Origin of the sequence: Falsiroseomonas ponticola, assembly GCF_016805305.1 — a bacterium.
Taxonomy (GTDB): domain Bacteria; phylum Pseudomonadota; class Alphaproteobacteria; order Acetobacterales; family Acetobacteraceae; genus Falsiroseomonas; species Falsiroseomonas ponticola.
The window spans coordinates 995,106-1,049,863 of the sequence record NZ_JAERQN010000001.1; the positions used below are offsets into that span (position 1 = coordinate 995,106).

Annotated in this window: 52 protein-coding genes (2 of these 52 cut by a window edge); 33 read left to right on the forward strand and 19 right to left on the reverse strand. The window is 72.3% G+C overall.

Translation table 11 applies throughout. The features are described from left to right. Together JJI54_RS04815 and JJI54_RS04820 are read left to right on the forward strand one after the other, a co-directional pair. A protein-coding gene (locus tag JJI54_RS04815) for a ribonuclease activity regulator RraA (RefSeq protein ID WP_226381371.1) crosses the window boundary here: on the forward strand, window positions 1-390 show its 3' portion. The gene continues 312 nt to the left of window position 1, outside the view; only the last 390 of its 702 coding nucleotides appear in the window; its start codon lies beyond the left edge, outside the window; the stop codon is at window positions 388-390. Then, window positions 387-677, forward strand: coding sequence for a TfoX/Sxy family DNA transformation protein (locus JJI54_RS04820; protein ID WP_203071434.1), 291 nt, complete (start codon window positions 387-389; stop codon window positions 675-677). Before JJI54_RS04815 ends, JJI54_RS04820 begins: the two co-directional genes overlap by 4 nt. A 439-nt stretch (window positions 678-1,116) precedes the next feature. Here the strand turns inward: JJI54_RS04820 and JJI54_RS04825 are convergent, their stop codons facing one another. Further along, window positions 1,117-2,685, reverse strand: coding sequence for an FAD-dependent oxidoreductase (locus JJI54_RS04825; RefSeq protein WP_226381372.1), 1,569 nt, complete (start codon window positions 2,683-2,685; stop codon window positions 1,117-1,119). On the opposite strand from JJI54_RS04825, the gene JJI54_RS04830 reads away from it, so the two are divergent. From JJI54_RS04830 to JJI54_RS04840, 3 genes are all read left to right on the forward strand, one after another. Next, window positions 2,684-4,567, forward strand: a complete 1,884-nt coding sequence (locus JJI54_RS04830; RefSeq protein WP_203071436.1) for a hypothetical protein — start codon at window positions 2,684-2,686, stop codon at window positions 4,565-4,567. The genes JJI54_RS04825 and JJI54_RS04830 overlap by 2 nt on opposite strands. Further along, complete coding sequence (locus tag JJI54_RS04835) at window positions 4,564-5,385, forward strand: DUF2272 domain-containing protein (protein ID WP_318987444.1); 822 nt, start codon at window positions 4,564-4,566, stop codon at window positions 5,383-5,385. The genes JJI54_RS04830 and JJI54_RS04835 overlap by 4 nt, the downstream gene beginning before the upstream one ends. A 67-nt stretch (window positions 5,386-5,452) precedes the next feature. Beyond that, entirely contained in the window at window positions 5,453-6,571 is a 1,119-nt protein-coding gene (locus tag JJI54_RS04840; protein WP_203071439.1) for an NADH:flavin oxidoreductase/NADH oxidase, read from the forward strand. Window positions 6,572-6,604: 33 nt separating this feature from the next. Here JJI54_RS04840 and JJI54_RS04845 read toward each other — a convergent pair whose 3' ends face one another. The 5 genes from JJI54_RS04845 to JJI54_RS04865 form a co-directional block, all read right to left on the reverse strand. Next, complete coding sequence (locus JJI54_RS04845) at window positions 6,605-7,291, reverse strand: response regulator transcription factor (protein WP_203071441.1); 687 nt, start codon at window positions 7,289-7,291, stop codon at window positions 6,605-6,607. Window positions 7,292-7,416: 125 nt separating this feature from the next. Next, window positions 7,417-8,817, reverse strand: coding sequence for an NAD(P)H-dependent flavin oxidoreductase (locus JJI54_RS04850; protein WP_203071444.1), 1,401 nt, complete (start codon window positions 8,815-8,817; stop codon window positions 7,417-7,419). Window positions 8,818-8,997: 180 nt separating this feature from the next. Further along, window positions 8,998-11,250, reverse strand: a complete 2,253-nt coding sequence (pnp, locus tag JJI54_RS04855; protein WP_203071446.1) for a polyribonucleotide nucleotidyltransferase — start codon at window positions 11,248-11,250, stop codon at window positions 8,998-9,000. Window positions 11,251-11,609: 359 nt separating this feature from the next. Further along, window positions 11,610-12,839: a DUF5666 domain-containing protein gene (locus tag JJI54_RS32600; protein ID WP_203071447.1), complete on the reverse strand. Its 1,230-nt coding sequence runs from the start codon at window positions 12,837-12,839 to the stop codon at window positions 11,610-11,612. Further along, window positions 12,836-13,639, reverse strand: coding sequence for a DUF6502 family protein (locus JJI54_RS04865; RefSeq protein ID WP_203071449.1), 804 nt, complete (start codon window positions 13,637-13,639; stop codon window positions 12,836-12,838). Before JJI54_RS04865 ends, JJI54_RS32600 begins: the two co-directional genes overlap by 4 nt. A 161-nt stretch (window positions 13,640-13,800) precedes the next feature. Between JJI54_RS04865 and JJI54_RS04870 the strand changes: the two genes are divergently transcribed. Together JJI54_RS04870 and JJI54_RS04875 are read left to right on the forward strand one after the other, a co-directional pair. Further along, a complete protein-coding gene (locus JJI54_RS04870; protein WP_203071451.1) occupies window positions 13,801-15,621 on the forward strand; it encodes a glycosyltransferase family 2 protein in 1,821 nt (606 codons plus the stop codon). After that, window positions 15,618-16,511, forward strand: coding sequence for a glycosyltransferase family protein (locus JJI54_RS04875; RefSeq protein WP_203071453.1), 894 nt, complete (start codon window positions 15,618-15,620; stop codon window positions 16,509-16,511). The genes JJI54_RS04870 and JJI54_RS04875 overlap by 4 nt, the downstream gene beginning before the upstream one ends. 3 nt (window positions 16,512-16,514) lie before the next feature. Here JJI54_RS04875 and JJI54_RS04880 read toward each other — a convergent pair whose 3' ends face one another. After that, window positions 16,515-17,768 (reverse strand): MFS transporter, encoded by a 1,254-nt coding sequence (locus JJI54_RS04880; RefSeq protein WP_203071455.1) that lies wholly within the window; start codon window positions 17,766-17,768, stop codon window positions 16,515-16,517. Window positions 17,769-17,836: 68 nt separating this feature from the next. Between JJI54_RS04880 and JJI54_RS04885 the strand changes: the two genes are divergently transcribed. Next, window positions 17,837-18,631, forward strand: coding sequence for a helix-turn-helix domain-containing protein (locus tag JJI54_RS04885; RefSeq protein WP_203071458.1), 795 nt, complete (start codon window positions 17,837-17,839; stop codon window positions 18,629-18,631). On the opposite strand, the gene JJI54_RS04890 is transcribed toward JJI54_RS04885, so the two are convergent. Beyond that, window positions 18,606-18,878: a hypothetical protein gene (locus JJI54_RS04890; RefSeq protein ID WP_203071460.1), complete on the reverse strand. Its 273-nt coding sequence runs from the start codon at window positions 18,876-18,878 to the stop codon at window positions 18,606-18,608. The genes JJI54_RS04885 and JJI54_RS04890 overlap by 26 nt on opposite strands. A 154-nt stretch (window positions 18,879-19,032) precedes the next feature. On the opposite strand from JJI54_RS04890, the gene JJI54_RS04895 reads away from it, so the two are divergent. Together JJI54_RS04895 and JJI54_RS04900 are read left to right on the forward strand one after the other, a co-directional pair. After that, complete coding sequence (locus tag JJI54_RS04895) at window positions 19,033-19,215, forward strand: hypothetical protein (RefSeq protein WP_203071462.1); 183 nt, start codon at window positions 19,033-19,035, stop codon at window positions 19,213-19,215. A 73-nt stretch (window positions 19,216-19,288) separates the two neighbouring features. After that, window positions 19,289-20,539: a putative DNA modification/repair radical SAM protein gene (locus JJI54_RS04900; RefSeq protein WP_203071464.1), complete on the forward strand. Its 1,251-nt coding sequence runs from the start codon at window positions 19,289-19,291 to the stop codon at window positions 20,537-20,539. Window positions 20,540-20,681: 142 nt separating this feature from the next. Here JJI54_RS04900 and JJI54_RS04905 read toward each other — a convergent pair whose 3' ends face one another. The 3 genes from JJI54_RS04905 to JJI54_RS04915 all read right to left on the reverse strand — a co-directional run bounded on the left by JJI54_RS04905 (window position 20,682) and on the right by JJI54_RS04915 (window position 22,820). Continuing rightward, window positions 20,682-21,500 carry a DUF4394 domain-containing protein gene (locus tag JJI54_RS04905; RefSeq protein ID WP_203071466.1) on the reverse strand — a complete coding sequence of 273 codons (819 nt, stop codon included), beginning with the start codon at window positions 21,498-21,500 and terminating at the stop codon, window positions 20,682-20,684. Between the two features lie 97 nt (window positions 21,501-21,597). Further along, window positions 21,598-22,284: an anti-sigma factor gene (locus tag JJI54_RS04910; protein WP_203071468.1), complete on the reverse strand. Its 687-nt coding sequence runs from the start codon at window positions 22,282-22,284 to the stop codon at window positions 21,598-21,600. Then, window positions 22,281-22,820 carry a sigma-70 family RNA polymerase sigma factor gene (locus JJI54_RS04915; RefSeq protein WP_203071470.1) on the reverse strand — a complete coding sequence of 180 codons (540 nt, stop codon included), beginning with the start codon at window positions 22,818-22,820 and terminating at the stop codon, window positions 22,281-22,283. Before JJI54_RS04915 ends, JJI54_RS04910 begins: the two co-directional genes overlap by 4 nt. Before the next feature lie 355 nt (window positions 22,821-23,175). Here JJI54_RS04915 and JJI54_RS04920 point away from each other — a divergent pair, with 355 nt between their 5' ends. The 14 genes from JJI54_RS04920 (at window position 23,176) to JJI54_RS04985 (ending at window position 38,191) form a co-directional block, all read left to right on the forward strand. Beyond that, entirely contained in the window at window positions 23,176-24,618 is a 1,443-nt protein-coding gene (locus JJI54_RS04920; RefSeq protein WP_203071472.1) for an FAD/NAD(P)-binding protein, read from the forward strand. After that, complete coding sequence (locus JJI54_RS04925) at window positions 24,615-25,118, forward strand: ureidoglycolate lyase (protein ID WP_203071474.1); 504 nt, start codon at window positions 24,615-24,617, stop codon at window positions 25,116-25,118. Before JJI54_RS04920 ends, JJI54_RS04925 begins: the two co-directional genes overlap by 4 nt. A gap of 13 nt (window positions 25,119-25,131) precedes the next feature. Further along, entirely contained in the window at window positions 25,132-26,160 is a 1,029-nt protein-coding gene (locus JJI54_RS04930; RefSeq protein WP_203071476.1) for an ABC transporter substrate-binding protein, read from the forward strand. Beyond that, complete coding sequence (locus JJI54_RS04935; protein ID WP_226381373.1) at window positions 26,160-27,029, forward strand: polysaccharide deacetylase family protein; 870 nt, start codon at window positions 26,160-26,162, stop codon at window positions 27,027-27,029. Before JJI54_RS04930 ends, JJI54_RS04935 begins: the two co-directional genes overlap by 1 nt. Before the next feature lie 3 nt (window positions 27,030-27,032). Continuing rightward, complete coding sequence (locus JJI54_RS04940) at window positions 27,033-27,686, forward strand: amino acid ABC transporter permease (RefSeq protein WP_203071480.1); 654 nt, start codon at window positions 27,033-27,035, stop codon at window positions 27,684-27,686. Further along, window positions 27,683-28,930 carry an amidohydrolase family protein gene (locus tag JJI54_RS04945; RefSeq protein WP_203071483.1) on the forward strand — a complete coding sequence of 416 codons (1,248 nt, stop codon included), beginning with the start codon at window positions 27,683-27,685 and terminating at the stop codon, window positions 28,928-28,930. The genes JJI54_RS04940 and JJI54_RS04945 overlap by 4 nt, the downstream gene beginning before the upstream one ends. Further along, on the forward strand, window positions 28,927-29,697 hold the full coding sequence (locus JJI54_RS04950; RefSeq protein WP_203071485.1) for an amino acid ABC transporter ATP-binding protein: 771 nt from the start codon (window positions 28,927-28,929) through the stop codon (window positions 29,695-29,697). The genes JJI54_RS04945 and JJI54_RS04950 overlap by 4 nt, the downstream gene beginning before the upstream one ends. A 14-nt stretch (window positions 29,698-29,711) precedes the next feature. Continuing rightward, window positions 29,712-30,485, forward strand: a complete 774-nt coding sequence (locus tag JJI54_RS04955) for a substrate-binding periplasmic protein (protein ID WP_203071487.1) — start codon at window positions 29,712-29,714, stop codon at window positions 30,483-30,485. Window positions 30,486-30,626: 141 nt separating this feature from the next. Then, complete coding sequence (locus tag JJI54_RS04960; RefSeq protein WP_226381374.1) at window positions 30,627-32,090, forward strand: NAD(P)-binding domain-containing protein; 1,464 nt, start codon at window positions 30,627-30,629, stop codon at window positions 32,088-32,090. Beyond that, window positions 32,084-33,544, forward strand: coding sequence for a 4-hydroxyphenylacetate 3-hydroxylase family protein (locus tag JJI54_RS04965; protein WP_203071489.1), 1,461 nt, complete (start codon window positions 32,084-32,086; stop codon window positions 33,542-33,544). Before JJI54_RS04960 ends, JJI54_RS04965 begins: the two co-directional genes overlap by 7 nt. Then, entirely contained in the window at window positions 33,541-34,713 is a 1,173-nt protein-coding gene (locus JJI54_RS04970; RefSeq protein WP_203071491.1) for an amidase, read from the forward strand. Before JJI54_RS04965 ends, JJI54_RS04970 begins: the two co-directional genes overlap by 4 nt. Beyond that, window positions 34,710-36,197, forward strand: coding sequence for an amidohydrolase family protein (locus tag JJI54_RS04975; RefSeq protein ID WP_203071493.1), 1,488 nt, complete (start codon window positions 34,710-34,712; stop codon window positions 36,195-36,197). The genes JJI54_RS04970 and JJI54_RS04975 overlap by 4 nt, the downstream gene beginning before the upstream one ends. Next, window positions 36,194-37,177: a substrate-binding domain-containing protein gene (locus JJI54_RS04980; RefSeq protein ID WP_203071495.1), complete on the forward strand. Its 984-nt coding sequence runs from the start codon at window positions 36,194-36,196 to the stop codon at window positions 37,175-37,177. Before JJI54_RS04975 ends, JJI54_RS04980 begins: the two co-directional genes overlap by 4 nt. 3 nt (window positions 37,178-37,180) lie before the next feature. Continuing rightward, a complete protein-coding gene (locus tag JJI54_RS04985) occupies window positions 37,181-38,191 on the forward strand; it encodes a hypothetical protein (RefSeq protein ID WP_203071497.1) in 1,011 nt (336 codons plus the stop codon). A gap of 62 nt (window positions 38,192-38,253) precedes the next feature. Here the strand turns inward: JJI54_RS04985 and dnaA are convergent, their stop codons facing one another. The 4 genes from dnaA to mutM form a co-directional block, all read right to left on the reverse strand. Next, window positions 38,254-39,762 carry a chromosomal replication initiator protein DnaA gene (dnaA, locus tag JJI54_RS04990; protein ID WP_203072328.1) on the reverse strand — a complete coding sequence of 503 codons (1,509 nt, stop codon included), beginning with the start codon at window positions 39,760-39,762 and terminating at the stop codon, window positions 38,254-38,256. 345 nt (window positions 39,763-40,107) lie between these two features. Then, window positions 40,108-40,386, reverse strand: coding sequence for a 30S ribosomal protein S20 (rpsT, locus tag JJI54_RS04995; protein WP_203071499.1), 279 nt, complete (start codon window positions 40,384-40,386; stop codon window positions 40,108-40,110). Between the two features lie 162 nt (window positions 40,387-40,548). Further along, window positions 40,549-41,325 carry an enoyl-CoA hydratase gene (locus JJI54_RS05000; RefSeq protein WP_203071501.1) on the reverse strand — a complete coding sequence of 259 codons (777 nt, stop codon included), beginning with the start codon at window positions 41,323-41,325 and terminating at the stop codon, window positions 40,549-40,551. A gap of 51 nt (window positions 41,326-41,376) precedes the next feature. After that, on the reverse strand, window positions 41,377-42,276 hold the full coding sequence (gene mutM, locus JJI54_RS05005) for a bifunctional DNA-formamidopyrimidine glycosylase/DNA-(apurinic or apyrimidinic site) lyase (RefSeq protein ID WP_203071503.1): 900 nt from the start codon (window positions 42,274-42,276) through the stop codon (window positions 41,377-41,379). 128 nt (window positions 42,277-42,404) lie between these two features. On the opposite strand from mutM, the gene JJI54_RS05010 reads away from it, so the two are divergent. Then, the gene (locus JJI54_RS05010; RefSeq protein WP_203071505.1) at window positions 42,405-43,142 is read left to right on the forward strand and encodes a class I SAM-dependent methyltransferase; all 738 of its coding nucleotides are present in this window, start codon (window positions 42,405-42,407) and stop codon (window positions 43,140-43,142) included. Continuing rightward, window positions 43,130-43,576: a PaaI family thioesterase gene (locus JJI54_RS05015; RefSeq protein WP_203071507.1), complete on the forward strand. Its 447-nt coding sequence runs from the start codon at window positions 43,130-43,132 to the stop codon at window positions 43,574-43,576. Before JJI54_RS05010 ends, JJI54_RS05015 begins: the two co-directional genes overlap by 13 nt. Here the strand turns inward: JJI54_RS05015 and JJI54_RS05020 are convergent. Continuing rightward, entirely contained in the window at window positions 43,558-43,986 is a 429-nt protein-coding gene (locus JJI54_RS05020) for a DUF4260 domain-containing protein (protein WP_203071509.1), read from the reverse strand. The two genes, JJI54_RS05015 and JJI54_RS05020, sit on opposite strands and share 19 nt — an antisense overlap. Between JJI54_RS05020 and coaBC the strand changes: the two genes are divergently transcribed. Continuing rightward, complete coding sequence (gene coaBC / locus JJI54_RS05025) at window positions 43,978-45,162, forward strand: bifunctional phosphopantothenoylcysteine decarboxylase/phosphopantothenate--cysteine ligase CoaBC (protein WP_203071511.1); 1,185 nt, start codon at window positions 43,978-43,980, stop codon at window positions 45,160-45,162. The two genes, JJI54_RS05020 and coaBC, sit on opposite strands and share 9 nt — an antisense overlap. On the opposite strand, the gene JJI54_RS05030 is transcribed toward coaBC, so the two are convergent. Beyond that, window positions 45,159-45,950, reverse strand: coding sequence for an alpha/beta hydrolase (locus tag JJI54_RS05030; RefSeq protein WP_203071513.1), 792 nt, complete (start codon window positions 45,948-45,950; stop codon window positions 45,159-45,161). The two genes, coaBC and JJI54_RS05030, sit on opposite strands and share 4 nt — an antisense overlap. A 132-nt stretch (window positions 45,951-46,082) precedes the next feature. Between JJI54_RS05030 and JJI54_RS05035 the strand changes: the two genes are divergently transcribed. Continuing rightward, complete coding sequence (locus JJI54_RS05035; protein ID WP_203071515.1) at window positions 46,083-46,595, forward strand: flavin reductase family protein; 513 nt, start codon at window positions 46,083-46,085, stop codon at window positions 46,593-46,595. 6 nt (window positions 46,596-46,601) lie between these two features. Here the strand turns inward: JJI54_RS05035 and JJI54_RS05040 are convergent, their stop codons facing one another. Beyond that, window positions 46,602-47,900 carry an NtaA/DmoA family FMN-dependent monooxygenase gene (locus tag JJI54_RS05040; RefSeq protein WP_203071517.1) on the reverse strand — a complete coding sequence of 433 codons (1,299 nt, stop codon included), beginning with the start codon at window positions 47,898-47,900 and terminating at the stop codon, window positions 46,602-46,604. Between the two features lie 156 nt (window positions 47,901-48,056). Beyond that, a complete protein-coding gene (locus tag JJI54_RS05045; RefSeq protein ID WP_203071519.1) occupies window positions 48,057-49,019 on the reverse strand; it encodes a Bug family tripartite tricarboxylate transporter substrate binding protein in 963 nt (320 codons plus the stop codon). A 141-nt stretch (window positions 49,020-49,160) separates the two neighbouring features. Here JJI54_RS05045 and JJI54_RS05050 point away from each other — a divergent pair, with 141 nt between their 5' ends. The 5 genes from JJI54_RS05050 to JJI54_RS05070 all read left to right on the forward strand — a co-directional run. Then, on the forward strand, window positions 49,161-50,708 hold the full coding sequence (locus tag JJI54_RS05050; protein ID WP_203071521.1) for a D-aminopeptidase: 1,548 nt from the start codon (window positions 49,161-49,163) through the stop codon (window positions 50,706-50,708). 61 nt (window positions 50,709-50,769) lie between these two features. Then, window positions 50,770-52,110: an MFS transporter gene (locus JJI54_RS05055; RefSeq protein WP_203071523.1), complete on the forward strand. Its 1,341-nt coding sequence runs from the start codon at window positions 50,770-50,772 to the stop codon at window positions 52,108-52,110. Between the two features lie 124 nt (window positions 52,111-52,234). Continuing rightward, window positions 52,235-53,272, forward strand: a complete 1,038-nt coding sequence (locus tag JJI54_RS05060; RefSeq protein ID WP_203071525.1) for an ABC transporter substrate-binding protein — start codon at window positions 52,235-52,237, stop codon at window positions 53,270-53,272. Then, a complete protein-coding gene (locus JJI54_RS05065) occupies window positions 53,272-54,024 on the forward strand; it encodes an ABC transporter ATP-binding protein (protein ID WP_203071527.1) in 753 nt (250 codons plus the stop codon). The genes JJI54_RS05060 and JJI54_RS05065 overlap by 1 nt, the downstream gene beginning before the upstream one ends. After that, window positions 54,021-54,758 carry the 5' portion of an ABC transporter permease gene (locus JJI54_RS05070; RefSeq protein WP_203071529.1) on the forward strand. The gene runs 120 nt beyond the window's last position, so the window shows 738 of its 858 coding nt (coding positions 1-738); it begins with the start codon at window positions 54,021-54,023; its stop codon lies beyond the right edge, outside the window. Before JJI54_RS05065 ends, JJI54_RS05070 begins: the two co-directional genes overlap by 4 nt.

The window sequence follows — 54,758 nt, forward strand, 5'->3', positions numbered from 1 at the left end:
GCCCGCATGGCGAAGAAGGGCGTGGCCGGGCTGGTGACGGACGGCATGGTGCGGGATGGCGCCGGCGTGATCGGCACCGGCCTGCCGGTCTTCTGCCAGGGCTATGTCGCCCCCGCTTCCGTCGCCGCGCTGAACTTCGTGGGCTGGCAGGAGGTGATCGGCTGCGGCGGCGTCACCGTGGTGCCGGGCGACATCATCGTGGCGGACCAGGATGGCGCCGTGGTGATCCCCGCCGCGCTGCTGGACGCCGTGACGGAAGCGGCGGTGGAGCAGGAGAGGCTGGAGGGCTGGATCATGAAGGAAGTGGAGAAGGGCCTGCCGCTGCCCGGCCTCTACCCGCCCAACGCCGAGACGAAGGCCCGCTACGAGGCCGATCGCAACCGGGGGTGAAGCACCACGCCATGGCCAGCGCGGCGCCGCTGGTGGACCGGGCCGGGGTGCACATGCTGCGCAACCTCGGCCCGCGCAGCGCGGCGATGCTGGCCGATGCCGGGATCGAGACGGTGGGGGACCTCCGCGCCATCGGCGCGGCGGGGGCCTTCCGCCGGCTGCGCTTCATGGGGGGCAATCCCTCCCGCAACCTGCTCTGGTCCATGGCGGCGGGGTTGCAGGGGCGGGACTGGCGGAGCCTGGACGAGGACGAGAAGGCGGCGCTGGAAGCGGCCCTGCTGGACTGACATCGGCCATGGGCTTCCGGCCTGCGCTGCCTTGCCCCCCGGGCCGGGCGCGGGCCGTTTCCGCTGGCGGAAGCGCCGTGTTCCTGCTATGTTCACACCATCACCGGCCGTCCCGCGCCTGCCCCCCGCCGTGGCCGCGGCGCCACGGCCAAGCCTTTCCGGCGGCGCGGAGGGGCGGCGGCACCCCGCGAATTCGGTGCTAAAAGCACTAAAGCCGCTTAACCGGCTTTAGATTTGCCCGGATTTTAGTGGCCTCAACGCCACGGCGCCGCGCGAATCGGGCGCGAAAAAAAACCCCGGCGCCTCGCGGCACCGGGGAAGTGTTGGTCCACACACCATGTGCGGAACCGCCGGGAGAAAACGTCGAGGCAATGCCTTGACGTGTTACCCTTTGCTCCTTTGGTCCTCACAGGGGCGTGACGCCTGTGTGAAGGCTTGGTCAGTCATTGTGCAGCGCGAAGGATGCCGGCGCCGATCCTTCCGCGGGCAGCCGCAGGAAGGCGCCCTGGGCGCGGAGCGCCGCCTGGATATCGCCCACCGGCACCGCCCGCGGCGCCACGCCCCGCCCCGCCGCCAGCGCGGCCGCGACGCCGGCCGCCTGGCCGGTCAGCCAGCATTGGGGGATCTCCCGCAGGAAGGAATGGCTGGTGGCATCGCAGGCCAGGTGCCGCCCCGGCGCCAGCAGCCCGTCCAGCGCCACCGGCAGGATGGCGCCATAGGGCACGGAAACCGGCGCGAAGGCCGGCGCCAGGCTGGGGGAGACGCCGATCTCCTCCGCCGAGACCCGGCCATCCCACCAGGCCCGCGTCACCGGCGTGACGCCCGCCAGCCGCCGCGCATGCCGCACGCCGAGCTGGGGCGCGGAGAGCATCGGGAAGGCGCCCTCGAAGCCCGGCGCTTCCGCGCGGTAGCGCGCGAGATGGGCGAACATCAGGCGGTGGGAGATCACCTCCACCGCCGAGAGGTCATCGACCATCACGGCCGAATAGCCCGCGAGCCGCGGCCCCATGAACAGCGCCACGTCGTCCCGCCAGCTGGCGAAGGCCTTGTCGAAGAAGCCGACCGCCTCCTTCCCCCGCCGCATGAACTCGCTGAACTCGCCGGGGCTTTCGGCCCGCCAGGCCAGGTAGCGCGGCATGTCCACGCCGCCCCAGGTCCAGGACGTGTTCATGCAATGGTGGATGTCGCGCTCATCCACGTCGTCGGCGAAGGCCGCGCCGGCGCGGGCATAGAGGTCGCCATCCCCCGTGCCGTCCACGGTGACGCGGGCCAGCACGGCGCGGCGGCCCTGCTTGCTCTCGAAGATCGCGCCGGCCACGGCGCCGTCCCGCAGGATGGGCTCCGCCCCCCAGGCGTGGAACAGCAGCTCCACCCCCGCTTCCGCGCACAGCTCCAGGCTCGCGGCCTTCAGGTGTTCGGGGCAGACGGTCGGGGAATGCGTCACGGTGCCGTGGAAGGCGGCGGTGCGCAGCGCCCACCAGGCGGCGGTCGCGGCATCGCGCGAACCCCAGGCCTCCCGCGGCGGGCCGGCCACCGCATCGGCGGGCAGGCGGGCCAGCAGCTCCTCCGCGAAGCCGCGGATCAGCAGGCTGCCGTCCCAGCCCGTCATCCGGTCGATCCACACGACGAGCCCGCCGGTGGACAGGCCGCCCAGGTGGTTGTGGCGCTCCAGCAGGATGGTGCGGGCGCCGAGCCGCGCGGCCGCCACCGCGGCGGCGGTGCCGGCGGGCCCGCCCCCCACCACCAGCACGTCGCAATCGGCATGCACGGGGATGTCCCGCGCTTCCTCCCGCACCGTCAGGCCGGTGGCGGGCCTGCGCAGCCGCGCGGCGGGGGTGAAGACCTCGGATCGGAAGAAGAGGCGGCCGCCATCATTCGTGCCCATGGCGGCAGGATAGGGCGGATCGGGCCCGGCTTCCCAGCCCGCAGAGCCCGCCTTCCCGTGCCGGTGCGCGGCGCGGTATCCTGGCCTTCCCCAACCGAAGGTGGAGGCCGCCCGGCCCGTCATGCGCAACCTGCTGCACGCCACGGACCGTGACCGCCTGGCCGCCTGGTTCCGCGGCCCGATCGACCGCCTGGTGACGCTGGGCGACCGCCCGCTGCCCGCACTGGCGGAGGGCATCGCCGGCGGCAGCTACTGCGTGGCCCCCGCCAATGCCCGGGCGGCGGAGCTGCTGGCCATGCCGGACATCCACGATGCCGCGCCCGGCCTGGCGGAGGCGGCGATCGACTTCGCCATCGCGATGGAGGACCCGCCCCGGCCCTGCCGCCGCCTCGGCACCCATGGGCTGCTGGTGCAGCGGGACGATCCGCGCGACTTCGTGGTGCTGACGCCCTTCCACGTCTTCACCGGGGACCTCTCCGCCGGGCTGCTGCACCAGCGCCCGCGCGGCCCCATGGCCGGGCTGGTGGCCGTGACGCATAGCGGCAACCTGGTCGAGTTCCAGCAGGGCCGCCACCGGCGCTGCGAGGATGTGGAGGACGCCATCGTCGATTGCGGCCTGCGGCAGGACGGGGACCGGGTGGTGCTGTGGCACGAAAGCCGCGTGATGGGCCGGGCGGGCTGGCTGCGGCCCCGCCCGGTGGAGGCCGGGCGCCTGCGCTACGACTACGCGATCGACGCTGCCTCCCCGCTGCTGCGCGTCACCGTCACCTTCACGGCGGCGGTGGCGCTCCGCCGCGTCTGCGTCACGACCGCCGCCGATGGCCTGTCCGACAGCGGCTTCGCGGAAGGCGCGCTGCAGGCCGCCGGCGCCTGGCGCGCCGTGCCCCCGCCGGCGGCGGCGGGCAACACCGCCTGGGTGGAGGGCAGCCCCGCCGCCCATGTGGCGGTGGCGACCGAGGGCTGGTGGGCGGATGGCCCGGCCCTGCATCTGCGCGCCGCCGACCCCGCCGGGGTGGTGAGCGTCCGCGCCACCGCCCTGAAGCCCGGCCAGCTGCACTGGCTGCTGGTCCGCCACGGCCCGCGGGACCTCGCCGCCGGTGCCTCCCTGGTGGTGCGGGAGGAGCGGTTCCTCGCCATCGGCCTCACGGGGCCGGAAGCGGCCCGGGCCATGGACGGGCAGGCGGGGCCGCCGGGGCTGGACCTGCACCCGCTGCCGCCGCAGGGCGCCACGCTGAACGCCATCGGCACGCATCTGCTCTTCGCGGCCGCCGAGGCCTATCGCAGCCCCGTGGCGGCGGATCGCCAGGCGGCGCTGGCCGCGTGGTTCGACGCCCAGCTGGCCCGGCTGCAGGCCGGCGAGCCGGGGCTGGAGGATCTGGCCCAGGCGGCGCTGGGGGTGGAGGCGCGGCTGCGCCGGGAAGGCCGCCCCGCCCATGCCGCGGCGCTCGGCGACCTGGCCGGCCGGCTGCTGGCGCTGCAGGGGGCGGACGGCGCCTTCCGGGAGCGGGATGGCCGCATCGCCAGCCCGGCCGCCCATGCCCAGGCCCTGCTGGCCCTGGCCCGGGCGCTGCCGCAGCTCGATCCCTCGCGCCTCGCCCCCGCCATCCAGGCCGCCATCGCCGCGGTGCGGCCCGGCACGGTGGCGCTGCTGGCCGGGCCGCGCCACGTGGCCGCGGAGGGGCTGCTGATCGCCGGGACCGCCCGGCAATCCGAGCTCCGCTACGGGGAAGGGGTGGCGCTGATGGCGCGGGCGGCCGGCGCGGTGGTGCTGGCGGCCACGGCCAGCCCGGGCGTGCTGGCGGAGGACACGATCGCGGAGGCGCAGGACCTGCACCACCAGGCCATCGCGCTGCTGCGGCCGCTGGTGCGCCTCAATGCCGGGGTGCTGGAGGTCATGCCCTCCCCCTTCGGCGGCGATCCGGAGCCCACCACCCAGGCCGCCGCGATCCTCGGCCTGATGGCGCCGGACGCGGTCATCCTCGGCCTCGCCGCGACAGCGGCGTGAGGGGGTTCCGCGACGCAGGGCTGGTTGCCTGGCTGGCGCTGGCGCTGCTGGCGGGCTGCGCCGCGCCCCCGCCGCCCCCGGCGCCGCCGCTCTCCTACCCCCCCGCCGCGGCGGATCGCGTGGTGCGCATCGCCGTGGCGGAATGGCGGGACTGGGGAGAGGTGGCGCGGGACGCCTGGACCCCGGCGGAGGAGTCGCCGGCGCGGGAGGCCGATCCCGCCAACTTCCCGCGCGTCATGGCCTATTGGCAGGCGGTGCCGGAGGATCACGGCGCCATCCCGCTGAACCGCCGGCGCTACGCCGCGGCGCTGGCCCGGCAGCCGGAAGGGGCGGCGCTGTGGTCCACCCCCTACTGGTCCGCCGCCTTCATCTCCTGGGTCTTCCGCGCCGCGGGGGTGGATGCGGCGGAGTTTCCGCCCAGCGCCACCCACGCCTTCTACCTCGATGGCCTGCTGGACACCGCCCGCCGCTTCCCGGCCGAGGCGCCCTTCATCCCGCATGCGCCGGAGGATCGCGCCCCCGCGCCCGGGGACCTGCTGTGCTTCGACCGCGGCCCGCAGCCGCTGCGCCACTGGACGGAACGCCTGGCGGAGGCCGGGCGGGCGCGGGCGATGCATTGCGACATCGTGGTCGGGACACCCCCGGGGGAGGTGCGGGCGGTCGGGGGCAATGTCCTCGATGCCGTCACGATGACGCGCTATCCCGCCGGGCCCGATGGGCGGCTGCTGCCGGCGCCGCCCGGGCGGCGGCCGCTGCTGCTGCATGTGGAAAGCCGGCTCGGCCGGCTGCCGCCCTGGTCCCCGCCCGGCGGCGATTGACCCCCGGCGCACCGGCTGTATGCCAGGGGCAAGCCGCCCGCCTCCCGGGCCCCGGAGCATGACCGCCATGACCGACCTCTTCGCCCCCCTCGCGCTGCGCGCCACCACCCTGCCGAACCGCATCGGCATCTCCCCCATGTGCCAGTACTGCGCCGGGCCGGATGGGCGGCCGACCGACTGGCACCTGGCCCACCTGCTGCAGCGCGCCATCGGCGGCGCGGGGATGGTGATGGCGGAAGCCACCGCGGTGACGGCGGATGGCCGCATCACGCCCGGCGACCTCGGCCTGTGGGAGGATGCGCAGATCCCCGCCCATGCGCGCCTCGCCGCCGCCATCGCCCATGCCGGCGCGGTGCCGGCGATCCAGATCGGCCATGCCGGCCGCAAGGCCAGCCGCGCGCCGGCCTGGGACGATGCGCCGGCCGATCCGGGGTGGGAGATCAAGGCCCCCTCCGCTATCCCCATGGGCGCCTTCGCCACGCCGACCATGATGACGGCGGAGGAGATCGAGGCGATGCCGGGCTTCTTCGCCGCGACCGCGAAGCGCGCCGTGGCCGCCGGCTACCGGCTGGTGGAGCTGCACGCCGCCCATGGCTACCTGCTGCACCAGTTCCTCTCCCCCCTCAGCAACACCCGCAACGACCGCTGGGGCGGCGATTTCGAGGGCCGGACCCGCCTGCCGCTGGCGATCGCCAAGGCGGTGCGGGAAGCCGTCGGCGAGGATCTGCCCCTGCTTGTCCGCGTCTCCCACACCGACTGGATCGAGGGCGGCTGGACGACGGAGGAGACGGTGGAACTGGCGAAGCGCCTGAAGGCGGCGGGGATCGACGGGATGGACGTCTCCTCCGGCGGCATCGACCCGAAGCAGAAGATCGTGCTCGGCCCGGGCTACCAGGTGCCGGGGGCGGAGGCGGTGAAGCAGGGCGCGGGCATGGTGGTGGCCGCCGTCGGCCTGATCACGGAGCCCGAGCAGGCGCAGGCGATCGTGGCGGAAGGCCGGGCCGACCTGGTGCTGCTGGCCCGCGCCACGCTGCGCGACCCCTACTGGCCGATGCGCGCCGCGGTGGCGCTGGGCCGCGTCGATGCCGCGCGCACGCCGCCGCAATACGACCGCGCCTGGGGCAGCATCGCCCGCATGGGCATGCGGCGCGAGACGGGCAGCCCCATGGCCCCGCTGGGGGCGTGAGGGGCGCGCCCCGGCCAACCGGGCGCGGTGCCGTCAGGCATCTTCCGGCGTGAAGACATAACCCTGCCCCCGGATGGTGCGGATCAGCCGGGGATGGGCGGGATCGGCCTCGATCTTGCGGCGCAGGCGGGTGATGCGGATGTCGATCGAGCGGTCCAGCGGATCGACATCCTTGCCATGCGCCAGCACGAGCAGCCTTTCGCGGGACAGTACCTCCGCCGGGTGGTCGGCCAGCAGCAGCAGCAGGTCCACCTCCATCGGCGTCAGCGCCACCTCCGCCTGCGCCGCGTCCAGCAGGCGGCGGCTGTCCCGGCACAGGGTGAAGCCCGCGAAGCACAGCCGGTCCGGCCGCTTCGGCGGGGGGGCCGCCGGGGCGGCGCGGCGGCGGAGCTGCAGGCGCAGCCGCGCCAGCAGGCCCCGCAGCGGGAAGGGCTTCGGCAGCAGGTCGTCGGCGCCGGGCAGCGCCGGGCCGCCCAGCAGGATCAGCCCCGGCGAGGGCGACAGCGCGCGCAGCGCCTGCACCAGCGCCGCCGCATCCGCGCCGGGCAGCGGCAGGCCGAGCAGCACCACGTCGAAGGCCGCGCCGGCGAGCCCCGCCCGCAGCGCCGCCGCATCGGCGAAGGCGCGGGTGGCGAAGCCGTGCAGGCGCAGATAGTCGGTGACGAGCAGGCGCAGGCCGCCATCATGTTCCAGCACCGCGATGCTGCTGGCAGTCGGCATGGCCGCTGATGCCCTCCGGATTCCGGCAGGTTAGGCGATGCCGGCCGCCGGGGCGATGGCGGCCGGGCCGGAACGGACCGCCGCCGCCATGAGATACCCGTGAAGCGCCGGCGGCAACGGGGCGCTCAGCGCCCCGTCATGATCCGCTCGACCAGCTGCTTTGCCGTGGGCACGAAGCCGTTGGAGTAGAAGGGGTCGGTGCCGAAGCGGTAGGCGTTGTGGCCGGAGAACATCAGGTTCCGCTCCAGCCGCCCGCCATGCGCGATGTCCTGCAGGGTCTTCTGGATGCAGAAGCTGCGCGGATCGGCCTTCTTGCCGGTGCTGTAGTCCGGCCCGTTCTGCGTCCAGTTGGAGAAGCGGCAATGGGACAGGCAGCCCATGCAATCCGTCTGGTCGTTCAGGATCTCCCGCGCTGCCGCCGGCGTCTCGAACACCAGCGTGTCGTCGGGGGTGCGCAGCGCCTCGGTGAAGCCGGACGCGATGTAGCCTTCCGCCCGCGGCAGGTCGTCCGGCTTCAGGTAGACCAGCCGCTTGCGCGGGCCGATGCCGAGCGGCGCGGTATGCGCCTCCGTCGGCTCGGTCGTGAAGGGCACCTGGCGTTCGCTGCGCGCTTCCAGCTCGTTCAGGAATTCGGTGCGCACGGCGGAGGAGTAGAAGCCGGTCGGGCTGAAGGGCTGCAGCAGGACATCGCCTTCCTTCAGCTGGAGGAGGCGGGTCTTCCACTCCTCGCTGATCGGGCTTTCCTGCGTCAGCAGCGGGCGGGTGCCGAACTGGAAGGCGACGGGGCCCAGCTCCTCGCTGTCGATCCAGTGCTCCCATTCCTCCAGCCACCAGACGCCGCCGGCCATGATGATCGGCACGTCGTGCAGGCCGAATTCGCGCATGGTCTGGCGCAGCTTGAGGACGCGGGGATAGGGATCCTCCGGCCGCTTCGGGTCCTCGCTGTTGGACAGGCCGTTATGGCCGCCGGCCAGCCAGGGGTCCTCATAGACCACGCCGCCCAGCAATTCCCGCTGCTTGTTGTAGGACCGCTTCCACAGCGCGGCGAAGGCGCGGGCGGAGGAGATGATGGGGTAGTAGTGGACGTTGTATTCCCGGGCGAGGTCCGCCAGGCGATAGGGCATGCCGGCGCCGCAGGTGACGCCATGCACCAGGCCCTTGGCGCCTTCCAGCACGCCGCGCGCCACGCGTTCGGCGCCGCCCATCTCCCACAGGATGTTCATGTGGATGCGGCCCTGGCCGCCGGCGCGTTCATGCGCTTCGCGCGCCTGGGCGATGCCGCCGGCGATGCCGTAGGCCACAAGCTCCTCATGCCGCTCGCGCCGCGTGCGGCCGTGGTAGATCTGGCGGATGACGTTGCCGTCCGCGTCGTAGCTGTCGGCGTTCACGGCGGAAAAGGTGCCGACGCCGCCGCCGGAGGCCCAGCCGCCGCAGGTGGCGCCGTTGGACACCGCCACGCCCTTGCCGCCTTCGACCAGCGGCAGGACTTCGACGCCGCCCATGCGGATCGGGTTGATGGCCTTCAAGGCTTTGGGCTCCGGTGACTGTCTCAGACGGTAGGGGGTCACAAACGAACCACGGGGCGTCCCAGAAGACGTCCCGTGGATCGCTAATATGGCGTGTCCCGGCCCGATGCGGGAGGGGGGGCGCAGGATTACCCGAGTGCCGTGGTCGGGGGCGGGGCCGAAGCACCGCCCCCGGCGGCATCAATCGCCGCCGTGCTCGCCACCTTCGCGGCGCGGGCGGAAGCCGCGCTCGCCGCCACGGTCGCGGTCGCGGCGGGGGCCGCGATCGCCACGGTCGCCGCGGTCGCCACCCTCGCCTTCCTCGCGCGGGCGGCGGGCGCCGACCTGCTCGGTGATGTCGGCGCCGGTGGCCTGGTCCACCACGCGCATGGAGAGCTTCACCTTGCCGCGGTCGTCGAAGCCGATGACCTTGACCTTCACCTGGTCGCCTTCCTTGACGACGTCGGTGGTCTTCTGGACGCGCTCATTCGCAAGTTCGGAGATGTGGACCAGGCCGTCCTTGGCGCCGAGGAAGTTCACGAAGGCGCCGAATTCGGCGGTCTTCACGACCTTGCCGTTGTAGATCTTGCCGATCTCCGGCTCCGCCACGATGCCCTGGATCCAGTCGATCGCCTTCTGCGCGGCCTCGACGCTGACGGCGGCGACCTTGATGGTGCCGTCATCCTCGATGTCGATCTTGCAGCCCGTCTGCTCCGTGATCTCGCGGATCACCTTGCCGCCGCTGCCGATGACGTCGCGGATCTTGTCCTTGTTGATGGTGATCACGGTGATGCGGGGCGCGGTGGCCGCCACGTCGCCGCGGGCGCCGGACAGGCCCTTCGCCATCTCGCCCAGGATGTGCAGGCGACCATCCTTCGCCTGGCCGAGGGCGATCTTCATGATGTCGAAGGTGATGGACGTGATCTTGATGTCCATCTGCAGCGCGGTGATGCCCGCCTCGCTGCCCGCCACCTTGAAGTCCATGTCGCCCAGGTGGTCTTCGTCACCCAGGATGTCGGACAGCACGGCGAAGCCGCGGTCTTCCTTGATCAGGCCCATGGCGATGCCGGCGCAGGGGCGCTTCAGCGGCGTGCCGGCATCCATCAGCGCGAGCGAGGTGCCGCAGACCGTCGCCATGGAGGAGGAGCCGTTGGACTCCGTGATCTCGCTGACCACGCGCAGCGTGTAGGGGAACTTCTCCTTCTCCGGCAGCAGCGGGTGGATGGCGCGCCAGGCCAGCTTCCCGTGGCCGATCTCGCGACGGCCCGGGGAGCCCATGCGGCCGGTCTCGTTCACGGAGTACGGAGGAAAATTGTAGTGCAGCATGAAGTTCTCGCGGTACTCGCCCGCGAGGGCGTCGATGATCTGCTCATCCTGGCCGGTGCCCAGCGTCGCCACGCAGAAGGCCTGCGTCTCGCCGCGGGTGAACAGCGCGGAGCCATGGGCGCGGGGCAGGATGCCCACCTCGGCCACGATCGGGCGGACCGTCTTGGTGTCGCGGCCGTCGATGCGCAGGCCCGTATCCAGGATGGCGTTGCGGACCACGTCCGCCTCCAGCTCCTTCAGCAGGCCCTTGGCGGCGCCGGCATCGAGGCCCTCGGCCTCCAGCTGCGCGACCACGGCCTTCTTGGCGGCGGAGACGGCGTTCTGGCGGGCCAGCTTCTCGACGATCTTGTAGGCCTCGGCCATCGGCGCGCGGCCGAGCTCGGCGATGCGGGCCTTCAGCGTCCTGGCGGCCTCGCTCTCCTCCGGCAGGGCCCAGGCGTCCTTGGCGGCCACCTCGGCCAGCTCGATGATGCCCTGGATGACCGGCTGGAAGGACTTGTGGCCGAACTCGACGGCGCCGAGCATCACGTCCTCGGACAGTTCCTGCGCCTCGGACTCCACCATCAGCACGCCTTCGGCGGTGCCGGCGACGACGAGGTCGAGCTGGCTCTGCGCCATCTGCGCCGTGGTCGGGTTCAGGACGTACTGGCCATCGATCCAGGCGACGCGGGCGGCGCCGACCGGGCCGAAGAAGGGGATGCCGGAGAGCGTCAGCGCGGCGGAGCAGCCGACGAGGGCCACGATGTCCGGGTTGTTCTCCAGGTCATGCGACAGGACCGTCGCGATCACCTGCACCTCGTTGCGGAAGCCCTCGGGGAAGAGGGGGCGCAGCGGGCGGTCGATGAGGCGGGAGATCAGCGTCTCGGATTCGGAGGGCCGGCCCTCGCGCTTGAAGAAGCCGCCGGGGATCTTGCCCGCGGCGAAGGCCTTCTCCTGGTAGTTCACGGTCAGCGGGAAGAAGTCCTGGCCGGGCTTCACGCTGCGGGCGCCAACCACGGTGCAGAGCACGATGGTGTCGCCCAGCCGCGCCATCACGGCGCCATCCGCCTGGCGGGCGATCTTCCCGGTCTCCAGCGTCAGCAGCTGGCCGCCCCAGGAGATGTCCTTGCGGAAGTATTTGTCGAACATGCGTCGTCCTTCTCGGCCCCGCCGGATGCGGGGCCACGTCATGACACCGCCCGCGGGGCTTCCCGCGGGCGGCTGAATGCGAGGGAGACGGATGCGCGCGGCGTCGTTCCTGTCCAGTCGGACAGGGATGGTCGGCGACTCGGGCGGCATGGGAAGGCGGAGGGCCCACCGCGTTGTGTGCGCAGTGGGAAGGCCGCCCATGTGGCCGGAGGCGCCGTCATCCTCCCATCCGGGAACGGCCCATCCTCGAAGCATCCGCTGCCATCGCAGCGAAGGCCGGGGCCCCGCCAGGGGACCGGCCCGGGCGGGGCTATGGCATGGACGGGGGCGGAAGGCCAGCGGAAAGGCCCGGGGGCGGCTCAGCGCCCCCCCGGACCGCCCCCGCCGGGGCCGCCACCCGGGCCGCCGCCACCGGGGCCACCAGCACCGGGACCGCCACCACCGGGGCCGGCACCGCCGGGGCCAGCAGCACCGGGGGCGCCGCCGGGGCCACCGCCGCGGCCTGCCCCGCCGGGACCACCCCCGCCGGGACCGGTCCCGGGTGGCGCGGCGCCCGGGCCGGCGCCGGGCGGGGCGGCCGCGGCGCCCCCGGGGCCGGGGCCGGCCGGGCCGCCATCGCCCGCCGACATGGCCGGCGGTTGCATCAGCGCGATGGCGCGGAAGCCGCCATCGGCCTCGCGGGTCGCCTCCACCACCAGGCGGCGGGCCTCCACCAGGCCGGGCAGGCCCGGCCCGGCCGGAAGGCGCGGGCCGGCCGGGCCCAGGCTCAGCCCCCCGGCGCCGCCGGCGACGAAGGCCTCCACCAGCAGGCGGCGGGTCTCCGGCCCGAAGCGCCGCAGCGGATCGGCCAGGGTCAGGTCGGGCTCCACCCCGTCCAGCACCAGCCGGCCGTCGCGCCAGGCGCCGGTGGCGATGAGGGGCTGGCCGAGCGCGATCCCGCCGGCGCCCGCCGCCTCCAGCCGCACCGGGCCGATGCGCAGGCCCGCCCCATCCCGCGCCACCACGCCGCGCAGCAGGGCGCGGCCCGGGGGGGCGGGGTCGATGCGCGTCGCCTCGATGACGCCATCGGGGCGCGGCAGGCCGCTGACGGCCACCCAGCGCCCCGGCGCCCAGTCCTGGCCGCCGCGCAGCGCCGGGGCGAAGGCGATGGGCAGGCCGGCCACCACCAGCCCGTCCGGCCGCAGCGCGGTGACCGGGCCCACCACTTCCTGCCGCACGGCAACCCCTTCCGCGCGCAGCACCGCGCCCTGGCCCGCCGCGCGGATCACCACGACCTGCCCGGCGCGGAGCGGCGCCGCCGGCCCGAAGCCGCCATCGCGGGGCACGGCCTGGCCCTGCGTGTCGTGTTCGACCGCGATGCCGTTGACGCAGATGCTGGCGAAGCCGGTGACGACGCCGATCACGCCCGTGCCGCCGATGCCGCGGTCCCCGCCCGCCAGCGCCGCCGGCCGGCCGGTGCCGCCGATGCCGCGGTCGCCCGCGGCCAGGGGCGGCCCGTCATCCGGCCCGATGCGGCAGGCCGGGTGCGGCGGGGGCGCGGGCGCGCAGGCCGCCGCCGCCAGCAGCAGCGCGAGGGCGAGGCGCCTCATCCCCGCGCCTCCGGCTGCGCTTCGTCCTCGGCATAGAGATAGACGCCAAGGTTGACGCGGCGCGTCGGCGTGCCGGGCGGCGGTTCCGGCTGGCCCTCCAGCATCGACAGCACCTCGCGGTTCACCTCCACCAGCAGGCGCTCCACCGCGGCGCGGCCCAGCGCCTCCATGCGGTCCGCGATCGCGGGCGGCAAGCCGTCATAATGGACCGCGCGTTCCAGGAAGGCGGGCGTCGCGCCCGCCACATTGGCGGTGGCCGCGGCCAGGTGGTCGTGCAGGTTGCGGGCGAAGTAGTGCAGCTGCGCCTCCGTCCCCGGCCGGGGCACGAAGGCCGCTTCCTGCAGCACGGCGCGATCCGCCGCATCCAGCCGCACCACGCCCTGGGCCAGCCAGTCATCCAGCACGGCGCGCGGGCGCACATCCCGCGTCACGGCGCTGACCAGCGCCTCGAAGGAAGGCTGGCCGTCCGGCGCCGTGCGGGGCAGCGGCAGGGGCTGGCCGGCCGCGTCGGTGAAGGCCGGCAGGCCCAGCCAGCGCGCGACGATCTGGCTGCCCAGCGTCACCACCGGCGGCAGGTCCGGCGCATCCGGCGGCTGTTCGCGCAGGCGCCGGATCTCCTTCCGGTGCACGCCCGTCATCAGGCTGAGCCGGCTGTCGGTGCGCGCGGCGGCGGCGGCGATCTCCTCCGCCGCCACCTGCACATAGAGGGCGCGGACAAGGTCGGCGAAGACCGGCCAGGTGAGGCCGGCGCGGATCATCAGCCGCAGCAGCGGGCGCAGCAGCCGGGCGAGGGGCCGCATCAGGGCGGAAGCCGGGGGAGGGGCGGGCAGGTCGGGCAAGGGAGGACCGCTTCGGTGTGCCGCACAGCGTAACACGTCGTGACGTGGGAAATCAGCCCACATGATTGACGTGGGAGTTTTTCCCACGCCATGATGCACGCAGACCACAGCCCGGACCCGTGATGCCCGCCCCCAAGCCCTCCCCCCGCCCCGTCGCCCGCATCGCCGCCGCGGTGCTGGGCGGATTGCGCCGCCACCCGGCCCTGCGCGCCGGGTTGCGCAGCCTGGCCCAGCCCGCGATGCCGCTGCTGCGCCCCTATCTGCACGCCCTGCCGACGGCGGAAGCGCTGGGCTACCAGCGATGGATCGAGGTGCATGACACGCTGTCGGAGGCCGAGGCGCAGGCGATGCGCCAGGACGCGCTGGCGCGGCGCAACCCGCCCCTGCTGTCCATCGCCATGCCCGCGCATGAGACGCCGCCCGCGCTGCTGCGCCAGGCGATCGCGTCCCTGAAGGCGCAGACCTACCCGCATTGGGAACTCTGCGTGGTGGACGATGCCTCCCCCTCCGGCCATGTGGAGGCGCTGCTGGCGGAGATGGCGGCGGTGGATCCGCGCATCCGCTGGCGCCGGCGCACCCGCAACGGCCACATCGCCCGCGCCACCAATGACGCGATCGGCATGGCGCGCGGCGACTTCGTGCTGCTGATGGACCATGACGACCTGCTGCCGGCCCGCGCGCTGCACGAGGTGGCGGCGCTGATCCGGCAGCACCCCGACCTCGACATCGCCTATTCGGACGAGGACAAGGTGGATTCGGAGGGACGGCGCTTCGCCCCCTACTTCAAGCCGGATTTCGACCCGGAACTGCTGCGCGCGCAGAACCTGGTCAGCCACCTCGGCGTCTATTCCACGCGGCTGCTGCGGCGGATCGGCGGCCTGCGGCCGGGCTTCAACGGCAGCCAGGACCATGACCTGGCGCTGCGCGCGGCCGCGGCGACGGTGCCGGCGCGCATCCACCACATCCCGCGCATCCTCTACCATTGGCGCCAGCCCGCGCAGGGCAGCTATTCGAAGCGGGAAGCCGCGCGCTGCATCCGCGCCTCCCGCGCCGCGGTGATGGACAGCCTGGCCTCGGCGGGGGAGGGGGGCGTGGTGCTGCAGCCGGCGCCGCTGGCGCCATCCTGGCACCGGCTGGTGCATCCGGTGCGGCCGCCGCGGCCCCTGGTCAGCGTGCTGGTGGCGATGCCGCAGGGCGGGCGGCTGCCGGAATGCGCCGATGGCCTGCTGCGCCGCACCGACTGGGCGGCACTGGAACTGGTCATCGCCGCGCCGGCCACGGCGGAGGTGCCCCGGCCGACCGATGCGCGGATCCGCTTCCTCGACGTGCCGCCGGGCACCAGCCGCGCCGCCGCGCTGAACCTGGCGGCGGCGGAGGCGCGCGGCGCGCTGCTGCTGCTGCTGGACCCCACGGTGGATGTGCTGTCGCCCTATTGGCTGGGGGAGCTGGCCGGCCAGGCGCTGCGCCAGCCCGTCGGCGCGGTGGGCGCCAAGCTGATGGGCCGCGACGGGCGGCTGCGCCATGCGGGCTATGCGCTGGACCCCGCCGCGGTGGTGCGGCCGGTGCTGCCCGGGGCCATGGCCGGCGATGTCGGCCCCGGCGGCATGCTGGCGCTGGCGCGGCAGGTCTCCGCCGTTTCCGGCGCCGCCATGATGCTGCGCCGCGCGGTGTTCGAGGCCGCGGGCGGCCTGGACGAGGAGGCGCTGCCCCATGCGCTGCACGACGTCGATCTCTGCCTGCGGCTGGGCTGGCGGGGGATGCGCGTGCTGCACACGCCCTTCGCCATGCTGCTGCATCGCGGCGCGCCGGACCTGCTGCCGGGCGACTTCCCCCCGGGCGCCGCGGCGATGGAGGCGGCGCGGGCGGTGATGCGGCAGCGATGGGCGGAGGCGCTGGCCGCCTGCACGGCGGAAGCGGCGGGCCATGGCGGGGCGGTCGCATGACCGCCGCCGGCATCGTGCTGTTCCACCCCGCGCCCGCCCTGCTGGAGGAGGCGCTGGCAGCGCTCGATGCCTCCGTGGCGCGGGTCTTCCTGTTCCTGAACGCGCCGCTATCGGCCGCGGCGCGGGCGGTGGTGGAACGCCCCGGCCGCCGGCCCCCGGTGCTGCTGGGGGATGGGACGAACCAGGGCCTCGGCGTCGCCTACAACCGCATGGCGGCGATGGCGCGGGCCGAGGGGTTCGAGGCGCTGCTGCTGCTGGACCAGGATTCCTCCCCCCTGCCGGCCATGGCGGCGGCGCTCTGCGCCACGCGGGCGCGGCTGATCGCCGCCGGCGAATGCCCGGCGGTGGTCGGGCCGCTGCCGGTGGCGGCGCGGGGCTGCGGCTGCAAGGCGCCGCGCTGCTTCAGCCAGGATGGCGCGGCGCCGGCGGCGGGGGCGGTGCCGCTGGAATTCGTCATCTCCTCCGGCTCCCTGATCGACCTGGCGGCCTTCGAGGCGGTAGGCGGCTTCCGCGAGGATTTCTTCATCGACGCCGTCGATATCGAATGGTGCCTGCGCGCCTGGGCGCGCCACTTCTCCTGCTGGATGGTGGCGTCCCTGCCCATGCCGCACCGGCTGGGCAGCGGGGTGCTGCGGGTGCCGCTGCTGGGGCTGCTTCTGGCGCGGCAGCCGCCCTTCCGGCTCTACACCCATGCGCGCAACCAGATGGCGATGCTGCGCCTGCCCTTCGTGCCGCTGGCCTGGAAGTGCCGGGCGGTGGCGGTGATCGCGGCGCAGACGGTCATCCACCTCCTCGCCAGCCGGGAGCGGGGGACGCTGCGCGCCTTCGCCCTCGGCGTGGCGGATGGGCTGCGCGCCCGGCTGGGACCGGTGACGCGGGGCTTCGGGTAGCCGCTACTCCGCGGCCTGGGGCAGGCCCTTGCCCACCGCCCGGGGCGCTTCCGGCGCGCTGGCCCAGAGTTCCGGCGCCAGCTCCTCCCGCCGGTCTGGGAAGGCGAGCGCGCAGAGGAAGGTGACGCCCCCGAAGGCGGAGAGCACCAGCAGCACGCTGCCGAGCCCGCCCGCCGTGCCATGCAGCCAGGCGATGACCGGGCTGGCCGCGGCGGCGCCGAGGAAGCCCACGAAGAAGCGGATGGAATAGAGCCGGGTGCGCAGCGCGGGGCCGACATAGCGGGCCGTCATCGTCTCGTTCACCGTGACCTGGCCGAAGATCGCCGCCGCCAGCAGGCCCGCCACCGGCAGCACCGCCCAGCCATCGAGGAAGGAGAGCAGCGCGAGGCCCGGCAGCGGCACGCAGGCCAGCGGCAGGAAGACGCGCTTCAGCGTGTTGCGGTCGATCAGCCGCCCGACCGTGAGCTGCGTGATGCCGCCGCAGATGATGGCGAGGAAGGCGAGCAGGCCGACCACCGGCAGCAGCTCCGGCGAATTGGCCAGCCGCTCCTCCATCAGCTTCGGCAGCAGGATGGTGAAGGCGTTGAAGATGAAGCCGCTGACGGCGGCCAGGCTCATCAGCACCACCACGGCGCGGCGGACGATGGCGGGGGGGATCTCCGGGAAGGGCTTGCCGGCGGCCTTGGTCTTGGCGCTGTCCTCCGGCCCTTCGCGCAGATAGAGCAGCCCGACGGCGAGGCAGAGCGCGCCCGGGATGATGAAGGCCCAGCGCCAGCCGAGCGCGGCGGCGACGAAAGCGGTGACGGCCGGGGCCAGCGCCACGCCCGCATTGCCGAAGACGCCGTTGATGCCCATGGCGCGGCCCACCTTGTCGCCCGCCGCATCCACCAGCATGGCGGTGCCGATCGGGTGGTAGATGGCGCTGAAGGCGCCCATCAGGCCGAGCGCGACGGCGAGGGTGACCGGCCCCGTGGCGAAGCCCGCCGCGACCATGGAGGCCCCGGTGCCGAGGAAGAAGGCCGCCATCAGCGCCGGCCGGCCGACGCGGTCCGCCAGGTTGCCCATGGGCAGCGACCCCATGCCATAGACCACGAACATGCCGGTGCCGAGCGCGACGATCGGGCCGTAGGCGGTGCCGAAGATGTCGGGTTCCTGCAGCACGATGCCGAGCACGGCGGTGGCCAGGATCAGCAGCCCGTAATGGGTGAAGACATGCGCCGCGTTGATGAACCAGATCGTGCGCCGGGCCGCGTCCATGATGCCGTTCCGCTGTTTGCTGCCGGGGACCATGCTAGGCTGACGCGTAGGAGACGTCCCGACAGCCCATGTCGCCAAGCCGCCATTCCGAACCCCAGCCCGCCCCGCGCCGCGACCTGCCGCAGGATGAGGTGGACCGCCCCCTGGCCGCCTTCGCCCGCGACTATGCGGAAGGGGAGGGCGTGCCCCGCCACGCCCATGACCGCGCGCAACTGCTTTGGGCCACGCGCGGCACCATGCGCATCGCGACCGATGCCGCTGGCTTCGTCGTGCCGCCCGGCCATGCGCTGTGGATGCCGGCGCGGGAGCCGCATCGGGTGGCGACCGAAGGGGGCGTCGCCATGCGGGCGCTGTTCCTGCGCGCCGATGCCGCGGCGGCGGGGCCGGGGGAGGCGACGGTGCTCGCCGTGTCTCCCCTGCTGCGGGAGTTGATCCTGGCCGCCTGCGCGGAGCCGCTGGAATGGGACCCGGCCGGGCGGGGCGGGCACCTGGCGGCGCTGATCCTGGACGAGATCGCCCGCGCCCCCGCGCTGCCCTTCCGGGTGCCGGAGCTGCGCGACCCGCGGCTGAAGCGCCTGGCGGAGGCGCTGCGCCGGGACCCCGCCAGCCCGCGCCGGCTGGAGGAATGGGCGGAGGAAGCCGGCGCCAGCCCCCGCACGCTGGAGCGGCTGTTCGTGGCGGAGACGGGGATGGGCTTCGCCCGCTGGCGGCAGACCCTGCGGCTGGCGGAGGCGGCATCGCGGCTCGCCAGCGGGGAGACGCCGGCACGGGCGGCGGCGGCGGTCGGCTATGCCAGCGCGCCGGCCTTCGGCGCCGCCTTCCGCCAGGCCTTCGGGATCACCCCCGGCGCGGCGCGGCGCTGAGGCCATCCCCGGGCGGTGCCTCCCGGTCCGGGGGGCTGCCATAGCTGGGGCGCGGGGGCCGGGCCGGCCAGGCCGAGGCCTCCAGCTGGTCCGCCGTCGCGGCGATGCGCGCGGCGACGAGGGGATGCCCCCCATCCAGCGCGGTGATGGCCAGGCGCCGCAGCGCGGCCAGGATCGATTCCAGGGACGCCACCCCGGCGGGCAGGCCGCCATCGGCGGGAGCGCGGTCAGGAAGCCGTGGGGTCATCCGCGTACCATTGCGCAGCGGCATCCATGCGGACAGGAAAGAATCGGGGCGGGCCCGCCGCGCGCGATCACAAGAAAGCGATCCCCTTGCGGGAACTTCCGTCCCGCCGCGTTGATGCCTCAATCAGGCAGCCAACCGGGGCGGGAGGAGACGCATGCGCAGCGCATCGGCTGAACATCTGCCGGAGGTCACGAGCCTCGCCGGGACCGCGATGGCGACGGGATCGCCGGTGAAGGCCGTCATCGTGATCCTGCTGGTCTGGGCCGTCGCCACCACGGTCTTCGTCGGCGGCCTTGGCGCCTGGGTCGCCATGTGGCGGCGGTGGCGCATCCGGTAGCCGGCGCGGCGCGGCACCTTGCGCATCGGCGCCTTGAACATAACATGAACGGAAACCTGCTGGATTCCGTCCCATGGAGCTGCGCGAGAAGCTCGAGATCCTGGCCGATGCGGCGAAGTACGATGCCTCCTGCGCCTCCTCCGGCACCGCCAAGCGCAACAGCCTGAAGGGGGGCATCGGCAGCACGGAGGGGTCGGGCATCTGCCACGCCTATGCGCCGGACGGGCGCTGCATCTCGCTGCTCAAGATCCTGCTGACCAATGCCTGCGTCTTCGACTGCGCCTATTGCGTGAATCGCGCTTCCTCGAATGTCCGCCGCGCCCGCTTCACGGTGCGGGAGGTGGTGGACCTGACGCTGGCCTTCTACCGGCGGAACACGATCGAGGGGCTGTTCCTCTCCTCCGGCATCATCCGCTCCCCGGACTACACGATGGAACAGCTGGTGCTGGTGGCCCGCACCTTGCGGGAGGAGCATGGGTTCCGGGGGTACATCCACCTGAAGACCATCCCGGATGCGGCGCCCGAATTGCTGGAGGAGGCCGGCCGCCATGCGGACCGGCTGTCCATCAACGTGGAACTGCCCAAGGCCGAGAGCCTGACCACGCTGGCGCCCGAGAAGGATTTTTCGAGAATCCGCCTTGCCATGGCGGGGCTGCGCGGCCGGATCGAGGCGCGGGAGGAGGCGGTGAGGACGGCGCGGCGCGCGCGGCCGCCGCGATTCGCGCCGGCGGGGCAATCGACGCAGATGATCGTGGGCGCCGATGGGGCGGATGACGGCACCATCCTCGGCACCGCGACGGACCTCTATGCGGGCTACCGGATGCGGCGGGTCTACTATTCCGCCTATTCGCCCATCCCCGATGCATCCCGCCTGCTGCCGCCCATCGCGCCGCCGCTGGTGCGGGAACACCGGCTCTACCAGGCCGACTGGCTGCTGCGCTTCTACGGCTTCTCGCGGGAGGAAATCCTGGCCGGCGGCCAGGGCGGCATGCTGGACCTGGAGCTGGACCCCAAGACCGCCTGGGCACTGAAGCACCGGGAGCACTTCCCGGTGGATGTGAACACCGCGCCGCGGGAGGCGCTGCTGCGCGTGCCGGGGCTGGGGGCGAAGACGGTGGACCGCATCATCGCCGCGCGGCGCCACACGCTGGTGCGGGCGGAGGATCTGGCGCGTCTCCGCGTCAGCCTGCCCAAGGTGCTGCCCTTCGTGCTGCTGCCCGGCCACCGGGCGCGGGGGCTGGAGATGCCGGGGCTGCGCGGGCTGCTGGTGCCGGAGACGGCCTTCGCCCGCGCGGCCAAGCCCGCGCAATTGTCGCTGTTCTAGGCGGCGAAGCCTCCACTCGCTTGATGGGGGCGAGGCCGGGATTGCTGCCCCGGCCCGCGCATCCGCCTGCCCGTTCACGGCAGCGCCCCCCGCCCCATGGCCGGCCGGGGTGGGTTGGGGTGGCCGGCCATGGGGGACCCGGTCACCGCATCGCGGCGATGTCGATCACCTCGGCCGCCGGCAGGCCGGCGACCGTGCCCGTCGCGGTCAGGCGGCCATTCGCCAGGTCGATGGTGTGCAGCGTGCCGCCGGCCAGGACGAAGCCGGTATTGCCGCCCTGCGCATCCGTCAGGATGTCGAAGGCCGTGCTGGCGGGCAGCGCCATGCCGACCATGCCGCGGGATTGCTGCACGCCGTCATTGGGCGGCGCCTGCAGGTTGAAGCTGCCCAGCAGGGTGTCGAGCGTGTAGAGCGCCGTGGTCGGCGCGCCGGGCTGGCCGGCCGCCGGCGCATTGGCGGGCGGCGCCACGCTGTTGCTGTAGGCGCCGGCGGTGATGCGCGGCGTGGTGCCGGCATTCGCGCCCTCCGCATACTTCAGCGTGCCGTCGCGCACGACTTCCCCGGTATCGACGTTCACGCGGAAATTCGTGCCGTTCATGCCCATCAGCCGCAGCCGGTTGGCGACCGGGTTGAAATCCACCACGGCGCGGCCGCCGCCATCGAAGGGCATGGTGAGGCGGGAGACCTGCGTGGCGCGGCCCGTCGCGGGATCGATGACGACGATCTGGCTGCGATCCGTCACGCCATAGAGGCGCCCATCCTGCGGCCGCTGGTCGATGCCGATGACGCGGCCCTCCGCGCCGCTGATGCGGACGGGGGCGGCGGCGCGGCGCGTCTCGCCATCGATGCGGACCAGGCTGTTCTCGGCGGTCAGGCCGATCAGCGTGGTGGCGCCGGCGGGGGCGGCGGCCGCGGCGATGAGGCCGGCGGCGAGGATGCTGTAGCGCAGGGTGGGGGACATCGCGTTTCTCCGTTCGCAGCGGGGGCCGGATGGGCCCCTCTGCCGGCGTTACGGAGCGGCGCCGCGGCTGGACGCAGCGATTACGGAAGAAATCCGTTCACGAACCCGTGGCCGGCGCCAGGCGGCCGATGAACTGGATCGGGCCGGTCGGGCGGCCGATCGGCGACCCGCCCGGCGGCTCCAGCGTGATCTCGATCAGCATGCCCGGGCTCGGCCGGATGGTGGCGGGGCGGACGGTGAGGCGCCCATCGGCCGGGATGATGCCGAGCGAGGTCGGCGCCGTCGCGCCCTGGGGCAGCGCCCACAATTCCAGTACCCGGTCCGGCGGCGCCGGGCGGGTGTTGAGGGAGGCGAGGCGGATGCCCGCGCGATCGGCCTCCACCAGCCAGGCCGGCTGTTCGCGATCCGTCAGCAGCACGGTCATCAGCCGCGGCTCCGGCGCCGGGCGCAGGATCATCACGGCGGCCAGGCCGGCCGCGACCGCGGTGGCGCCGATGGCGCCGGCCCGCCAGGGGTCCAGCAGGCGCCGCCACCAGGGCGTGGCGGCCGGGCGCGCGGGGTCCAGCGCGGCCTCGATCCGCGCCCAGAGGCCGGGCGGCGGGGCCTCCGGCGGGGCGAGGGCGGTCAGCGGCGCGAGCTTCGCCTCCCAGGCGGCCACGGCCTCGGCCAGGGCGGGGTCGGTGGCCAGGGCGGCGGCGACGATGGCGGCTTCCCGCGCCTCCAGCGTGCCGAGCACGTATTCGGCGGCCAGCGCGTCCCGCTCCTCGGGTGCCATCGGGTTCATGCCAGGCACTCCCGCAGCCGCAGCAGGCCGCGCCGGATCCAGGCCTTCACGGTGCCGAGCGGCAATTCGAGCTGCGCGGCGATCTGGGCATGGGACAGGCCATGCACGAAGGCGAGGACGATGCCGCGGCGGTTCCGCTCCTCCAGCGAGGAGAGGCATTCCCGCAGGCGCAGGCCCTCCGCCTCCGCGGCGATGCGGTCCAGCGCATCGGCCTCCACCGGCACGTCGCCGAGGCCGGGATCGTCGGTCGGGATCTCCCGCCCCCGGGCGCGGGCCAGGTCGAGCGCGGCGTGGCGCACGATGGCGGCGAGCCAGGCTTCCGCCGGCCCGCGGGCGGGGTCGAACTGGCCGGCGCGGCGGGCGATCTTCAGGAAGGCGTCCTGCAGCGCATCCGCCGCCGCGTCCCGGTCCCGCAGGATGGCATTGGCCACGCCGAACAGCCGCACCGATTGCCGTTCATAGATCGCGCGCAGGGCATGCCGGTCCCCCCGCGCGACGGCGGACAGCAGCGGGGAAAGGTCGGTCACGGCGTCCATGCGGCGCGGAGAATGCCCATGCGGCGCGCAAGGACGCAACGGTGGCAGGCGGTGCCCGCGGATCGGGCAGGCGCGGGCGCCGCGCCACCCGGCTGCGCGGATGAAGCGCGGTCCATCCCCTGGCATGCGGTTTGCCTGACAGGGCCCATGGCATCCTGGCCGCCCCTTTCCGCCCGCCCCGCCGCAGGCCGCCCCCGGCGCCCTGGCCGGCCGGCGCGCGCCCATGGGCTGGCCCGGGCGCGCGGGCGGTGGCGACCAACGGCCTGATCCCGTGGCCGTCGCGTCCCGCAGCGGGACGCGCGGTGGGTGCGGCGCACCCTGATCGTCCCCATCCCGGATTAATGGCGGAGTTGCCATGACCTGCCCAGAAGGCCTGCCCGCGCTGGAGCGCCTGGTGGCGCGCGAGCTGTCGCTGACGGCCTATCCCTCCATCCCCTGGGTCACGCCGGCCAAGGCGCCGGACGGCGCGGCGGCGCTGGATTGCGCCATCATCGGCGGCGGCCAGTACGGCCTGGCGCTGGCCGGCCTGCTGCGGCGCGAAGGCGTGACGCGCATCGCCGTCTTCGACGCGGCGCGGGAGGGGATGGAAGGCCCCTGGATGAGCTTCGCGCGCATGACGATGCTGCGCACGCCGAAGGACCTGGCGGGCCCCGAATGCGGCCTGCCCTCCCTGACCTTCCGCGCCTGGTGGGAGGCGCAGCACGGCGAGGCTTCCTGGGAGGCGATGTTCCGCATCCCGCGCACGGCCTGGGCGCAATACCTCGCCTGGTTCCGGCGGGTGCTCGACCTGCCGGTGCGCAATGGCTGGTGCCTGCGGGAGATGCAGCCCGCCGCCGATGGTGCGATGCTCGGCCTGCTGTTCGAGACGCCGGACGGCCCGCGCCTGCAGCACGCCCGCAGCGTGGTGATGGCGACGGGCACGGGCGGCGCGGGGGGCCATGCCATCCCGGACGCCATCGCCCGCGCCCTGCCGCCCGGGCGCGTGGTGCATGCGAACGATATTCTCGACCTTGGCGCCTTTGCCGGCGAACGCGTGGGCGTGCTGGGCGCGGGGGCGACCGCCTTCGATGTCGCGATCGCGGCGCTGCAGGCGGGCGCGGCGCGGGCGGAGGTCTGCGTCCGGCGGCCCGAGCTGCCGCGGGACAATCCGCGGCGCTGGATGGAAAGCGCCGGGCACCTCGCCCACTACGTCGATCTGCCGGATGCCGCGAAATGGGCCTATGCGACGCGGCTGCGCGAGATCGGCCAGCCGCCGCCGCAGCCCACCTTCGATGCCGCGATGGCGCAGCCCGGCTTCCGGCTGCGCACCGGCATGCCCTGGGACCATGTGCGTTGGACGGGCAGCGAGGTCATCGTCGAAGGCGGCGGCAAGCGGCTGGTCTATGACCGGCTGGTCGTCGCGACGGGCTTCCTCAACGACATGGCGCTGAAGGGCGAGTATGCCGCGCTGCTGCCGCATGCCGCGCTGTGGAAGGACCGCTTCACCCCGCCGCCCGAGCAGGCGGATGCGCGGCTGGCGCGGCAGCCCTACCTCGACCGCTTCGGCGGCTTCACGGAACGCATGCCGGGCGCGGCGCCCTGGCTCGGCCGCGTCTTCACTATCACCAACAACGCCTCCCTCAGCCTCGGCCCCATCGCCGCTTCGATCAGCGCGATGAAATACGTGGCGCCGCGGCTGGTGGAGGGCGTGAAGCGCCGGCTGTTCCTGGACCAGCAGGAAAGCGACTGGGCCTGGTTCCTGGGCGGCGAGCACGCCGAACTGTCCCCCTTCACCCTGCCCGAGACGGAGGCCGCATGAGCGACCCGCGCATCATCCCCGTGGAGCCGGAGACGGCGACGGTGGAGGCCATCGCCCCCTTCGGCACGCTGGTCGAGGCGGGGGAGGACGGCACGCCCTTCGGCCCCGCCGATGCGCGGCTGGAACTCGGCCAGGGCACGCCGCGGCTCTACATCATGCGGCTGCACAAGCGGCCCATGCTGGTCCGCGGCATCACGCGCCACACCCGCGTGACGCAATGCCTGGCGGCGACGATGGGCGGCGAATGGTTCATCGGCCTGGCGCCGGCGGGCGATCCGGACCTGCCGGGGGCGAAGCCCGACCCGGCGGCGATCCGCATCTTCCGCATCCCCGGCGACAAGGCGCTCGCGCTCCATCGCGGCACCTGGCACGCGGGGCCGTTCTTCGAGGCGGAGACGCAGGATTTCCTCAACCTCGAACTCTCCGACACGAATGAGGTGGACCACCACACCGTCCGCCTCGACGCCGAATTCGGCATCGCCTTCGCGATCACGCCCTGAGGGAGCCCGGCGCATGACCCGCCTGACCCGTCGTGCCTTGCTGGGGGCCGGTGCCGGCCTGCTGGCCGCGCCCGCGATCGCGCAGCCGCGCGCGATCCGGCTGATGCTGGACTGGACGCCGCAGGGCTACCACGCCGCCTGGTTCCTGGCCGCCGAGCGCGGCCATTTCGCGCGCGAGGGGCTGAACGTCGCCATCCAGCGCGGCTTCGGGTCGGGAGACGTCGTCACAAAGGTGGCGGCGGGCGTGGCCGATATCGGCTTCGGCGATCCGGGCGCGGTGGTGAAGCACAATGCGGAGAATCCCGGCCGCGCCATCGTCAACGCCTTCCAGTATTTCGACCGCACCCTGGCCGGCGTGATCACGCTGGCGGGGCGGGGGATCGAGAAGCCGTCCGACCTGCGGGGCAAGCGCATCGCGGCGCCGGCGGGCGACAGTGGCCGCGTGCTGTTCCCGGCCTTCGCGCGGGCCAATGGCTTCCCCGCGGATTCCGTCACCTGGATCACCGTCGCGCCGCCGATCCGGGAGCCGATGCTGATGCGCGGCGAGGCCGATGCCATCACCGCCTTCGTCTCCGGCGCCATCTTCAACCTGCGGGCGCTGGGCGCGCGGGAGGCCGATATCCGCCGGTTCGGCTTCAACGCGCATGGCGTGGACATCTACGGCAATGCGCTGCTGCTGCCGGCGGAGCTGGCGCAGCGGGAGCCCGCGATGGTGCGGGGCTTCGTGCGCGGCACCATCGCCGGGCTGCGCGACGCGCTGAACGACCCCGCCGCGGCCATCGCCGCCGTGCAGGCGCGGGAGCCGCTGGCCGATGTGCCGCTGGAGACGGAGCGCATGCGCTTCATCATGCGGGAAGCGGTGCTGACGCCGACGGTCGCGCAGCACGGCGTCGGCCATGTCGATGCCGGGCGGGCGACGGCGATGGTCGCCGCCATGGCGGAAAGCTTCGGCGTGCCCAACCCGCCCGCGGCGGCCAGTTTCATGCTGACCGACTTCCTGCCGCCGGCGGCGGAGCGGATGCTGCCGGCCATGCGCGCGTGATGCGCGACCACGGGCGCTATCCCTATTCCGCCATCGCGCGGCGCCCGGCCTGGGATTGGCCGGGCGGCAAGCGGCTCGCGGTCTTCATCGCCGTCAATCTGGAGGCGTTTCCCTTCGCGGAGGGGATGGGCATTCCGCTGGTCAATCCACTGCCCGAGCCCGATGTGCAGAACTACGGCTTCCGCGACTGGGGCAACCGCGTCGGCGTCTGGAACCTGCTCGACGCGCTGGATGAATACGCGCTGCCCGCGGCGGCGCTGCTGAACACCGCGATCTACGACCTCTGCCCGCCCGTCGCCGAGGCCTTCCGCACGCGGGGCGACGAGGTGGTGGGCCATGGCCGCACCAATGCCGAGCGGCAATCCGACATGGATGAGGCGACGGAGCGCGCGATGATCGCGGAATGCCGCGCGCGCATCGCGCAGGAGGAAGGTGCGGTGCCCCGCGGCTGGATGGGCCCCTGGGTGGCGGAGACGCATGTCACGCCGGACCTGCTGGCGGAGGCGGGCTTCGACTACGTCATGGACTGGACGCATGACGATCAGCCGACGCGGCTGGCGACGCGGGGCGGTGGATCACTGGTCACGGTCCCCTATTCGAAGCCGACCAACGACATTCCCGTGCTGCATGCGGCGAAGTGGCCACCCTCCGTCTGGGCGGATGCGCTGATCGACCAGTTCGAGGAACAGCGGCGGCTCTCGCAGAAATGGCCGCTGACCTTCAACCTGTCGCTGCATCCCTTCCTGGTGGGGCATGCCTTCCGGCTGAAGCACCTCCGCCGCGTCTTCGCGCATATCGCGGCGGCTCGGGACGATGTCTGGCTCTGCCGGCCCGGCGACATCGCGCGTCATGCGGCGATGGTGCTGTAGGGCATGGATTTCGAATGGAGCCTCTTCGTCGAGAGCCTGCCCGCCTTGGCGCGCGGCGCGGCGACGACGGCGGAGCTGGCCTTCGTCTCGATCTGCGGGGGCCTGGTGCTGGGGCTGATGGGCGGGCTCGCGCGCGTCTCCGGCATCATGCCGCTGAACGCCTTCGCGCTGGCCTGCGTGACCCTGCTGCGGGGCGTGCCGCTGCTGGTGACGATGCTGTTCTTCTACTACGGGCTGCCGTCGCTGGGATTGCTGCTGGAGGCGAAGACCGTCGCGATCCTGGCGCTGTCGCTGACCAATGGCGCCTATGTGACGGAGATCGTCCGCGCCGGCATCCAGTCCATCGATCGAGGGCAGATGCGCGCGGCGCGCTCGCTCGGCATGGGATGGGCGCTGGCGATGCGGCGGATCGTGCTGCCCCAGGCGCTGCGCCGCGTGCTGCCGCCGATCGGGAATGAGGCGATCACGCTGCTGAAGAACACGGCGCTGGTCAGCGTCATCGCCATCCCGGACCTGCTGCGCGCGGGCACCGACATCATGACCTGGCAGGCCAATACCTTCAGCCCCTTCGCCGGCGTTGCGCTGATGTACCTGATGATGACCCTGCCGCTGGTCTGGCTGGTGGCGCGGCTGGAATCCCGATGGAGGGTCGCGTGAGCGCTCTGCTGTTCAAGGGCGCTACGCTGCTGCGCGGCGGCGATGACTGGGCGCCGGTGGCGGATGTGGACCTGCTGCTGCGCGACGGCGTGGTGGCCGAGGGGCCGGCGGAGGGCGCGGAGGTGGTGGAGGCCACGCATCTCCTGCTGCTGCCCGCCTTCGTCAACGCCCATACCCATTCGCCGGAGGCGCTGGCGCGGGGCCGCGCGCCGATGGCGCGGCTGGATGACTGGCTCGCCGTGGAATACGCGGATGGCCAGGATGCGCTGCCGGCTGCGCGCATCCGCCAGGCCATCCTGATCAGCTGCGCGGAGGCGATCCGCGGCGGCGCCGTGCAGGTCACCGACCATTTCCGCCAGATCCCGCCAAGCGTGGAGAGCGTGGCGGCCGCGGCCAGCGCCTGGGCGGAAGGCGGCATCCGCGCGCGCGTGGCCATGATGCTGCGCGACCTGCCCTCGCCGTCGGCCAGCTTCACGCCGCCGAGCACGGCGGAAGCATTGGCAGTGGCGGAGGCGCTGCTGCGCGACCCGCCGCCAGGGGCGTCGGTGGGGCTTGGCCCCTCCGCCCCGCAGCGGTGCAGCGATGATCTGCTGCGCGGCGTGGCGGCGCTGGCGGAGCGGCATGGCGCCTTCGTGCATCTCCATCTCTGCGAGACCGCGAAGGATGCGGTGGATTGCCGCGCGCGGGCGGGGGGCGATGATCCGGTGGCCTGGCTCGAAGGCCTCGGTCTGGCGGGCGCCCATGTGGAATACGCGCATTGCGTCCATCTCGTTGATGCGGAGCTGGATCGCATGGCGGCGCGGGGCACGACCATGGTGCACAACCCGCTGGCGAACCTTCGCCTCGGCAGCGGCATCGCGCCGGTGGCGCGCGGGCTGGCGCGCGGCGTGCGGCTGCGCGTCGGCTCCGACGGCCCCGGCAGCAACGACACGCAGGACATGCTGGAGGCCGCGAAATTCGCCATGCTGCTGCCGCGTGCAGGCCGCCCCGATGCGGAATGGCCGACGCCCGCGCAGACGCTCTCGATGGCGACGGGCGGGCACAGGCTGGTGCCGGGCGCGCGCGCCGACGTCATCGCCTTCGACCTCCGCGCCGCCGCCTTCGCCGGCGCGAAGCCCGACGAGATCGTGACGCGTCTGCTGCTGGCGGCGCGGCCACGCGACCTGCGGCATGTGCTGCGCGATGGGGACTTCCTGATGCGCGATGGCGCGTTGGTACCGTCGGCTTTGGCGGCGCTGCCATGAGCGTCATTGCCGTCCGCAACCTGCACAAATCCTATGGCGCGACGCTAGTGCTGCGCGGCGTGGACCTGACGGTGGCGAAGGGCGAGACGGTCTGCGTCATCGGCCCCTCCGGCAGCGGGAAATCGACTCTGCTGCAATGCCTGAACGGGCTCGAGCCCTTCGAGAGCGGGGAGGTCGTCGTCGCAGGCCAGCATATCGGCTGGGGCAGCGGCGGGGCGCGCATTCCGGAGCGCCAGATGACGCTGGCGCGCCGGCGCATCGGCATCGTCTTCCAGCAGTTCAACCTGTTTCCGCACATGACGGCGCTGGCCAATGTCATGGAGGCGCCGGTCCAGGTGCTGAAGCGGCCGCGCGCCGCGGTGGAGGCGGAGGCACGCGCGCTGCTGGCGCGGGTCGGGCTGGCACACAAGGCGGATGCCTATCCGGCCGACCTCTCCGGCGGGCAGCAGCAGCGCGTCGCCATCGCCCGCGCGTTGGCGATGCAGCCGGAGGTGATGCTGTTCGACGAGGTGACCTCCGCCCTCGATCCCGAACTGGTCGGGGAGGTGCTGGCGGTGATGCGCGGCCTGGCGGCGGAGGGCATGACCATGCTCGTCGTGACGCATGAGATGGGCTTCGCGCGGGAAGCGGCGGACCGCGTCATCTTCATGGATGGCGGGCTGGTCGTGGAACAGGGGCCACCTGCCGAAGTGCTGGGCCGTCCGCGGGAAGCGCGGACGCGGGAATTCCTGGGCCGCGTGCTGCGGCCCGAATCGATCGATGCATGAGGGGGACTGGGACGATGGACCGCATCCGGATCACGCGCCGCGCGCTGCTGGCGACGACGCTCGCGACACCGGCCCTGGCGCAGGAGGGTGACACGCTAGCCAAGGCGCGCGCCGCCGGCGTGCTGGTGGTCGGCAATGGCGGCGCCTTCCCGCCCTTCGAGTTCATGGAAAATGGGCGCCTCACGGGCTACGACGTCGATCTGGGCGAGGAGCTGGGCCGGCGCATGGGGCTTCGCATCCAGTGGCAGGTGATCGCCTTCGCGGGGCTGATCGCGGGCCTCACCTCCGGCCGCGTGGACTGCCTGATCACGGCCATGGCCTGGACGGCGGAGCGCGCGGAACGCATCGCCTTCTCCACCCCCTACTACAAGACCGGCATCGCCGCGGGCTATCGCCCGGGCCTCGCGATCGACCGGCCGGAAGACCTGGCGGGGCGCATCGTCGGCGTGCAGGTCGGCACCTCCGGCGAGCAGTTCGTGCGGCAGAACCACGCCAACAGCGTGAAGGAGATCCGCGTCTACAACGAATTTCCGCTGGCGCTGCAGGACCTCGTGGTCGGGCGGGTGGAGGCGGTGGTGAACACGCAGCCCGTGCTGCGCTGGAACATCGCACGCAATGCCCGCGTGCGGCTCGGCGTCTCGCCCGTCTGGGATGCGCGCGACGTCGGCATCAACACGCGGCACGCCGATACGGCGCTGATGGCGGAGATCAACCGGCACCTGGCCGCGATGCAGGCGGATGGCTTCCTGCCGGGGCTGGACCAGAAGTGGTTCGGCCAGGCCTCGTGACATCTTCGCGCCCGCGGGCCGCCATGCTACAGCTTCGTCGCCCTGGTGAGCCGGAGAATCGGGCCTGGGCGACATCGTGTGGCGGCATCCCGCAGGGGATGCGCGGCCGTGCCACCGTCGCCAGGAACTGATCCGCCACCCATGGATGCGCTGCCCCTTCACCCCCTGATGCCGCTGCCGGATGCCGAGGCGCGACTCGCGGCGCTGGCGGATCGCGTGGCGTGGGAGCTGCAGACGCTGGCCTATCCCGCGCGGGACTGGGTGCAGCCGCGCGGCGATGGCGTGCGGGACGTGGTCGTGGTTGGTGGTGGGCAATGCGGGCTCGCGCTGTCCTTCGCGCTGCGGCGCGCGCGCGTCACGAACACCGAGGTGCTGGAGGCCGGAATGCCCGCCGGCATCTGGCTGCGCTTCGCCCGCATGCACACGCTGCGCACGCCGAAGCATGTGACCGGGCCGGAACTCGGCATGCCCTCGCTCTCCGTCCGCGCCTGGTTCGAGGCGCGGTATGGCGAGGCCGCCTGGGCGGCACTCACGAAAATCCCGCGCGGCGTCTGGCAGGCCTATCTCGACTGGCTGCAGGGCATGCTGGCGCTGCCGGTGGAGGCAGGCTGGCACGTCGATGCGGTGACGCCGGAGGCGGATGATTTGCTTGCCGTCACGGCGGAGCGCGACGATGGCGTGCGGATGCGCTGGCTGGCGCGGCATGTGGTGCTGGCGACGGGGGTAGATGGCGCGGGGGCCTGGCAGGCGCCGCCGATGGTCGCGCATTCGCTGCCGGCGGGTCGCTATGCCCATACGGCGGAGGCGATCGACTTCGCGCGGCTGGCGGGGAAGCGCGTGGCCGTGCTGGGCGCGGGGGCCTCGGCCTTCGACAATGCGGCGATGGCGCTGGAACATGGCGCTTCGCGAGTCGATCTGCTGGCGCGGCGGCCGCAACTGCCGGCGGTCAATCCCTATCGCTGGATGGAGTTTTCCGGGTTTCTGAACCACTTCGCGGACCTGCCGGATGCGCTGAAGTGGCGCTTCATGCGGACGATCTTCGCGATGAACCAGCCGCCGCCGCAGGAAACCTTTTCCCGGTGCGCGCTGCATGCGGGTTTTCACCTGCACCTCGGCGCGCCGATTCGCGCGCTGCGAATGGAAGGCGAGGCGATCGTGGTGGAGACGCCGCGCGGCACCGTCACGGCGGATTTCCTCATCGTCGGCACGGGGCTGGTGGTGGAACCGGCGCTGCGGCCGGAACTCGCCGCCGCCGCGCCGCATCTCGCGCGGTGGCGGGACCGCTACGCGCCGCCGGCGGGCGAGGAGGATGCCGCGCTCGGTGCGTTCCCCTACCTCACCGGCGATTTCGCCTTCACCGAGCGCGTCGCGGGCAGCGCGCCCTGGTTGGCGCGGCTTCGCAGTTCGTCCTTCGCCGCCATGGCGAGCACGGCCTCCTCCGGCGGCATCTCGACGCTGCGGCCGACCGTCGATCGCATCGCCCGCGGCATCACGCGCGACCTGTTCCTGGACCAGGCGGAGGCGGACCGTGCCGCGCTGGTTGCCTATGACGAGCGTGAGTTGGTTGACCTGACCCTGGCATCGGAAGGGACACGCCCATGGTGAAGGACGGCGCCGCCCATCTGCGCAGCCTGCGTGACGCGCGCACCATCTTCATCGATGGCAGGCGCGTGGCGGATGTGACGACGGACCCGGCCTTCGCCGGCGCCGTCGCCTCCGCCGCCTCGCTCTATGACCTGCAGGCCGAGGATCCGGAGGGCATGACCTTCGACCTCGGCGATGGCACGCGCACGGGGCTCGCCTGGATGATGCCGCGCAACCACGCGGAACTCGTGCAGCGCCGTGTCGCGATGGAGCGCATCGCGGCGCGCAGCTGCGGCATGATGGGCCGCAGCCCCGACCACGTCGCCTCCACCTTCGTGGGCTTCATGGCCGGCCGCCACGCCTATGAGGCGCGCGGTGGCGCGGCACTCGCTGCCTCTTTCGAGGAAGCACGGCGCGCCGACCACTGGATCGGCTACGTCATCATCAACCCGCAGGCCGACAAGTCGAAGCAGGCAAAGGACCAGCCGGGCGGCGATTTGGTGGCGCGGATCGTGGACGAGGATGCGGGCGGCATCACCATCCGCGGCGCCAAGATGCTGGCGACCGCCGGCGTGATGGCGAATGAGCTGATGGTGTCCGGCATCGTGGCGCTGATGCCTGGCGACGAGCCCTATGCCTTCACCGCCGTCATGCCCATGGCGACCAGGGGCATCAAGCTGCTGTCGCGCCGCAGCTACGAGGCGGCGGCGAGTTCCGTCTTCGACTACCCGCTCTCCGCCCGATTCGATGAGAATGATGCCGTCGTCTTCTTCGAGGATGTGAAGATCCCCTGGGACCGCGTCTTCGTCCATCGCGACCTCCGCATGATGCAGGCGCAGTGGCATGAGACGCGGGCGCATGTGATGCAGAACTACCAGTGCATTGTGCGGCTTTCCGTCAAGCTGCGCTTCCTGCTGGGCCTGGCGCATCGCATCGCGGAGACGAACGGCATCCTCGGCTTCCCGCAGACGCGGGAGACGCTCGGCCTTCTCGCCGCCAAGGCCAGCAGCATCGAGGCGATGGTCATTGCCATGGAAGCGCAGGGCGAGGATTTCCATGGTGTCTTCGTGCCGGATCGGCGGCTGCTGGTCTCGGCACAGGTGCTGGCGCAGACGATCTATCCGGAGTTCATCGAGGCGATCCGCGGCCTGTCGGGCGGCGGGCTCGTCATGGTGCCGTCCTCGGCGGCGGATTTCGACGGGGGGGAGGTGGAGCGCATCATCCAGGCCAGCCAGCGATCGCCCGTGGCAGGCAGCGAGGAACGGGTGAAGCTGATGAAGCTGGCCTGGGACGCGATCGGGTCCGAATTCGGGTCGCGACACCTGCAATACGAGATGTTCTACTCCGGTCCGCAATTCGCGATCCGCGGTAATTCCTACCGCTTCCACGATTGGACAGGACCGAAGGCCATGGTGCAGGGCTTCATGGACAGCTACGGGCTCGATCGCCCGGATGCGAAGGCGGCGGCGGAATGACGCCGGACCAGATCAGGGCCTCCGCCTTCGTCGCGCATGGCGATGTGCGGGTGGAAGGCGCGGCCGAAGGCCTGCTCGCGGGCCTCACCTTCGCGGTGAAGGATCTGTTCGACGTGGCAGGCACCGTCAGCGGCTGGGGCAACCCGGACCGGGTGGAGCAGACGCCGCCTTCCGTCACCACGGCCAGCGCGCTGCTGCCGGCCCTCGCCGCCGGTGCCACGATGATCGGCAAGACGCATACGGATGAGATCGCCTGCGGCCTGTTCGGGGAGAACCCGCATTACGGCGCGCCGATCAACCCGGTGGTGCCGGACCGCGTGCCGGGCGGTTCCTCCTCCGGCTCCGTCGTCGCGGTGGCTGGTGGCTTCTGCGATTTCGCCTTCGGCACGGATACCGGCGGTTCCGTCCGCGTGCCGTCCAGCTTCTGCGGCGTCTTCGGCATCCGGACCTCCCACGGCCGCGTCTCCACCGCGGGGCTGATGCCGATGGCGCCGAGCATCGACACGGTGGGCTGGTTCGCGCGCGATGCGGGGCTGCTGCGCAAGGTGGGCTCGCTGTTCTTCAGTGACGCGCCTTCCGTAACGCCGCGGCTTCTCTTCGCGGAGGACGCCTTCGCCATTCCCGTGCCGCTGCTGCAGGATGTGATGCGCGATGCGGCGGCGAAGCTCGGGCCGATGGAGAGCGTGCGGGCCTATGGCGCGTGGGGCCATTCCTACTGGCTGGAGACCTTCAAGCCGCTGCAGCTCGGCGAACTCTGGGCCACGCATGGCAGCTGGGCGACGGCGCCGGGGCGGCGGCTGAGCCCGGCGGTGCGGGACCGCATCGCGCTGGCCTCCACCGTGCCGCAGGCGGATATCGCGGCGGCCTGGGTGCGGCGGGAGACGCTCTCGGAGCATATCCGCGCGCTGCTCGGCCATGACGGCATCCTGGTGATCCCGACGGCGCATGACCTGCCGCCGCTGCGCGATGCGCCGGTCTCCGCGCAATTCGCCTTCCGCGACAACACGCTGGCGCTGACCTGCATCGCGAGCCTCTGCCGCCTGCCGCAGGTGAATATCCCGGCCGGCACGCTGGATGGCATTCCCTTCGGCCTGTCGCTGGTCGCCGCGCCCTACCAGGACGCGATGCTGCTGGCGGCGGCGGAAGCGCTGGCGCCCGCGCTGGCGTGACGGTGCTGCTGGTCACGGGCGGGCTGGTCTGGGACGGCGCCAGCGCGGCGCCGCGAGACCTGCTGCTGCGGGATGGCCGCATCGCGGCGGTGCTGGCGCCGGGCGAGGGGCCGAAGGACGTCCCCCGCTTCGATGCCAGCGATCGGTTGGTGCTGCCGGGCCTGGTGAACGCGCATACCCACGGGCACGCCACACTGATGAAAGGGGTGGCGGATCGGTGGATGCTGGAATCCTCGCTGACCAACGGCGCCTGGATGGGCGGGCGGCGGGATGCGGAGACCATCCGGATTTCCACCCTGCTGGGCGCGGTGGAGATGCTCGAGGCCGGCTGCACCGCCTGCTACGACCTGTTCTTCGAATTCCCCGGCCCCAGCGCCGAGGGGCTGGCCACGGTCGCCGCGGCCTATGCGGAAGCGGGCATGCGGGCCGTGGTGGCGCCGATGGTGGCAGACCGCGCGCTGTTCGAGGTGCTGCCCGGCTTCCTCGACACGCTACCCGATGATCTGAGGGCGCAGGCCAGTGCCTTCCGCCTGGCGCCGGCCGCGCAGACCCTGGCCGCGCTGCGCGACGCCTTCGCCAGCGTCACGCCACCTTCTGGAATCAGCTTCGCGCTGGCGCCGACCATCCCGCATCACTGCACGGATGACTTCGTGACGGGGTGCCGGGACCTGGCGGCCTCGCGCGGCCTCCGGCTGCACATGCATATCGCGGAATCGAAGCTGCAGGCGCTGGTGGCGCGGAAGCTCTGGGGTATGGGTCCGGTGCACCACATCGCGCGCCTCGGGCTGCTGGGCCCGCATTTCACGGCGGCGCATGCAGTGTGGCTGGAAGCGGCGGAGCTGGACCTGCTCGCGGCGCATGGTGCCACCGTGGCGCATATGCCGGCGAGCAACATGCGGCTCGGCGCGGGTGTCGCTTCCGTCGCCGCGATGCGCGCGCGCGGCATCACGGTCGGGCTCGGCACGGATGGCTGCAATTCCGCCGACAGCCTGGACATGGCGGAGGCGATGCGACTGGCCTCGCACCTCTCCCGCATCCGCGACGTGCCGCGCGAGGAATGGCTGGCGGCGGCCGATGTGCTGCGCATGGCGACGGAGGGCGGCGCCGCGGTGCTGGGGATCGAGGGCGGGCGGATCGCGGAAGGCGCGCCGGCGGACCTCGCGCTGCTCGACCTCGGCCACCGCGCCTTCGTGCCGCTGCATGACGCGGCGAACCAGGCGGTGACCTGCAATACCGCTGGCAGTGTCAGGGAAGTTTTCGTCGGTGGCCGGCAGGTGGTGGCGGAGGGGCGCTGCCTCGCCCCCGTCGCCGCGACGCTGCGTGACCGCGCGCGCGATGCGCTGGCGGAGTTGATGGAGCGGCTTGCACCGTCGCGCGCCCTGGCCGCGCGGCTGGAGCCGCATGTCGTCGCCTATGCCGAGCGGGAGGGCCGCGCCGCGCTGCCCTTCGCGCGCAAGATCCCCGTGGAGAGCAGCCTCGCATGACTTCGCCGCTTCGCCTGACCATCGGCGTGTCCGATTGCGACCGCGCCCGCGCGCTGGCGGAAGGCCGCGTGCCGATCGCCGGCGTCGCGGCGGAGACGACCGTCATGGCGCTGCAGCCGCTGTTCAACCTGCAGATGACGACCCATAAATTCGATTGCTGCGAATTCCCCATCGCCACCTGGCTGCGGCATTTCGATCGGCCGCGGCAGGACTATGTCGGCATTCCCGTCTTCCCCTCCCGCCATTTCCGCTTCTCCTGCGTCTATGTGAACAAGGCGAAGGGGCTGACGAAGCCGGCTGATCTCGCGGGGAAGCGGGTTGGCGCGATGGTGTGGGACATGGCGGCGGCGGTCTGGCTGCGCGGCATCTTCGCGGAGTATTACGACCTTCCCGTCGCCGCGCCGATCTACGTGAATGCCGGGCTGAACGCGGCCCGCGCCGGGGAGGATCATCCGCAGGACTATCCGCCCGGCGTCACCATCGAGCATGTCACGGACAAGTCGCTGTCGGAGATGCTGGAGAGCGGCGAGATCGACGCGATCTATACCGCCCGCGCGCCTGGCAGCTTCTTCAGCGCGCCGGACAAGGTCGGGCGGCTCTTCGCCGATCCGATGGCCGCCGAGATCGACTACTTCCAGCGGTCCCGCATCTTCCCGCCCATGCATCTGGTGGCGGTGAAGACGGCGATTGCGGAGGCGAATCCCTGGCTGCCGCGGGCGCTCCATGACGCCTTCGCGGAATCGCAGCGCCAGTCCCGGCTCCGGCTGCATGACAGCGCGACGCTCGCCTTCGGCCTGCCCTTCCTGGTCCAGCACCTCGAGGAGACGGAGCGCGTGCTGGGCGCGGATTTCTGGTCCAGCGGCTTCGCCGCCAACCGGCACGTCTTCGCGACCCTCATCCGCTACATGCGCGACGAGGGGCTGCTGAAGCGCGACCTGGCGCCGGAAGAGCTGTTCCCCGCTTCGCTGCTGGAGACCTGAGCGATGGTCACCACCGATGACCGCGACACGCGCGTGCGCGAATCCGCGCAGAAGTTCCGCGCGCCCTTCACGCTGGATCCCTCGCTGGCGCTCTACTGCCCGCAGGACAATGTGGACAGCCTTGCGCATCCCCGCATCAAGGCCTGGTTCGACTTCGTCGGCCGGGACTACACCCCCGTGCTGCCGGAGGTGCCGCATCGCGTGCTGCTGCTGCTGCCGTGCACACGCACAAAGCCCTATATCCTCTCCACCGAGCACAAGCGCATCAATGCCGCGCTGATCGCGGCCGGCTTCGTGCCGATGGCGCCGGCCGATCCCACGCTGCTGGGACTGCGGGCGGAAGGGGAGCCCGAGGCGCTGTTCAGCCTGGCGCCGCTGTTGCATCCCGATGGCATCGTCATCCATCGCGCCGTGATCAGCGAGCCGCTGGGCCTGGTGCCCTATGAGCACATGCTGGCCTATCCCGGCGGGACCTCGCCGGCCGTGCTCTATGACGATCCCGGCCTGTTCGAGGAGCGGGGCAACGCGGTCTCCCCCTGGCGGGCGGACCACACGGCCACGCGCGTCAGTGCCACGCGGTGGAAGTGGGGACCGGCCGAGAAGCGCGCCTATGTCGTCATGCACAACGAGATGGCGCGGGTGGTGGCGGAGGCGCTGGGGCGCTTCGGCGGTGTCTATACGCGGCGCATCAGCTGGGTGGCGCCGGGGCTCACGCATCGCAGCTTCGTCGTGGCGAAGGGGGAGCGCGCCGCCCATGGCATCGTCGCGCAGCGCCAGGTGGGGGCGGAGCGGCTTCCGCTGGTGGGCGCCAATGACCTGCTGCCGGAGGGGTTGCGCCTGACCGCGCTGCCGACGCGGGAGCAGTGCCAGGATGCGCTGGTGCGCCTGGCGGCGCGGCTCGGCAGGACGACCACGGAGGCTGCTGGCCATTTCGGCCGCGGCGGCGGCGACGCCACGCCGTTGGCCCTTCCCGAGTTGCTGGAAGACCTCTTGGCCGCAATCCGCGCCCATTGACGGAGGTGCAGGAGGCCGCTGCCTCCTGCCGGGGTCCAGGGGCAGAGCCCCAGGGTTGGCCTTTACGTCTCCAGCATCCGCCGCAGCAGTTCCACGTCTTCCGCGAAGGCGCTGTCCGCCTGCATCAGCTCCGCCACCCGGCTGACCGCGTGCATCACGGTCGTGTGATCACGGCCGCCGAAGCGCCGCCCGATCTCCGGCAGGGACCGGCTGGTCAGCTGCTTGGCCAGGTACATCGCCACCTGGCGGGGCCGGGCCACGTTGCGGGCGCGGCGGGGCGAGGACATGTCGGTCAGGCGGATGTTGTAGTGTTCCGCCACGCGCTTCTGGATCTCCTCGATCGTCACGCGGCGGTCATGGGCGCGGAGGATGTCGTGCAGCACCTCCTGCGCGCCTTCCAGCGTGACGGGCCGGCCGAAGAGGTTGGCGTGGGCGATCAGCCGGTTCAGCGCGCCCTCCAGCTCCCGCACGTTGGAGGTGATCTTGTGGGCGAGGAATTCCATCACCTTGGGCGGCACCGGCACGCCCTGGCTCTGCGCCTTGGCCTGCAGGATGGAGATGCGGAGTTCGTAGGTGGTGGCGTGCAGGTCGGCGACCATGCCGCAGCCGAGGCGCGTGCGCAGCCGGTCCTCGATGCCCGAGAGGTCGGAGGGCGACTTGTCCGCGCTCACGATGATCTGCTTGCCGGCATCGACAAGTGCGTTGAAGGTATGGAAGAACTCTTCCTGCGTATTGTCCTTGCCGATCAGGAACTGCAGGTCGTCGATCAGCAGCACGTCCACGCTGCGCAGGCTTTCCTTGAATTCCATCGTGGACTGGGACCGCAGCGCCGCGATGAAGCGGTACATGAATTTCTCGGCCGACATATAGGCGACGGAGAGCGGCGGGCGGCCCTCGGCGGCGCCGCTTTCCCGGATGGCCCAGGCGGCGGCGTGCATCAGGTGGGTCTTGCCCAGTCCGACGCCGCCATAGAGGAACAGCGGGTTGAAGCCCGGGCTGGCCGGCTTTTCCGCCACGCGGCGGGCGCAGGCATAGGCGAATTCGTTGGGCTTGCCGACGACGAAGGTATCGAAGGTGAAGCGCGGGTCGAGCGGCGCGGTCCAGTCGCTGCGCGGGTCCGCGGGACGGGCTTCCGCGGCGGGGGCGCTGCGCCCGAGCGGCTCCGCCAGGCCGGCCGGCGCCTCGGCCGCTTCCGGCGCGCGCAGGGGCGCGGGGCGGGGCGCCTGGCGGGGCGGGTCGGCCGCCACCGGGGCGGCGGCGGGCGCGGGCTCCGTCGCCCGGGGTTCGGGCGTCACGCGGAAATCGATGCGCCGGATGGCGGGGATCTCGGCCTGCCAGAGGGCGCGCAGGCGGTCGCCGTAATGGCCGCGGACCCAGTCCCGCAGGAAACGGGTCGGGAGAAGAACGATCGCCTCCTCCCCCTGGATGGCGGAGAGGGTCATCTGGCGGAGCCAGGTGCGGTACTCGACCTCGCCCACTTCCTCGCGCAGCCGGCCGCGGATGCGCGCCCATACCTCCGCCAGCTGGGCCGGGGGGGAGGACGGAGACGACGGACCGACCGCATTCTCCATAAGACGCACCTGCCAACCTCATGGCCCAGACGGGCACTGTCGATGTGAACTGCGTGCTGCGGAGGACCCGCCATGGGGGGCAGTGGTGCGCGTTCCGGGGGGGATGCACCCTGCTTCCCGGAAGCTACAGCGCCACGCTTGGCCCACGCAAATGATTACTGCACCCTGACCAAGTCATGCCTTCGAGGGTGAAAGTATTCAGTTTGCAGCACAAGAAAAAGAACATGCGTTATCGCCCGGCAGCCGGCGCGGGGAGCAGCGCGCCACCAGGTTCGATCACACAGGTTCGGAAAACAGGCGCCGTGCGAGCCGGCCGTTGTTGCCAACGGCCGGGTCCGACGGGGCTCAGGCCTGGGCGGAAGCGCCGATGGCCTTGATGCGCGCGGAAAGGCGCGAAAGCTTGCGGGCCACGGTGTTGGCGTGCAGCACGCCCTTGCCCGCCGCGCGCTGCAGTTCCGGCTGCGCCGCCTGGAAGGCCGTCGCCGCCGCCGCCTTGTCGCCGCCGGCGATCGCCTGCTCGACCTTGCGGAGGAAGGTCCGGACCCGGGACTTGCGGGCGCGGTTGCGCTCCGTGCGCTTCTCGGTCTGACGGATGCGCTTGCGCGCGGAGGCCGTGTTCGCCATGGGTTGCTGTATCTGACCAGTCGGGATGTTTCGGGAGCCTTCGGGCGGACCCGTCAGCGAAGGCGCGGTTTCTATCCCCCGCGGCTCGTCCGAGTCAATGGACGGACGTCACGCGGGGGCAACAGGGCGGTCACGATCAGGCCGCAACCGCCCGGGTTTCCGTTAGCGATTGCTGAAGGACGGCTTCCGCTTCTCGGCGAAGGCCGCCATGCCTTCCTTCTGGTCCTCCGTCGAGAAGAGGCTGAGGAACAGGCGGCGTTCGAAGCGCACGCCTTCGCGCAGCGTCGTCTCATAGGCGACGTTCACCGCCTCCTTCGCCATGGCGACGGAGGGGGCGGAGAGGCTCGCGATCTTCTCGCCGATCTTCACGGCTTCCGCGACCAGGTCCGCCACGGGCACGATGCGGCAGACCAGGTTGGCGCGCTCGGCCTCCTGCGCATCCATCATGCGGCCGGTCAGCACCATCTCCATCGCCTTGGACTTGCCGATGGAGCGCACCAGGCGCTGCGTGCCGCCGGCGCCGGGGATGATGCCGAGGTTGATTTCCGGCTGGCCGAACTTCGCATTGTCCGCCGCCAGGATCAGGTCGCACATCATGGCGAGCTCGCAGCCGCCACCCAGCGCGAAGCCCGCCACCGCCGCGATGACCGGCTTCTGGATGGTGAGGACCGTCTCCCACCGCTTGCCGATGAAGTCGTCGAAATAGACGCCGGGATAGGTCCGGTCCTTCATCTCCTTGATGTCGGCGCCGGCGGCGAAGGCCTTCTGGCTGCCGGTGATCACGATGGCGCCCACCGCGGGATCGGCATCGAAGGCGCGCAGCGCCTCGCCCAGCTCCGTCATCAGCTGGTCGCACAGCGCGTTCAGCGCCTGCGGCCGGTTCAGCGTGATTACGCCGACGCGGCCTTGGGTCTCGACCAGGATCATTTCATGGGCCATGCGGCGACGCTCCCTTGGATGATGAAGGCGTAGCGCAGGATGCCGGGGGCCTCAACGCTGCGTCTTGCCGCAATAGAAGGTGCTGCGGCCGGACTGCACGATGCGCGCCACGCCCGCGCAGCCGCTCTCCGGCCCGGGGCATAGCGGGCAGGGCTGGCCTTCGCGGTCATAGACGGAGAAGCGGTCCTGGAACCGCCCCAGCTCCCCATCCGCCCGGACATAGTCGCGCAGGGAGGAGCCGCCGGCGCCGATCGCCTCCTCCAGCACCGCCTTGATGGCGGGCACCAGCCGGGCGGCCCTGGCGCCCGCCACGGTATGGGCCAGGCGGCGCGGCGAGATGCCGGCGCGGAACAGCGCCTCCGCCACATAGATGTTGCCGAGCCCCGCCACCACGCCCTGGTCCAGCAGCGCGGCCTTGATCGGCGTCTTCTTCCCCGCCAGGGCGGCGGAGAGCGCGGCGGGGGTGAAATCCGCCTCCAGCGGCTCCGGCCCCATGCCGTCCAGCAGCTTGTGGCGGTCCTCCTCCGCCGTCGGCATCAGGTCCACGCAGCCGAAGCGGCGGGGATCGACGAAGCCGACCCGCGTGCCGTCATCCGTCTCCATGAACAGGTGCTCATGCGCCTCCGGCGGGCCGTTATGGCCGCGGGCATCGGAAAAGCGGCCCGTGGGGCCCATCCAGGGCACGGGCGGGCCTTCGACCGGCCGCGCCACCATGCGGCCCGACATGCCGAGATGGATCAGCAGGCTCTCCGCCGTATCCAGCCTGGCCAGCATGTACTTGCCCCGGCGCCGGAAGCCCGTGACGCGCGCGCCCGTCAGCCGCTCCCCCAGCCGGGGCGGGAAGGGCCAGCGCAGGTCGGGGCGGGTGGTCTCGGCACGGATGATCCGGCGGCCTTGCAACACGGCCGCCAGCCCCCTCATCACCGTCTCCACCTCCGGCAATTCCGGCATTTTTTCTCCAGGCTGCCGCGGGATGGTGGCGCGGCGGGGCGCTTGAATGGGGCGGGCGGCGCGGGATGGCAGGGCGTGCCCGGGGGCGATTGATTGCCGGGGGGCGGTGCGAGTGGCAAGGTGGGACGATGACCGACACCGTTGATTTCGGGTTCCGCGAGGTTCCCAAGGCCGAAAAGGCCAGCCTGGTCCGCCAGGTGTTCGAGAGCGTGGCGCCCCGCTACGACCTCATGAACGACCTCATGTCGCTCGGCATCCACCGGATCTGGAAGCGCATCTTCGTCAACGCCATCGGCGCCTCGAAGCGGGAGACGCTGCTGGACCTGGCCGGCGGCACGGGCGACATCGCCTTCGGCGCGCTGGCCGGCGGCGCCAAGCGCGTTATCCTGACCGATGTGAACCCCGCCATGCTGGAGGTCGCGCAGAAGCGGGCGCTGGACCGCGGCATCGTCGACGGCCTGGACTACGCGGTGGTGGATGCCGAACGCATCCCCCTGCCGGACCGCAGCGTGGAGAAGATCTCCATCGCCTTCGGGCTGCGCAACTGCACCGACAAGGACGCGGTGCTGCGGGAAGCGCGGCGCGTGCTGCGGCCGGGCGGGCGCTTCCACTGCCTGGAGTTCTCCCGCGTCGAGATCGCGCCGCTCGCGAGCATCTACGACACCTGGTCCTTCAAGGTGCTGCCGGAGATCGGCGCGCGCGTGGCCAAGGACCGCGACAGCTACGAATACCTGGCGGAAAGCATCCGCCGCTTCCCGGACCAGGAGACACTCTGCGAGATGATGCGCGGCGCGGGGCTGGAACGCGTCGCCTACCGCAACCTCTCCGGCGGGATCGTCGCGATCCATACGGGATGGCGGCTGTAGAAGCCGAGGCGCGCGTCCGCGCCGCCTTCGCGCGGCAGGGCTTCATGCGCAACCTGGATGCGCGGATGGTCGAACTGTCCGCGGGGCGCTGCGCCATCGAATGCGCCTTCCGCGACGACCTGACCCAGCATCACGGCCTGTTCCATGCCGGCGTGCTGACGACGCTGGCCGACAATGCCTGCGGCTTCGCCGCCCTGTCCCTGATGCCGGAAGGGGCGGAGGTGCTGAGCGTGGAGTTCAAGGCCAGCTTCCTGCGCCCGGCCGCCGGCATCGCCGTGGTGGCGCGGGGCGAGGTGGTGAAGCCCGGGCGCACGCTCAGCTTCTGCCGCGCCGATGTGCTCGCGCGCGATGCGGCGGGGCGGGAGGTGCTGGTGGCCACGATGATGGCGACGATGATGGCGACGGTGATGGCGGCTCAGCCCGCCTTGCGCTGACCGACCTGGCCGAGATGCGTGTCCTGGAAGGCGCTGGCGTATTTCAGCCCGTAGCCCGCGGCACGGTCGAAGCCGATATGCGCCAGCCAGACCAGCGCATAGGGCAGCAGCCAGGGCGCCGCCCACCAGCCGAGCAACCCGATGGCCAGCGGCAGGGGCGTGGCATGCGCGGTGTTGTAGGCCAGGGCGCCGATCCGCGGGCCGGCGAGGTAGCCGAGCATGGCGATGTCCGGCAGCAGGAACAACGCGGCGAAGAGCCACCAGGACGCCCCCGTCGCGCCATAGGCCATGGCCGCCGCGGCCAGCAGCGCCAGCCCCTCCGCCCGCAGCAGCCACCGCACGCCGCCCTGCACCATGCCCGACCCCTGTTCGCTCTGGCCCCGGATGGCTACCCTGCCGCCATGGGACATGGCCGCAGAATCCTCCTGATCATCTCCGGCAGCGTCGCCGCCTACAAGGCGCTGGAGCTGACGCGCCTGCTGCGCAAGGCGGGGCATGAGGTCTCCCCCATCCTCACCGCCGGCGGCGCGCGCTTCGTGACGAAGGAGGCGCTGGCCGGCATCTCCGGCGCGCGGGTGCATGACGATCTCTGGGCGGCGGAGGCCGAGATCGGCCATATCCGCCTGGCGCGCTGGCCGGACCTTGTCGTCATCGCGCCGGCCTCGGCCAACATGATCGCGCGCATGGCGCAGGGGCTGGCGGATGACCTCGCCTCCACCGTGCTGCTGGCGACGCGCGCGCCGGTGCTGGTGGCGCCGGCGATGAACCCGGCCATGTGGGCGCATCCGGCGACGGTGGCCAACATGGCGACACTCCGCGCCCGCGGCGTCGCCGTGGCGGGGCCGGAGGAAGGGGCGATGGCGGAGCCGGAAAGCGGCCCCGGGCGCCTCGTGGAGCCCGTGACGCTGGCCGCGACCATCGAGGCGATGCTGCGCGATGGTCCGCTCAAGGGTCGCCACATCATCGTCACCAGCGGGCCGACGCAGGAAGCGATCGATCCCGTGCGCTACATCGCCAACCGCAGCAGCGGCAGGCAGGGCCATGCCATCGCGGCCGCGCTGGCCGCGCTCGGCGCGCGCGTCACGCTGGTCAGCGGCCCGGTCAGCCAGCCCGATCCCGCCGGCGTCACGGTCAGGCGCATCGAAAGCGCCCGCCACATGCTGGCGGCGGTGCAGGCCGCGCTGCCCGCGGATGCCGCGATCTTCGCCGCCGCCGTCGCGGATTTCCGCCCCGATTCCGCGCCCACCCAGAAGATCAAGAAGGAACCCGGCGCGCCGCCGCCGGAGATCCGCCTGGCGCTGAACCCCGACATCCTGGCGACCGTCGCGCAGCACGCGACGCAGCGCCCGCGCCTCGTCATCGGCTTCGCGGCGGAGACGGAGAAGGTGGTGGAACACGCCACCGCCAAGCGGCTGCGCAAGGGCTGCGACTGGATCGTGGCGAATGACGTCTCCGGCGACGTGATGGGCGGCGCGGAGAATGCCGTGCACCTGGTGACGGCGGCTGGCGTGGAGGACTGGCCGCGCCTGCCGAAGGAGGAGGTGGCGAAGCGCCTGGCCGCGCGGGTGGCGGAGGCCCTCGCCTAGCCTTCCCGCAGGAAGGCGATGATGGCCTCGATCGCCGCGCGGGAATCCGCGGCATCCGGATCCTGCGTGGCGAAGAGGTGCCCGCGGCCGGGGAACAGCCGCAGCTCCGCGCGGCCGCCCGCGGCGCACCAGGCCTGCGCGAAGCGTGGCGCCATGTCCGGCGTGACATTGGCATCGGCCCCGCCCTGGATGACCAGCAGCGGCGGCGGCGCCGTGGCCTCCCCCCGGTCCAGGATGTGCTGGGGGGATGCATCCTCCATCGCCGCCGCGTCCGGCCACCAGGCCTCATGCGCCTCGATCAGGTTCCGCGCGCCCGTGGCCTGCGCCATGCGGTAGCGCGCCAGCGGGTCCGTGACGGGCCAGCAGAGCGCCAACCGCGCCAGCGCGCCATCGCCCGCCGGCCCCGGCAGCGCCGCGTAGTCCGCATGGCGCGGCCGCAGCGCCAGCAGCGCCGCCTGGTGCCCGCCGGAGGAGGTGCCAAGCCCCGCGATGCCGCCGGCGCGCAGGCCCCGTCGCGGCCCCTCCGCCTTCAGCCAGCGGGCCGCCAGGTGGATGTCCTGGATCGAACCGGGATAGCGCGCCACGGGTGGCTTGCGCATCTCCGGCGCCATGACGAGCACGCCCGCGGCGGCCAGGCGCTGGTGCAGGACCTCGTTCATCAGCCGGTCGCCGAAGGTCCAGGCGCCGCCATGCACGGACAGCACGCCGGGGAAGGGGCCGGGGCCTTCCGGGATGTGCAGCTGCGCCAGCAGGCCGTCGGGATGGTCGGCGATGTCCTCGATCGGCACGGGGCCGCTCCTCCCAGGTGAAGCTAACGATGGACCGGGGCTCGTCAGAGCGTATCCTGGCCCCCATCTGCGACGCGCAACAAGGACTCCGCCCGATGCCTCCCGCCCTTTACTGTCCAGGATCCGTCCCGCATGCCGTCTGACGCGCCGGCCATCGAAACCCTGTCCCCCGTCGATCAGAAGCAGTTCCGCGGCGGCATGGCCCTGCTGGCCGCGGCGGTGAACCTCGTGACCACCGCGGGCCCGGCCGGGGACGGCGGGTTCACCGCCTCCGCCGTCACCAGCGTGACGGATGATCCGGCGACGCTGCTGGTCTGCGTGCGGCGCAACGGCTCCGCCACCCCGCTGGTGCGGACGAATGGCGTGGTCTGCGTCAACACGCTGGCGGCGGGACAGGAAGCGCTGTCGAGTGCCTTCGGCAGCAGCAGCGGCACCCTGGCGGACCGCTTCGCGCTGGGCGAATGGACCCGGCTGGTGACGGGCGCGCCGGTGCTGCGCGGCGCCATCGCCAATTTCGACTGCCGCATCGCGCAGGTGACGGAAGTGGGCACGCACAGCGTGCTGTTCTGCCAGGTGCTGGCGGTGGAGACGCTGCCGGAGGCCGCGCCGCTGCTCTACTTCAACCGCGCCTACCGGACGATCTGATCCGCTTCAGAACTCCATCAGGTTGTCGCGGAAGCTGCGGTGGGCGTAGCCCTTCTTCACCAGGCCGCGACGCTGGAGTTCAGGGACGAGCCCATCGGTGATTTCCGCGACATAGCGTCGCGTGAAATCGCCGTTGAAGAGCAGGAAGCCGTCGCCGCCGACTTCCTGCATGATCTCCGCCATCATCCCCGCCACATGGTCCACCGTGCCGGTGTAGTCGATGCCCGACTTGGTCGCGAGGCCGAGCGCGATGGCGCGCGGCGTGCGGCCCGTGTATTTCGCCACCGATGACTGGTGGCCATTGGTCGTCAGTTCCGGCAGCGGCTCGTCCGGATCGAATTTCGAGAAGTCGATGCCGCTCATCCGCGACATCATGGCGAGGTTCATCTCCAGGTTCTCGGCGGCGTCCTGCACCTCCCGGTCCCGCCGCATGCGCGCGGCCTCCATCGAGACATCGACGATGGGATAGGCGAGGAACAGCACCTTGATGCGGTCGGGGTCGCGCCCGTCGGCAATGGCCTGGCGGCGCACCGTCTCCCGGTAGGATTTCATCGCCTCCACGCTGCCGGCATTGGTGATGATGGTGTCCGCCCAGCGCGCGGCGAAGCGCTGGCCGCGCGGCGATCCGCCGGCCTGGCACAGCACCGGCCGCCCCTGCGGGGAACGCGGCGCGTTCAGCGGGCCGCGGCAGGAGAAGAACTTTCCCCTGTAGTCGATGGGATGCACCTTCCGGCCATCCGCGAAGACCGCACCTTCCCGGTCCAGCACCACCGCATCCGGTTCCCAGGACTCCCAGAGCTGCGTGACGATCTCCGCCACCTCATCGGCGCGGTCGTAGCGATCGTCATGCGCGTGGTGCCGCTCCATCCCGTAATTCTGCGCCCCGCCATCATTGCTGCCCGTCACCATGTTCCAGCCGACGCGGCCTTCGGTGACGTGGTCCAGCGAATTGACCAGGCGGGCCAGCAGGAAGGGCGGGTATTCGCTGGTGGACAGCGTCGGCACGATGCCGAGATGCTTCGTCGCCATGGCGAGGTAGGGGACCAGCACGGCGGGATCCAGCTTCGGCGTGGCGGCGGCGTATTTCAGGTAGGTGTCGTGCGAGCCCTGGTAGGTGTAGGGCACGTTGCAGCTGTCCTCGATGATCAGATAGTCGAAGCAGGCGCGCTCCATGGACCGCGCGAGATCGACGAAGAGGTCCGGCATCATCCAGCGCGAGGCATCGCCGCCCCAGTCATGCCGCCAGGCCTTCGGGCCATAGCCGCGGGAGAGGAACCAGGCGAGGTGGAAGGGGCGGGGGCTCATGCGCGGTGTTCCCTGTGCTGGGGCGCGTGTCAGAGGTGCGGCCAGCAAAGCTGGCCGAGGCCGCGAAGGCGGCCCGCCGGTGGTCCGTCACGCCGCAGGCGTGCCTTCGGCACGGCGAGCCAGGCGGCCGGAGGCCGTGCCCGGCGCCTGAGGGCATCAATCAATTCGCATGCCGGTCTGCTGCACCACGCGGCGCCATTTCGGCACTTCCTCCCGCACCATCGCCGCCAGCTCCTCCGGCGGGCCGATCGCGGCCTCGAAGGCCTGGTCCTTCAGGAAGCGGTCGAAATCCGGCGTGCGGATGACGGCGGCGATGGCGGCGTTGAGCAGCTGCGTGAGGTCGGCGGGCACGCCGGCGGGCAGGAACAGCGCCTGCCAGCTATCCACGACCACCTCCGGCAGCGTCTCCGCCATCGCCGGCACCTCCGGCCGGAAGGGGCTGCGATGGCTGCTGGTCACGGCCAGCGCGCGCAGCGTGCCCTCGTTCAGGAAGGGCAGGGTGGCGGGCAGGGTGACGATGGTGCCATCGATGGTGCCGGCCACCGCGTCCTGCACCGCGGGGCCGCCGCCGCGATAGGTCACGGGCGTCACGCGCAGGCCCGCCAATTGCAGCAGCGCCGCCGTCATCCGCCCTGGGGAGGTCGCGCTGGAATGGCCGATCGTCACCTCGTTCCCCGCGCGCACGGTGCGGACGAAATCCGCGAAGTCGCGCAGCGGGCTGTTGCGGCCGACAGCCAGCACCTGGGACAGCCGCGCCACCAGCGCGAGCGGGCCGAAATCGCGCAGCGGGTCGAAGGGCAGGTTCGGCATCACGCTGGGGTTCACGGTGAAGGGCTCGCTCGCGATCAGCCATGTGTGGCCATCGGGGCGGGACTTCGCGACGAAATCCATGGCGATGGCGCCGCCCGCGCCGCTGCGGTTCTCCACCGCCACCTGCCAGCCCCGCATCTCCCCCAGCTTGCGGGAGATGGCGCGGGCGAGGATGTCGAGGCTGCCGCCCGGCGCGGTGGGGACGACGAGGCGGATGGGGCGGTCCGGGAAGGCGCTGCCCTGCGCACGCAGGATGCCGGGTGCCAGGCTGAGGCCGATGACCAATCCGCGCCGCGCGATCCCTGCCATGGCCGTGCCCCCGAGGAACGGCAAGAGCCTAGGCAGCAACAGCGAAAACCCGCAACGGGCCTGCGAAACGATCGGCTTGCCGCGCGAATGGGCAGGCTGGCGGGGCTTGCCGTTTGCGCATCGGCGGTGACACTGCGCGGCATGACCCAGACGCTCGATACGCTGATCGCCAGCCTGCCGCGCCGCTACCCTGGCCCCGGTGGTGCCATCGCCGTGCTGCGGCGGGGGGAGATATTGGTGCGCCATGCCTGGGGCTACGCCAATGCCGAGCGGCGCATCCCCTTCACGCCGCGCAGCCTGTTCCGCATGTGCTCCATCACCAAGCAGTTCACCTGCGCGGCGATGCTGGCGGCGTTGCCGGATCCGGAGGCGCTGGCACCGGCCATCCGCGCCCGGCTGCCCCGCCTCGAGGGCGCCATGCCATCCGTCCGGCACCTCGCCCACAACCAGTCGGGGCTGCGCGACTACTGGGCGGTGGCGATGCTGCACGGGTCGCCGGCGGAGGCGCCCTTCGGGGATGAGGAGACGGCGCGCGTCATCGGGGCCACGCAGTCGCTGCAATTCGCCCCGGGCAGCCGCTATTCCTACGTCAACCAGAATTTCCGGCTGCTGTCCGACGCCTTGCAGGACGTCACCGGCCGCGGCTTCGCCGAGCTGCTGCGCGACCATGTCCTCGGCCGTGCCGGCATGGGCAGCGCCTTCCTCGCCGCCGATACGCGCGCCATGCCGGATGGGACGGAGGGCTATGAGGGTTCCGTCGCCACCGGCTTCGTGCCGGCGCGGAACAACATCCTCTGGACCGGCGATGCGGGGCTGGGCGCGAGCCTCGATGACATGATCGCGTGGGAGCGCTGGATCGACGCGACGCGGGACGATGCGGAGGGCCTCTACAACCGCCTGTCGGCGCCCGTGACCTTCGCGGATGGCGCCCCCGCGCCCTATGGCTTCGGGCTCGGCCGGGGGCGGGAGTTCGGCCGCGCGACGACGGGCCATGGCGGCGCGCTGCGCGGCTGGCGCAGCCATCGCGTGCATGTCGCGGCCGAAAGGCTGTCCGTCGTCGTGATGCTGAACCACCTGTCGGATGCCGGCGCCGCGGCGCTGGATGCCGTGGCCGCGGTGCTGGGGGAGGCGCGGCCCGCGCCGGTGCCGCGCCCCGCCCCCGCCTGGCTCGGCGCCTACCAGGACCCGGAGACGGGGCTTTCCGCCCGCATCGACGAAGCGGCACCCGGCCTGCTGCGGCTGCGCTTCGGCCATTCGGCGGAGCGGCTCGACATCCGGGAGGATGGCAGCGCGGATAATGGCCGCACGCGCCTGGCGATGACGCCGCAGGGCCTGCGCATGGAACGCCCGCAGGAGAACCAGGTGGCGCTGCTCGTCGCGCGTCCCGGCGAGCCCGCCACCGACATCGCCGGCGAATATCGCTGCGCGGAGCTGGATGCGACGCTGACGGTGGTGGATGCCGGCGGCGCGATGCAGGGCGGTTTCGGCGGCTTCCTCGGCCAGGGGCGGATGGAGCCGCTGGAGCCGATCGGCCCCGACCTCTGGGCGCTGCCCTGCCCGCGCGCGCTGGACCACACGCCACCCGGCGACTGGACGCTGGCCTTCCGGCGCGATGGCGCGGGGCGCGTGGCGGGCGTCACGGTGGGGTGCTGGCTGGCGCGGGGGCTCGCTTACGAACGCGTGAGCTGAGGGGGAACCGGCACGCCGGGATGCGTTACCGGGGGCGTCTGTTGGCTTCCGGGACGTCTGCATGTCGGTTTCCTCCCCCACCACGGCGCCGAGCTTCGGTGCCGTCATCTCCACCCTCGCCGCGCTGCTGCTGGGCTATGCCAGCATGCAGATGGGCAACACGCTGCAGGGCACGCTGCTCGGCGTGCGCGGCAACCTCGAAGGCTTCGATGCCGCCATCATCGGCTTCGTCGGTGCCGCCTTCTGGGGTGGTGTCGTGGCGGGGTCGCTGCGCGCGGGCGCGCTGATCCGCCGCGTCGGCCACACCCGCACCTTCGCGGCCCTCGCGGCCATCGCCTCCACCGCCGCGCTGCTGCACCTGCTGGTCATGCACCCGATCGCCTGGATCGCGACTCGCGCCCTGACGGGCTTCTGCTTCGCGGGCCTCTTCATGACGGTGGAGAGCTGGCTGAACGCCGCCGCCACGGCGGAGAATCGCGGCCGCGTGCTCGGCCTCTACGGCATGGCGGGCCTGGTCGCGGGCATCGGTGGACAGATGCTGCTGACAACCGTGGATACGGCGGGCTTCGCGGCCTTCTGCATCGTGGCGGTGCTGATCTCGCTCGCCCTCGTTCCCGTCGCCGTCTCCGGCGCCAGCGCGCCGGCCCATGCGGTGGGGGAGGCGCGGATCGACCTCCTCGGCCTCTATCGCGGGTCGCCTTTCGGCGTGGTGGCCGCGGCGCTCTGCGGCTTCACCACCGCCAGCTTCTTCGCGCTGGCGCCGCTGCAACTCGCCAATGGCGGGATGGAGGGCGGCGGCATCGCCTTCGTCATGGCCAGCGCGACGCTGGGCGGCTTCCTGATGTCCTGGCCCATGGGGCGGCTGTCGGACCGGATCGACCGGCGGATCGTCGCCGTCGCCATGGCCGGCGTCGCCGCCATCGTCCTGCCGCTGCTGGTGAACCTGGTGCCGGCGGATGCGGGGCTGGTCGTGATCTGCGCCTGCGCCGCGATCTTCGGCGCCAGCGTCATGCCGACCTACGGCATCGTCGCCGCGCATGTGAACGATACGGTGAAGCCCGGCGACTATGTCTCCGCCGCCGGCGGGCTGCTGGTGCTGCAGGGGCTGGGGGCGACGCTCGGGCCCATCGTGTCGGGCGCCGCCATGTCGGCGGCTGGCGCCATGGGGCTGGCGGTGGCCATGGCGGCGGCGCAGGCGCTGGTGCTGGGCTGGGGGCTGTGGCGCATGCGCCAGCGCCCGGCGCCGCCGCCGGAGGAGAAGGGCAGCTTCGCCATTGCCCCGGCCGTACCGGTCGGCACCGCGCTGCATCCGGAGGTGGATGCGGAAGCCGAGGCTGCGGAGGCGGTTGCCGATCCGGCAGGCGAAAAGGCGGAAGAAGAGGCGGTGGTGACCGCTTCCTAGGCGAATCGCGACACGCTGCCCCCACTTTGGGCGGCGCGGGCGGGGCAAGTCGCTTGTCCCGCCTTTCCGCACGGGACCATCCTTCCCGCCCGCGCCACACGCGGCGTGGGAAGGATGATCCCGCATGATGTCGCCTGGCCGCCGCTCCCTCCTCCTCGGCCTGACCGCCACGGCCCTGGCCGCGCCGGCCTTCGCGCAGCGCCGGCCGATGCAGGCGGCGACGCAGCTGGGATGGCTGCGCAATGGCGAATTCGCGCCGCTGATGATCGCGGAGGCCAAGGGCTATTTCGACGCGCAGGGCATCGCGCACCGCATCGTCGATGGCGGGCCGGGGCGGAACCCGATCCCGATCGTCGCCGCGGGCCAGGCGCAATTCGGCCTCGCCACCTCCGGCCTGCATATCCTGGCCGCGCGCACGGCGCGGGACCCGATCGACATCCAGGCGATCGGCGCGCTCTACCAGAAATCGCCCGCCGCCTACCTGACCATCGCCAACCCCGGCGATCCCGACCCCACGCCGAAATCGCTGGAGGGAAAGAATCTCGGCGTGCAGGCGGGCTCCGAATATTTCGCCCGTGCCATGGCCCGGCTGAACGGGGTGGATGAGACGAAGATCCGCCTCGTGACCGTGCAGGCGAATGCGGAGCCGCTGATGGTCGGCCGTGTCGATTTCTTTGCGGGCTGGATCACCAACCAGGCCTATCAGATCGAGCAGGAGGCCGCGAAGCCGGACGCGCCGCCGGCGCTGCGCGGCAAGACCTGGAAGGCGCTGCGCTTCAGCGAATGGGGCCTCAACGCCTATGCCGACACCATCTTCGCGACATCGCGCACGCTGCAGGAGAATCCCGATCTCGTGCGCGGCTACCTCCGCGCCGTGGCGCAGGGCATCCAGTTCATCCTGACCAACCCGGAGGAGGCGATCCAGCTCGTCGCCCGCTTCCAGGGGCAGATCGAGACGGCGGACAAACTCGCCTGGCGCTGGCGGGTGCAGAACCCGCTTTTCACCAGCGACGACACGCCGGCGGGCGGGCCGCTGACGATGAATGCCGCGACCTGGACGGCGATGTCCACGCTGCTGCGGGAGGCGAATGAGATCCCCCGCGCCGTGGCGACGGAGGAGGCGATGACCACGCGCTTCCTCCCCGGTCCGGTTTCCGCCTGATGGCCGCGCCCGTCTCCGTCCGCGGCGTCTCGCGCCGGTTCGGGGACAGCGTCGCGCTGCGGCCGACGGACCTCGAGGTCGCGGCGGGGGAGTTCGTCGCGCTGATCGGTCCCTCCGGCTGCGGCAAGACGACGCTGCTGCGCATCGTGGCCGACCTCGAGAGTCCGAGCGGCGGCGAGGTGCGGATCGGCGCGGACAGCGCATCCGCGGCGCGGCGCAACCGGCAGATCGGCCTCGTCTCCCAGCGGCCGGCGGTGCTGCCCTGGAAGCGGGCGGAGGACGATGTCCGCTTCACCCAGAAGATCGCGCGCCGCATCGGCTTCCCCGCCGGCCTGCTGCTGCGCGATTTCGGGCTTGCGGGGCATGAGGGCAAGCGCCCGGCGGAGCTGTCGGGCGGCATGCTCCAGCGCGTGAACATCGCCAGCGCCATCGCGCATGACCCCGCCGTGCTGCTGATGGATGAGCCCTTCAGCGCGCTCGATGAGATGAAGCGGGAGGAACTCGGCGCCTGGTTCGACGCGGAACTCGCGCGCCGCCCCAAGACGGTGCTGTTCGTCACGCACAATATCGAGGAGGCGGTGATGCTGGCCGATCGCCTGGTCGTCTTCTCCCCGGCGCCGGGCGGCATCGTAGAGATCGTGGCGGTGGACGCGCCGCGGCCGCGCCCGCCTTCCTTCCGCGCCGATCCGCGCTTCATCGCGGCCGCGGCGCGGGCGCGGGAATTGCTGTTCGGCAGGGCGCTGGCAGCATGATGGATGGGGGGCACGCCGTCGCGCTGGCGCCGCCGGTCGCGGCACCGAAGCCGCGCGCACGGATCAGCCTGAAGCCGCTCTGGGCCGTGCTGCGGGTGGTGGCGCCGATCGCCTCCATCCTCGCGCTCTGGTACCTCGCCATCGCCGTCTCGGGCCTGCCTTCCTTCGTCATCCCCCGGCCGGAGCGCGTGCTGGCGACGCTGGTGGAGGACCGGGCCTTCATCACCGTGCACCTGGTCTCGACCCTGCAGGTGGCGGCACTCGGGCTGATCTTCGCCAATGTCGCGGGCATCGGCATGGCGCTGCTCTTCGACGCCATCCCGGCCACGCGCCACATGCTGATGCCGGCGGCGATCACGCTGCGCAACATGCCCTATGTCGCGCTGGTGACGGTGCTGTCCCTGGCGCTGGGCGATACGCTGGTTTCCAAGGTCACGGTGGTGGCGCTGGCGGGCTTCTTCCCCGTGCTGGTCAACACCATGCAGGGGCTGCGCGCGGCGGATCCCGTGATGCTGGACCGCATGCGCGTGCTGAATGCGGGATGGACCACGACCTTCCTGCATGTCCGCCTGCCCTATGCCGTGCCGCATGTGGTGGCGGCGCAGGAAATCGCGGCGACCAGCGCCATCATCGTCGCCATCTCCGCGGAATGGATGATCTCCTCCGAGGGGCTCGGCTTCATCATCAACCGCGCCATGCAGACCTATCGCGGCGACCAGGTCTATGCCGTCGCG

Bases quoted from the DNA above. Each gene is read 5' to 3' on its own strand.
- JJI54_RS04830 (WP_203071436.1), top strand. From the start codon at position 2,684: ATGCGCAACCTGCTGCACGCCACGGACCGTGACCGCCTGGCCGCCTGG.
- JJI54_RS04825 (WP_226381372.1), bottom strand. From the start codon at position 2,685: ATGACGGGCCGGGCGGCCTCCACCTTCGGTTGGGGAAGGCCAGGATAC.
- JJI54_RS04840 (WP_203071439.1), top strand. From the start codon at position 5,453: ATGACCGACCTCTTCGCCCCCCTCGCGCTGCGCGCCACCACCCTGCCG.
- JJI54_RS04845 (WP_203071441.1), bottom strand. From the start codon at position 7,291: ATGCCGACTGCCAGCAGCATCGCGGTGCTGGAACATGATGGCGGCCTG.
- pnp (WP_203071446.1), bottom strand. From the start codon at position 11,250: ATGTTCGACAAATACTTCCGCAAGGACATCTCCTGGGGCGGCCAGCTG.
- JJI54_RS32600 (WP_203071447.1), bottom strand. From the start codon at position 12,839: ATGAGGCGCCTCGCCCTCGCGCTGCTGCTGGCGGCGGCGGCCTGCGCG.
- JJI54_RS04865 (WP_203071449.1), bottom strand. From the start codon at position 13,639: ATGCGGCCCCTCGCCCGGCTGCTGCGCCCGCTGCTGCGGCTGATGATC.
- JJI54_RS04870 (WP_203071451.1), top strand. From the start codon at position 13,801: ATGCCCGCCCCCAAGCCCTCCCCCCGCCCCGTCGCCCGCATCGCCGCC.
- JJI54_RS04875 (WP_203071453.1), top strand. From the start codon at position 15,618: ATGACCGCCGCCGGCATCGTGCTGTTCCACCCCGCGCCCGCCCTGCTG.
- JJI54_RS04880 (WP_203071455.1), bottom strand. From the start codon at position 17,768: ATGGACGCGGCCCGGCGCACGATCTGGTTCATCAACGCGGCGCATGTC.
- JJI54_RS04885 (WP_203071458.1), top strand. From the start codon at position 17,837: ATGTCGCCAAGCCGCCATTCCGAACCCCAGCCCGCCCCGCGCCGCGAC.
- JJI54_RS04890 (WP_203071460.1), bottom strand. From the start codon at position 18,878: ATGACCCCACGGCTTCCTGACCGCGCTCCCGCCGATGGCGGCCTGCCC.
- JJI54_RS04895 (WP_203071462.1), top strand. From the start codon at position 19,033: ATGCGCAGCGCATCGGCTGAACATCTGCCGGAGGTCACGAGCCTCGCC.
- JJI54_RS04900 (WP_203071464.1), top strand. From the start codon at position 19,289: ATGGAGCTGCGCGAGAAGCTCGAGATCCTGGCCGATGCGGCGAAGTAC.
- JJI54_RS04905 (WP_203071466.1), bottom strand. From the start codon at position 21,500: ATGTCCCCCACCCTGCGCTACAGCATCCTCGCCGCCGGCCTCATCGCC.
- JJI54_RS04910 (WP_203071468.1), bottom strand. From the start codon at position 22,284: ATGAACCCGATGGCACCCGAGGAGCGGGACGCGCTGGCCGCCGAATAC.
- JJI54_RS04915 (WP_203071470.1), bottom strand. From the start codon at position 22,820: ATGGACGCCGTGACCGACCTTTCCCCGCTGCTGTCCGCCGTCGCGCGG.
- JJI54_RS04920 (WP_203071472.1), top strand. From the start codon at position 23,176: ATGACCTGCCCAGAAGGCCTGCCCGCGCTGGAGCGCCTGGTGGCGCGC.
- JJI54_RS04925 (WP_203071474.1), top strand. From the start codon at position 24,615: ATGAGCGACCCGCGCATCATCCCCGTGGAGCCGGAGACGGCGACGGTG.
- JJI54_RS04930 (WP_203071476.1), top strand. From the start codon at position 25,132: ATGACCCGCCTGACCCGTCGTGCCTTGCTGGGGGCCGGTGCCGGCCTG.
- JJI54_RS04935 (WP_226381373.1), top strand. From the start codon at position 26,160: ATGCGCGACCACGGGCGCTATCCCTATTCCGCCATCGCGCGGCGCCCG.
- JJI54_RS04940 (WP_203071480.1), top strand. From the start codon at position 27,033: ATGGATTTCGAATGGAGCCTCTTCGTCGAGAGCCTGCCCGCCTTGGCG.
- JJI54_RS04950 (WP_203071485.1), top strand. From the start codon at position 28,927: ATGAGCGTCATTGCCGTCCGCAACCTGCACAAATCCTATGGCGCGACG.
- JJI54_RS04955 (WP_203071487.1), top strand. From the start codon at position 29,712: ATGGACCGCATCCGGATCACGCGCCGCGCGCTGCTGGCGACGACGCTC.
- JJI54_RS04960 (WP_226381374.1), top strand. From the start codon at position 30,627: ATGGATGCGCTGCCCCTTCACCCCCTGATGCCGCTGCCGGATGCCGAG.
- JJI54_RS04965 (WP_203071489.1), top strand. From the start codon at position 32,084: ATGGTGAAGGACGGCGCCGCCCATCTGCGCAGCCTGCGTGACGCGCGC.
- JJI54_RS04970 (WP_203071491.1), top strand. From the start codon at position 33,541: ATGACGCCGGACCAGATCAGGGCCTCCGCCTTCGTCGCGCATGGCGAT.
- JJI54_RS04980 (WP_203071495.1), top strand. From the start codon at position 36,194: ATGACTTCGCCGCTTCGCCTGACCATCGGCGTGTCCGATTGCGACCGC.
- JJI54_RS04985 (WP_203071497.1), top strand. From the start codon at position 37,181: ATGGTCACCACCGATGACCGCGACACGCGCGTGCGCGAATCCGCGCAG.
- dnaA (WP_203072328.1), bottom strand. From the start codon at position 39,762: ATGGAGAATGCGGTCGGTCCGTCGTCTCCGTCCTCCCCCCCGGCCCAG.
- rpsT (WP_203071499.1), bottom strand. From the start codon at position 40,386: ATGGCGAACACGGCCTCCGCGCGCAAGCGCATCCGTCAGACCGAGAAG.
- JJI54_RS05000 (WP_203071501.1), bottom strand. From the start codon at position 41,325: ATGGCCCATGAAATGATCCTGGTCGAGACCCAAGGCCGCGTCGGCGTA.
- mutM (WP_203071503.1), bottom strand. From the start codon at position 42,276: ATGCCGGAATTGCCGGAGGTGGAGACGGTGATGAGGGGGCTGGCGGCC.
- JJI54_RS05010 (WP_203071505.1), top strand. From the start codon at position 42,405: ATGACCGACACCGTTGATTTCGGGTTCCGCGAGGTTCCCAAGGCCGAA.
- JJI54_RS05015 (WP_203071507.1), top strand. From the start codon at position 43,130: ATGGCGGCTGTAGAAGCCGAGGCGCGCGTCCGCGCCGCCTTCGCGCGG.
- coaBC (WP_203071511.1), top strand. From the start codon at position 43,978: ATGGGACATGGCCGCAGAATCCTCCTGATCATCTCCGGCAGCGTCGCC.
- JJI54_RS05020 (WP_203071509.1), bottom strand. From the start codon at position 43,986: ATGTCCCATGGCGGCAGGGTAGCCATCCGGGGCCAGAGCGAACAGGGG.
- JJI54_RS05035 (WP_203071515.1), top strand. From the start codon at position 46,083: ATGCCGTCTGACGCGCCGGCCATCGAAACCCTGTCCCCCGTCGATCAG.
- JJI54_RS05040 (WP_203071517.1), bottom strand. From the start codon at position 47,900: ATGAGCCCCCGCCCCTTCCACCTCGCCTGGTTCCTCTCCCGCGGCTAT.
- JJI54_RS05045 (WP_203071519.1), bottom strand. From the start codon at position 49,019: ATGGCAGGGATCGCGCGGCGCGGATTGGTCATCGGCCTCAGCCTGGCA.
- JJI54_RS05050 (WP_203071521.1), top strand. From the start codon at position 49,161: ATGACCCAGACGCTCGATACGCTGATCGCCAGCCTGCCGCGCCGCTAC.
- JJI54_RS05055 (WP_203071523.1), top strand. From the start codon at position 50,770: ATGTCGGTTTCCTCCCCCACCACGGCGCCGAGCTTCGGTGCCGTCATC.
- JJI54_RS05060 (WP_203071525.1), top strand. From the start codon at position 52,235: ATGATGTCGCCTGGCCGCCGCTCCCTCCTCCTCGGCCTGACCGCCACG.
- JJI54_RS05065 (WP_203071527.1), top strand. From the start codon at position 53,272: ATGGCCGCGCCCGTCTCCGTCCGCGGCGTCTCGCGCCGGTTCGGGGAC.